The organism is Kitasatospora sp. NPDC056783 (assembly GCF_042789895.1).
Classification (GTDB): Bacteria; Actinomycetota; Actinomycetes; order Streptomycetales; family Streptomycetaceae; genus Kitasatospora.
Genome location: NZ_JBHUAF010000016.1, coordinates 1 through 49,680 on the forward strand (window position 1 = coordinate 1; position 49,680 = coordinate 49,680).

Annotated in this window: 42 protein-coding genes; 18 read left to right on the top strand and 24 right to left on the bottom strand. The window is 73.4% G+C overall.

Annotation, left to right across the window (positions count from 1 at the left end; genetic code table 11):
- Nucleotides 1-27: 27 nt before the first annotated feature.
- The 3 genes from ACFRMQ_RS04660 to ACFRMQ_RS04670 all read right to left on the bottom strand — a co-directional run bounded on the left by ACFRMQ_RS04660 (nt 28) and on the right by ACFRMQ_RS04670 (nt 6,617).
- Entirely contained in the window at nt 28-990 is a 963-nt protein-coding gene (locus ACFRMQ_RS04660) for a 2-hydroxyacid dehydrogenase (RefSeq protein WP_380726888.1), read from the bottom strand.
- A 124-nt stretch (nt 991-1,114) separates the two neighbouring features.
- Nucleotides 1,115-5,122, bottom strand: a complete 4,008-nt coding sequence (fxsT, locus tag ACFRMQ_RS04665; protein WP_380726890.1) for an FxSxx-COOH system tetratricopeptide repeat protein — start codon at nt 5,120-5,122, stop codon at nt 1,115-1,117.
- A complete protein-coding gene (locus ACFRMQ_RS04670) occupies nt 5,115-6,617 on the bottom strand; it encodes a TIR-like protein FxsC (RefSeq protein WP_380726892.1) in 1,503 nt (500 codons plus the stop codon). The genes fxsT (ACFRMQ_RS04665) and ACFRMQ_RS04670 overlap by 8 nt, the downstream gene beginning before the upstream one ends.
- Before the next feature lie 197 nt (nt 6,618-6,814).
- Between ACFRMQ_RS04670 and ACFRMQ_RS04675 the strand changes: the two genes are divergently transcribed.
- A complete protein-coding gene (locus ACFRMQ_RS04675; RefSeq protein WP_380698502.1) occupies nt 6,815-7,012 on the top strand; it encodes a DUF397 domain-containing protein in 198 nt (65 codons plus the stop codon).
- Between the two features lie 205 nt (nt 7,013-7,217).
- Here ACFRMQ_RS04675 and ACFRMQ_RS04680 read toward each other — a convergent pair whose 3' ends face one another.
- Nucleotides 7,218-8,732, bottom strand: coding sequence for an MBL fold metallo-hydrolase (locus tag ACFRMQ_RS04680; protein WP_380726894.1), 1,515 nt, complete (start codon nt 8,730-8,732; stop codon nt 7,218-7,220).
- A 78-nt stretch (nt 8,733-8,810) separates the two neighbouring features.
- Between ACFRMQ_RS04680 and ACFRMQ_RS04685 the strand changes: the two genes are divergently transcribed.
- Nucleotides 8,811-9,383: a TetR/AcrR family transcriptional regulator gene (locus ACFRMQ_RS04685; RefSeq protein ID WP_380726896.1), complete on the top strand. Its 573-nt coding sequence runs from the start codon at nt 8,811-8,813 to the stop codon at nt 9,381-9,383.
- A gap of 47 nt (nt 9,384-9,430) precedes the next feature.
- On the opposite strand, the gene ACFRMQ_RS04690 is transcribed toward ACFRMQ_RS04685, so the two are convergent.
- Together ACFRMQ_RS04690 and ACFRMQ_RS04695 are read right to left on the bottom strand one after the other, a co-directional pair.
- Nucleotides 9,431-9,676 carry a hypothetical protein gene (locus tag ACFRMQ_RS04690; RefSeq protein WP_380726897.1) on the bottom strand — a complete coding sequence of 82 codons (246 nt, stop codon included), beginning with the start codon at nt 9,674-9,676 and terminating at the stop codon, nt 9,431-9,433.
- Nucleotides 9,673-10,041: an ATP-binding protein gene (locus ACFRMQ_RS04695; protein ID WP_380726899.1), complete on the bottom strand. Its 369-nt coding sequence runs from the start codon at nt 10,039-10,041 to the stop codon at nt 9,673-9,675. The genes ACFRMQ_RS04690 and ACFRMQ_RS04695 overlap by 4 nt, the downstream gene beginning before the upstream one ends.
- 138 nt (nt 10,042-10,179) lie before the next feature.
- Here ACFRMQ_RS04695 and ACFRMQ_RS04700 point away from each other — a divergent pair, with 138 nt between their 5' ends.
- On the top strand, nt 10,180-11,076 hold the full coding sequence (locus ACFRMQ_RS04700) for a helix-turn-helix domain-containing protein (RefSeq protein WP_380726901.1): 897 nt from the start codon (nt 10,180-10,182) through the stop codon (nt 11,074-11,076).
- Nucleotides 11,077-11,078: 2 nt separating this feature from the next.
- On the top strand, nt 11,079-11,276 hold the full coding sequence (locus ACFRMQ_RS04705) for a DUF397 domain-containing protein (RefSeq protein ID WP_380726903.1): 198 nt from the start codon (nt 11,079-11,081) through the stop codon (nt 11,274-11,276).
- Here the strand turns inward: ACFRMQ_RS04705 and ACFRMQ_RS04710 are convergent.
- Entirely contained in the window at nt 11,273-11,746 is a 474-nt protein-coding gene (locus ACFRMQ_RS04710) for a hypothetical protein (protein WP_380726905.1), read from the bottom strand. The genes ACFRMQ_RS04705 and ACFRMQ_RS04710 overlap by 4 nt on opposite strands.
- 197 nt (nt 11,747-11,943) lie before the next feature.
- On the opposite strand from ACFRMQ_RS04710, the gene ACFRMQ_RS04715 reads away from it, so the two are divergent.
- Complete coding sequence (locus ACFRMQ_RS04715; RefSeq protein ID WP_380726907.1) at nt 11,944-13,110, top strand: damage-control phosphatase ARMT1 family protein; 1,167 nt, start codon at nt 11,944-11,946, stop codon at nt 13,108-13,110.
- Between the two features lie 73 nt (nt 13,111-13,183).
- Here the strand turns inward: ACFRMQ_RS04715 and ACFRMQ_RS04720 are convergent, their stop codons facing one another.
- The 9 genes from ACFRMQ_RS04720 to pdxH form a co-directional block, all read right to left on the bottom strand.
- Nucleotides 13,184-13,987, bottom strand: a complete 804-nt coding sequence (locus ACFRMQ_RS04720; RefSeq protein ID WP_380726951.1) for an aminoglycoside N(3)-acetyltransferase — start codon at nt 13,985-13,987, stop codon at nt 13,184-13,186.
- A gap of 37 nt (nt 13,988-14,024) precedes the next feature.
- Nucleotides 14,025-16,409, bottom strand: coding sequence for an FxsB family cyclophane-forming radical SAM/SPASM peptide maturase (locus ACFRMQ_RS04725; protein ID WP_380726909.1), 2,385 nt, complete (start codon nt 16,407-16,409; stop codon nt 14,025-14,027).
- 153 nt (nt 16,410-16,562) lie between these two features.
- Entirely contained in the window at nt 16,563-16,748 is a 186-nt protein-coding gene (locus ACFRMQ_RS04730; protein WP_380726911.1) for a hypothetical protein, read from the bottom strand.
- Nucleotides 16,749-17,082: 334 nt separating this feature from the next.
- Nucleotides 17,083-18,165 carry an aKG-HExxH-type peptide beta-hydroxylase gene (locus ACFRMQ_RS04735; protein ID WP_380726913.1) on the bottom strand — a complete coding sequence of 361 codons (1,083 nt, stop codon included), beginning with the start codon at nt 18,163-18,165 and terminating at the stop codon, nt 17,083-17,085.
- A gap of 194 nt (nt 18,166-18,359) precedes the next feature.
- Entirely contained in the window at nt 18,360-19,526 is a 1,167-nt protein-coding gene (locus tag ACFRMQ_RS04740; protein WP_380726915.1) for an FxsB family cyclophane-forming radical SAM/SPASM peptide maturase, read from the bottom strand.
- Nucleotides 19,527-19,563: 37 nt separating this feature from the next.
- Nucleotides 19,564-23,577 (bottom strand): FxSxx-COOH system tetratricopeptide repeat protein, encoded by a 4,014-nt coding sequence (gene fxsT, locus ACFRMQ_RS04745; RefSeq protein ID WP_380726917.1) that lies wholly within the window; start codon nt 23,575-23,577, stop codon nt 19,564-19,566.
- Nucleotides 23,567-25,051, bottom strand: a complete 1,485-nt coding sequence (locus ACFRMQ_RS04750; RefSeq protein ID WP_380726919.1) for a TIR-like protein FxsC — start codon at nt 25,049-25,051, stop codon at nt 23,567-23,569. Before ACFRMQ_RS04750 ends, fxsT (ACFRMQ_RS04745) begins: the two co-directional genes overlap by 11 nt.
- A 224-nt stretch (nt 25,052-25,275) precedes the next feature.
- A complete protein-coding gene (gene fxsA, locus ACFRMQ_RS04755) occupies nt 25,276-25,467 on the bottom strand; it encodes an FxSxx-COOH cyclophane-containing RiPP peptide (protein WP_049656076.1) in 192 nt (63 codons plus the stop codon).
- Between the two features lie 144 nt (nt 25,468-25,611).
- Nucleotides 25,612-26,244: a pyridoxamine 5'-phosphate oxidase gene (pdxH, locus tag ACFRMQ_RS04760; protein ID WP_380726953.1), complete on the bottom strand. Its 633-nt coding sequence runs from the start codon at nt 26,242-26,244 to the stop codon at nt 25,612-25,614.
- Nucleotides 26,245-26,674: 430 nt separating this feature from the next.
- Between pdxH and ACFRMQ_RS04765 the strand changes: the two genes are divergently transcribed.
- Together ACFRMQ_RS04765 and serC are read left to right on the top strand one after the other, a co-directional pair.
- Nucleotides 26,675-27,775 (top strand): citrate synthase 2, encoded by a 1,101-nt coding sequence (locus tag ACFRMQ_RS04765; protein ID WP_380726921.1) that lies wholly within the window; start codon nt 26,675-26,677, stop codon nt 27,773-27,775.
- A gap of 162 nt (nt 27,776-27,937) precedes the next feature.
- Entirely contained in the window at nt 27,938-29,056 is a 1,119-nt protein-coding gene (gene serC / locus ACFRMQ_RS04770) for a phosphoserine transaminase (protein ID WP_380726923.1), read from the top strand.
- A 292-nt stretch (nt 29,057-29,348) separates the two neighbouring features.
- On the opposite strand, the gene thpR is transcribed toward serC, so the two are convergent.
- A complete protein-coding gene (gene thpR / locus ACFRMQ_RS04775) occupies nt 29,349-29,936 on the bottom strand; it encodes an RNA 2',3'-cyclic phosphodiesterase (protein WP_380726925.1) in 588 nt (195 codons plus the stop codon).
- Nucleotides 29,937-29,982: 46 nt separating this feature from the next.
- Here thpR and ACFRMQ_RS04780 point away from each other — a divergent pair, with 46 nt between their 5' ends.
- On the top strand, nt 29,983-30,501 hold the full coding sequence (locus tag ACFRMQ_RS04780; protein WP_380726926.1) for a GNAT family N-acetyltransferase: 519 nt from the start codon (nt 29,983-29,985) through the stop codon (nt 30,499-30,501).
- Nucleotides 30,502-30,543: 42 nt separating this feature from the next.
- On the opposite strand, the gene ACFRMQ_RS04785 is transcribed toward ACFRMQ_RS04780, so the two are convergent.
- Together ACFRMQ_RS04785 and ACFRMQ_RS04790 are read right to left on the bottom strand one after the other, a co-directional pair.
- Nucleotides 30,544-32,145: an MFS transporter gene (locus tag ACFRMQ_RS04785; protein WP_380726955.1), complete on the bottom strand. Its 1,602-nt coding sequence runs from the start codon at nt 32,143-32,145 to the stop codon at nt 30,544-30,546.
- A 208-nt stretch (nt 32,146-32,353) separates the two neighbouring features.
- A complete protein-coding gene (locus ACFRMQ_RS04790; protein WP_316526820.1) occupies nt 32,354-32,788 on the bottom strand; it encodes a MarR family transcriptional regulator in 435 nt (144 codons plus the stop codon).
- Between the two features lie 120 nt (nt 32,789-32,908).
- Between ACFRMQ_RS04790 and ACFRMQ_RS04795 the strand changes: the two genes are divergently transcribed.
- Entirely contained in the window at nt 32,909-33,331 is a 423-nt protein-coding gene (locus ACFRMQ_RS04795; RefSeq protein ID WP_380726928.1) for a VOC family protein, read from the top strand.
- A gap of 149 nt (nt 33,332-33,480) precedes the next feature.
- On the opposite strand, the gene ACFRMQ_RS04800 is transcribed toward ACFRMQ_RS04795, so the two are convergent.
- Nucleotides 33,481-34,404, bottom strand: a complete 924-nt coding sequence (locus ACFRMQ_RS04800; RefSeq protein WP_380726930.1) for a DUF4231 domain-containing protein — start codon at nt 34,402-34,404, stop codon at nt 33,481-33,483.
- A gap of 132 nt (nt 34,405-34,536) precedes the next feature.
- Here ACFRMQ_RS04800 and ACFRMQ_RS04805 point away from each other — a divergent pair, with 132 nt between their 5' ends.
- Complete coding sequence (locus ACFRMQ_RS04805) at nt 34,537-34,986, top strand: VOC family protein (RefSeq protein WP_380726932.1); 450 nt, start codon at nt 34,537-34,539, stop codon at nt 34,984-34,986.
- 111 nt (nt 34,987-35,097) lie between these two features.
- On the opposite strand, the gene ACFRMQ_RS04810 is transcribed toward ACFRMQ_RS04805, so the two are convergent.
- Nucleotides 35,098-36,558, bottom strand: coding sequence for an NCS2 family permease (locus tag ACFRMQ_RS04810; protein ID WP_380726934.1), 1,461 nt, complete (start codon nt 36,556-36,558; stop codon nt 35,098-35,100).
- 174 nt (nt 36,559-36,732) lie between these two features.
- On the opposite strand from ACFRMQ_RS04810, the gene ACFRMQ_RS04815 reads away from it, so the two are divergent.
- The 3 genes from ACFRMQ_RS04815 to ACFRMQ_RS04825 all read left to right on the top strand — a co-directional run bounded on the left by ACFRMQ_RS04815 (nt 36,733) and on the right by ACFRMQ_RS04825 (nt 39,848).
- Complete coding sequence (locus tag ACFRMQ_RS04815; RefSeq protein WP_380726936.1) at nt 36,733-37,056, top strand: DUF2530 domain-containing protein; 324 nt, start codon at nt 36,733-36,735, stop codon at nt 37,054-37,056.
- A 52-nt stretch (nt 37,057-37,108) separates the two neighbouring features.
- Nucleotides 37,109-39,568: an HAD-IC family P-type ATPase gene (locus ACFRMQ_RS04820; RefSeq protein ID WP_380726937.1), complete on the top strand. Its 2,460-nt coding sequence runs from the start codon at nt 37,109-37,111 to the stop codon at nt 39,566-39,568.
- A 70-nt stretch (nt 39,569-39,638) separates the two neighbouring features.
- Nucleotides 39,639-39,848 (top strand): hypothetical protein, encoded by a 210-nt coding sequence (locus ACFRMQ_RS04825; protein ID WP_380726938.1) that lies wholly within the window; start codon nt 39,639-39,641, stop codon nt 39,846-39,848.
- Nucleotides 39,849-39,880: 32 nt separating this feature from the next.
- Here ACFRMQ_RS04825 and ACFRMQ_RS04830 read toward each other — a convergent pair whose 3' ends face one another.
- Together ACFRMQ_RS04830 and ACFRMQ_RS04835 are read right to left on the bottom strand one after the other, a co-directional pair.
- On the bottom strand, nt 39,881-43,177 hold the full coding sequence (locus tag ACFRMQ_RS04830; protein WP_380726939.1) for a sacsin N-terminal ATP-binding-like domain-containing protein: 3,297 nt from the start codon (nt 43,175-43,177) through the stop codon (nt 39,881-39,883).
- A gap of 196 nt (nt 43,178-43,373) precedes the next feature.
- A complete protein-coding gene (locus ACFRMQ_RS04835; protein WP_380726957.1) occupies nt 43,374-44,255 on the bottom strand; it encodes a DUF3027 domain-containing protein in 882 nt (293 codons plus the stop codon).
- Between the two features lie 587 nt (nt 44,256-44,842).
- Between ACFRMQ_RS04835 and ACFRMQ_RS04840 the strand changes: the two genes are divergently transcribed.
- From ACFRMQ_RS04840 to ACFRMQ_RS04855, 4 genes are all read left to right on the top strand, one after another.
- Complete coding sequence (locus ACFRMQ_RS04840) at nt 44,843-46,195, top strand: MFS transporter (RefSeq protein ID WP_380726959.1); 1,353 nt, start codon at nt 44,843-44,845, stop codon at nt 46,193-46,195.
- A 73-nt stretch (nt 46,196-46,268) separates the two neighbouring features.
- Nucleotides 46,269-46,802, top strand: a complete 534-nt coding sequence (locus ACFRMQ_RS04845; RefSeq protein WP_380726941.1) for a hypothetical protein — start codon at nt 46,269-46,271, stop codon at nt 46,800-46,802.
- Nucleotides 46,803-46,812: 10 nt separating this feature from the next.
- Entirely contained in the window at nt 46,813-47,589 is a 777-nt protein-coding gene (locus ACFRMQ_RS04850) for a futalosine hydrolase (protein WP_380726943.1), read from the top strand.
- Nucleotides 47,582-48,436 carry a 1,4-dihydroxy-6-naphthoate synthase gene (locus ACFRMQ_RS04855; RefSeq protein ID WP_380726945.1) on the top strand — a complete coding sequence of 285 codons (855 nt, stop codon included), beginning with the start codon at nt 47,582-47,584 and terminating at the stop codon, nt 48,434-48,436. Before ACFRMQ_RS04850 ends, ACFRMQ_RS04855 begins: the two co-directional genes overlap by 8 nt.
- A gap of 28 nt (nt 48,437-48,464) precedes the next feature.
- On the opposite strand, the gene ACFRMQ_RS04860 is transcribed toward ACFRMQ_RS04855, so the two are convergent.
- Entirely contained in the window at nt 48,465-48,848 is a 384-nt protein-coding gene (locus tag ACFRMQ_RS04860) for a cold-shock protein (RefSeq protein WP_380726947.1), read from the bottom strand.
- A gap of 472 nt (nt 48,849-49,320) precedes the next feature.
- On the opposite strand from ACFRMQ_RS04860, the gene ACFRMQ_RS04865 reads away from it, so the two are divergent.
- Nucleotides 49,321-49,560 carry a hypothetical protein gene (locus ACFRMQ_RS04865; protein WP_380726949.1) on the top strand — a complete coding sequence of 80 codons (240 nt, stop codon included), beginning with the start codon at nt 49,321-49,323 and terminating at the stop codon, nt 49,558-49,560.
- Nucleotides 49,561-49,680: the final 120 nt, after the last annotated feature.

The window sequence follows — 49,680 nt, forward strand, 5'->3', positions numbered from 1 at the left end:
GCCGAGGGGGCGCGGCGCCCCCTCGGCTCAGGCCGTCACCGGCGTCAGGGGCGCCGAACCGCCCAGCACCGCCAGCACGTTGTCCACCGCCAGGCCGCCCATCGCCTGCCGGGTGCGGACGGTGGCGCTGCCCAGGTGCGGGGCGAGCACCGCGCGCTCCTGGGCGAGCAGCGCGGACGGGACGGCCGGCTCGTGCTCGAAGTTGTCCACGGCCGCGGCGAACAGCGCGCCGGACTCCAGCGCCGCGGCCAGCGCCTGCTCGTCCACCACGCCGGCGGTCATGCTGACCACCACCGCGCCGGGCGGCAGCAGGGCGAGCCGGCGGGCGTCCAGCAGGTGCCGGGTCTCGGCGGTGAGCGGGCAGGTGACGACCAGCACGGTGGAGGTGGCGAGCAGTTCCTCCAGCGGCTTCCAGTCGGCGCCCTCGGCCTGCTCGGGCGGCAGGGCCCGGCGGTTGTGGTAGCCGACCGGCATGTCGAAGGCGCGGGCCCGGCGGGCCACCGCCTGTCCGATCCGGCCCATCCCGAGCACGCCCAGCGGGGTGCCGGACAGCTCCAGGCCGAGCAGGAAGTTCGGCGCCCAGGTCCAGGGCGTGCCGGAGCGCAGCAGCCGTTCGCCCTCGCCGAGCCGGCGGGTGGCGGCCAGCAGCAGCGCCCAGGCCATGTCGGCGGTCGCGGTGGTGAGCACGCCGGGGGTGTTGGTGACCGGCACGCCGCGCTCGGCGCAGGCGGCCACGTCCACGTTGTGGTAGCCGACGGCGTGGTTGGCGACCACGGCCAGCTCCGGTCCGGCCGCGTCGAGGAACTCGGCGTCCACCCGGTCGTCCAGGGTGGTGATCACGGCCCGTCGGCCGCGGACGGCGGCCAGCAGCTCGGCCCGGTCCATCGCCAGGTCGGAGTCGTGGCAGGTGGCGGCGTGGTGCGCGGTGAGGCGCTCGATGACGCCGGGGGCGAGGCGCCGGGTGACCAGGACCGGGGGCGGGGTGCTCATGGTCCCGCAGCGTACCCCCGGCGGGGAGCGCGCCCCGGCCCCGAAGCGCGCCCCGCACCGGAAGCGCGCCCCGTCCCCGAAGCGCGCCCCGCACCGGGAGCGCGCCGCCCCGCCACCTCTCCCGTCAGACCGGCTGCGGCTCCAGGTCCCGGTTGATCCGCTTCCAGCCGCGCGCCGAGACCGTGTTGGGGTGTTCCTCGCCGAACTGCCGGATCAGCTCGGCGATCGACCGCGCCCGCAGCTCCGCCGCCTGGGTGTGCTTCCCGCCGGACCGCAGGGTGATCGCCAGGTTGGCCTCGCAGGCCACCGCGTCCGGGTGCTGCGCGTTGTAGCGCTCGCACAGCCCCTGGTGCGCGGCCCGGCCGAGCCGTTCGGCACGGTCGGTCTGCCCGTCGTCGCCGTAGGCGTTGGCCAGGTTGATCATCGCGTTGAGGGTGTACGGGTGCGCCGCCCCGACCGAGCGGGTCAGCCCGTCGACGGTGAGCCGGCCGCGTTCGATGGCGCCCTGGACGTCGCCGCTGCCCCGCAGGTAGATGCCGAGGTTGTTGGCGCAGGCCAGGGTGAAGGGGTGCTCGTCGCCGAACAGCCGCCGGTGGCCCTCGAAGACGGTGGAGCAGAGGTCGCGGGCGGCCTCCTTGTCGCCGGAGGCGCTGTGGTCGGCGGCCAGGTTGAGCGCGCAGGCGAGCGCGTCGGGGGCGTCGGCGCCGTAGCGCTCCAGGTACCGCTCGTAGGTCTCCTTGGTGATCCGGCGGGCCTCGGCGAGCTGGCCGATCCGGCGCAGCGAGACGGCCAGCGACTTGGCGTTGCGCAGGTTCTCCGGCAGGTCCGGGTCGAGCACGTCGCCGAGGTCGGAGGTGACCTCCTGGAGCAGGTCCACCGAGCCGCGGTAGTCGCCGAGTTCGCGCAGGTCGCGGGCCAGGTTGGACTTGGTGGACAGGGTGTAGGGGTGCTTGGGGCCGAGCACCGCGGTGCGCCGGTCGAGGGTCTCCTGGTCCAGCTCCCGGGCCGCCTCGCTGTCGCCGACCAGCCGGTAGTCGATCGCCAGGTTGTTCGCCATGGAGAGCGTGCGCGGGTTGTCGTCGCCGAACAACTCGCGGAACTGGTCGAGGATTTCGCGGTCGAGGTCGAGCGCGGCCTGGAACCGGCCGAGGGCCCGGCGGTCGGCGCCGAGCGAGCCGGCGGTCATCAGGGTGTACGGGTGGTACTCGCCGAGCAGGGCCCGCTGGCGCTCCACGGTGTCCTCGTCCAGGGCCATCGCCTCGGCGTAATTGCCCTGGGAGCGCAGCACGTTGGCAAGCTGGAAGCGCAGCAGCAGGGTCTGCCGGTCGTTCTCGCCGAGCTTTCCGGTCCACTCCGCGTCCAGCGCGTGGCCGAGGTCGCGGGCGCGGTCGAGTTCGCCGCGCTTCCACAGGTAGCGGACCCGGTCGATGAGCAGCTGGCGGGTGTCCGCCTCGTCGCAGTTGTGCGCCTTGGAGGGCGACAGGTGCGGCCAGATCTCGTCGAAGGCGGGCCAGTTGGCCGGGTCATCGGTGTCGCCGAGGACGGGCCGGGCGCCGGTGAGGATGCGGTGCACCTCGTGGACGGCGATCTCCTGGTCGTCGGCGGTCATCCCGGCCCGGATCACCGCCTGGACGAGCCGGTGCACCTGGAAGCTGTTGCTGCCGGCGTCGACCTTGGCCAGCGCGTACCGGCCGATCGCCTGGATCACCTTGCCCAGCATGAACTTGTCGCTGAGGTCGGCGTCGAACTTCACCAGCGCCCGGATCATCTGGTCGCTGTAGAAGAGGTTCATCGAGATCGGCTCGGGCGCGAAGAACGCGCACAGCTGGAGCAGCCGGACGGCCGCCGGGGACTGCTGGCGCAGCCGGCCGATCGACACGTTCCAGGTCGCGGCGACCGGGGTCGGGTAGTCGGCCGGGCGGCCGACGGCCAGTGCCCGGGCGGCCTCGGCCTGAAGCTGGGCGACGTAGGTCTCCACCGGGGTGCCGGTGGTGTCCAGCCAGGCGGCGGCCACCTCGACGGCGAGCGGCAGGTCGCCGACCGCCTCGGCGACCCGGTCGGCGTCCGGGCGGGAGAGGCTGCGGGCGCGCCGGCACAGGTGCTCGACGCTCTCGCCGCGGGTGAAGACGTCGACTTCGAGCGCCTCGGCGTGCCCGGTCCAGGCCTGGTTGCGGGAGGTGACCAGGATGTGGCCGGAGCCGCCGGGGAAGAACCGGCGGATCTCGGCGGGCTCGTCGGCGTTGTCGAAGATCAGCAGCCAGCGCGAGGTGGGCATGCCGCGGCGCAGCGCCTCCCGGGCGGCCTCGGCGGCCTCGGAGACCGAGTCGCCGACCCGCAGTCCCAGCCGGCGGGCGAGTTCGGCGAGCGCCGGGGCGACCAGCTCGGTCTGCTCGGCGTCGATCCACCAGACCAGGTCGTAGTCGGACATGAAGCGGTGGGCGTACTCCAGCGCCACCTGGGTCTTGCCGACGCCGCCGAGCCCGTACAGGGTCTGCGGGGTGGGCAGCACGGCCGCCATGCCGCCGCGCAGCTGGTTGCGCAGCTGTTCCAGGACGGCGGCGCGACCGGTGAAGGAGGGGTTGCGCGGCGGGACGTCCCACACCGAGGGCTTGCTGCCGGGGAAGCGCGGCCCGCCGCTGGGCGCCTCCGCGAGCGGCGCGTCGCCGCGGCCGAGCGCGCGCAGCAGGCTCTGGACCGACTGCGCCTCGTCGCGGCCGACCAGGTCGACCGGGTTGCGGTTGCTGAACGGAGCGGTGAGCCGCACGTCGCCGACCCGGACGGGCAGCAGCTGGCGCCGGGTGCCGGAGGGGTCGGAGCTGACCACCGACTCCCACAGCGCCCGGGCCTGCGGGGAGCGCTGGTAGGCGGGCGAGAGCACCGCGACCGTCCGGTACGCGGAGTCGATGCCGCGCTCGGTCTCCTCGCGCGGGTCGGTGCCGGCGCTGAGGTCGCGCGGCAGCACCCGGAAGCCGGCCAGGGTCAGGACGGACTCTATCCAGTCCGCCCACATCCGGTCCTCGGGGACGTAGGAGAGGTAGAGGTCGGCGGGGACGGACGGGCGGCGGCGGGTGAACGCGTCCACGTAGCGCAGCCGCAGCTCCTCGTCCATCGGCGGCAGGCCGGGGGCCCGTCCGTCGGTGAGCATCGAGGTGAGCCGCTCGCAGGCGGCCAGCATCGAGGTGGGGGTGCCGGTCTGGTCGCCGAAGGTGGCGAGGATCTCCTCGTAGGCGTAGAACGGCCGGTACGGGATCTCCACCGAACCCCAGTACTGGGCGAGTTCCTCACCAGCCAGACCGACCGGCAGCCCGTCGAAGCGGACCCGGGCGAGGGCCCGGCCGGCGTCCGCCTTCTCCTTCTCGCCCTCGTCGATGCGCATCGGGACGGGCAGGATGCGGATGCCGCGCTCGCGGTAGCGGTCGTGGATGTGCTGGGCGATCCGGGAGGCGCCGTCGATGGACTGGTCGCTCAGGGTGAAGCAGACCACCAGGTCGTCGGGCATCTGGACGGTGCAGATCTCGGCGATGTCGGACAGGCCGGTGCGGGAGTCGATCAGCACGTAGTCGTAGCGCTTGGCCATGTCGGCCTTGAGGGCGTCGAAGAACTGCCCGCCGTCGAACCGGTCGTAGAAGATGTCCCAGTCCAGGTGGGTGACGGCCTCGGAGTAGTCGCGGTTGAACTGGCCCGCGGAGAGGAAGTCGAGGCTGCCGGTGGACGGGAAGTACGGCCAGGTGAGCGAGAGCGCGTGCGGGTGCACCCGGGCGAAGTCGAGGTGCCAGCCCTCGGCGTGCTCGACGGGCCGCAGCGCCTCCTCCCGGTACTCGGCGATCAGGTCCATCATCCCGGTGGTGCCGGCGAGCGAGGCCGGATCGAGGAACGGGTGGAAGAACTTGGCCAGGCCCGGCGCCTCCAGGTCCCAGTCGACGGTGAGCACCCGGAAGCCGTTGGCGGCCAGGATCCAGGCGGTGTTGGCCAGCGCCATGGTGCGGCCGGTGCCGCCCTTGTACGAGTAGAAGGTGATGATCCGGCCGTTGCGGTCCTGCTCCGCGGCCCGCCGCTCGGCCTCCCGCTGGGCGACCACCTCGGCGGGGGTGATGCCGCCGAGGCGGAGGTTCCTGGTGCGGTTCTCACTCATCGCGGTCCTCGTCCTCCCATCGGGTGGTGCGGCCGTCGCGGTTGCTGCCGCCCGGTCCTCGGTCGTTTCCCCGGCCGTTTCCCCGGCCGTTTCCTCGGTCGTTTCCTCGGTCGTGTTCCCGGTCGTGTTCCCGGTCGTGTTCCCGGTCGTGTTCCCGGTGCTGTCCTTGGGGGTGCTCCCGGTCGCGCCCCTGATCGTCGTCGAAGGGGTCCACCGGGGACCCGTCCGGTCCGTACCCGCCTCCGCCGCGCCGGAACGCGTCCCGCAGGCTCGGTCGGGGCACAGGGGGTTCCTCAGGTTCCCCCCGAGCGCGCCCCTCGAAGGCGTACTTGGCCTTCATCGCGGCCCGGGGCAGCGCGTCGTCGAAGTCCTCCAGCGCGTTCAGCCCGGTCGGGCCGGTCGCGCCGAGGAAGCTCGGGCGGCTGGCCCGCCGGGTGATGCGCAGTGCCTCGTCGCTCAACCCCCCCAGTTCTTCCGCGTATGCGACGCACTCCGGGTCGTCGCCGTTGAACGGCTCCAGGATGCTCACCCAGGCGGCGTCCGAGCGGTCGAAGCGCCGGACCAGTTCGCGCCGGCGCGGGTCGCGCAGCGCCCACCGGTCGAGCAGCAGAAGTCCGGGGGCCTCGGCATGTCCGTCGATGATCGACTCGACCTCGTCATCGAACTCGTGCACGGTCGGCTGGAACCCCAACTGCCGTGCCAGTCGCACCGCGTGCTGGGCGATGGGCGAGCCGGCCGGCCGGTACGGGTGCCAGTCGACCCGTCGCTCGCCGTAGTAGTCGGGACTGCGGTCGTCGGGCAGCTCGCCCTGGTGGTAGGCGAGTACGGAGATCCTCAGCTGCTTGGTCGGGGCGGTGACGTTGAAGGCGCTCGGCAGGGTGTTGAACTCCAGCCGTCGCCGCCCGATCGGGATCACCGTCTCCTCGGCGACCTGCACGATCCGGGCCGCCAGCCGGTGCACGGCCAGCTCGTAGGCGGCGCGGAAGTAGCTGAGCTTCATCAGCGCGTACAGGCCCTCGGCGGCGTACTCGGGCCCGAAACTCGTGTGGTTGAACTGGAGTTCACTGGCCACGTCCGGCAGCCGGTAGCGGCTCATCGGGGCCCACAGCACCGGGACGATGCCACTGGTGCGCTCGTAGTCGAGGTTGGCCGGGTAGACCGGTCGGCGGGTGAAGGCGTGCCATTCCTGGCCGCACGGAACGCTGTTGAAGTACCTCGGGGAGTACAGGGGTACGAAGACCCGGCACGTCGCCAACTCGTCGGACAGTCGTTCGGCCCACAACTCGCCCTGGTGCATGGACTCGTCCATGAAGCCGACCGCCACCCCGTCCGGGACGGTGGTGAGCTGGAGCACCGCCTCGCAGAGGTCCCGGTACAGCTGCCTGACCCAGTGGTTCGGATCGCTCGCGCCCCGCGCGCCGGCCTTGGGGGTGTGCGCGTAGGAGAGGAAGAAGTACGGCCGGGCTTCGTCCTCGTCCCAGCCCCGGTCAGTCACACGCGCCTCCCCCGGGCCCGTCGGCAACCTGCCTCCCGCAGCCCCCGTGCGGCGGGGCTTCAGTGTAGGAACGACTGACACCCCAATGGAATAGCACAACGTCTCGCACGAATTGACATGACCGAAACGATGATGCCACCCGTGCACTGGGAGCAGTACCCTCGTTCCGGCCGCCGCGCACCACCGGGAGGACATCCGTGGACCACCTCGACTGGCAGAGGTCCAGCACCAGCTACGACAAGGACGAGTGGATCGAGATCGCCTCCGAGGGCGACTCCGTCTACATCCGGCAGTCGAACGACCCCACCCGCATCGTCACCACCACCCGCGTCAAGTTCAACGCCTGGGTCCTCGGCGCCAAGGCGGGCGAGTTCGACCACTTCGTCGGCCTCTGAGCCGGACGGGCCGGGACCACGAAGTCCTGATCGCGGAGTCCTGACCAGGAAGTCCTGACCAGGGAGCCCTGATCGCGGAATCCTGAGGTCCCCCGGACCGGAACCGCCCGGCCGTCCCCCCTACGGTCGAGCGGTTCCACCGTGTCCACACAGCTCTCCGGCCACCCCGGGAGGTCGGCCCGTCCGACTTCCCGGGGTGGTTCGCCTAGGCGCCCACCTCGCTCAGCCAGCCGTCCAGCGGCACCCGGCAGGAGTTGACGATGCCGGCGACCATCCCGTACGTCCCGACCAGCGCCAGGAGTTCCAGCAGTTCCGGCGCCGGGTACCGGCCGGACAGCGCCTGCCAGGTGGCCGGGGCGAGCGCGTGCCCGTCGTGCAGCTCGTCGACGGCCCGCAGCAGCGTGCGGTCGGCCTCCGACCAGTCGGGGTGGTCCGGGCCGGCCGGAACGCGGGCGATCTCGGGCTCGGTCATCCCGGCCACGACGGCGAGGCGTGCGTGGTGCTCCCACTCGTACACCGAGCCGGTGCGGTGCGCGGTGCGCAGGATCGTCAGTTCGCGCTCGCGGAAGGGCAGCAGGCCCTGGTTGAGCTGGGCGAGCAGGGGCACCAGGGCGACCAGCAGGTCGGGGTGGTGGCCGATGGTGGCCAGGACGTTGAGCACCGGGCGTCCCGCCAGCGGGCCGGCGCCACCGGCGACCAGCCCGGCCGCGGGGCCCTCCAGCCGCCCGGCGAGGGCGGCGAGCTCGGCGGCGGACCGCGGCGCCAGCCGGGGGGTCGGGCACGCGGGGCGCGGGTCCTCGGCGGTGAACTCCTCCATCCCGACCAGCAGTTCCTGCTCGACCGGGGTCCCGTCGCCGTTCAGCTCCCGGTACACGGCACCGATGTTGAGCAGCAGCCGTTCGTGGTCGATCCAGTCCTCGAACCCGTCCAGGTCCATCTCCCGCGCGGCCCGCAGCACCGGGACGCCCGCCCGGTGGGAGCGCGTGGCGTGGTCGAGGACCCGCTCCAGGTAGCCGCGGAAGGTGCGGACCTCGGCCTTGCCGACGACCGGGCCGTGCCCGGGAACGATCGTCTCCACGTCCAGGCCGAGGATCAGGTCGCAGGCGGCGAGCCAGCGCTCCACCGGTCCGCTGTGGACCACCGGGTGGCCGCCGATGAACAGGATGTCCCCGGCGAACAGCACGCCGGCGTCGGGCACGTGGACCAGGACGTCACCGTGGGTGTGGGCGGGGCCGACCTCGATCAGCCGGACGGTGCGCCGCCCGACGGGGACCTCCAGTTCGCCGCTGAAGGTCCGGTCCGGCAGAGTGGGCGCGATGCCGGCGAAGTCGAAGACCTCGCGCATCTCCCGGACGACCCGTGGGAGCGGCAAGTCCCCGGGGGCGGCGATGAGTTCGTGGAGGTGGTCGCGCCTCATGTCGATCGCGGCGGCCTCGGAGGCGATGATCGTGGCGCCGGACAGCAGCTGGTTGCCCCACCAGTGGTCGCCGTCGCTGTGGCTGTTGACCAGGGTGTCGATGGCGACGCCGGGCAGGGCGTTCGCGACGGCGTCGAGCAGTTCCCGGGTCTGCGGGACGGTGAACAGGGTGTCGACGAGCAGCGCCTCGTCACCGGAGACGATCAACCCGGCGTTGCTGAGCCCCCAGGAGCCGTTCGGCTGGAGGTAGGCGTAGGTGTCGGCGGCGATCTCGTGCAGGCCGAGGGTGTACGGGACGACCATGGCTCGGTCTCCTCGCTAGGTGGACTGGATGCTTTAGATGTACTCCAGTTCATCTATGGATTCAAGTATACTTTTCTGGTGACCCTGACGAACCGACATGACCAGCGCCGTACCGCAACCCGGGAACGGCTGCTCACGGCGGCACTCCAACTGTTCGCCGCCCAGGGATACGCGGCCACCACGTACGACCACATCGCCGAACGCGCCAACGTGGGGCGCCAGACGGCGTTCAACCACTTCCGCCGCAAGGAGGACTTCGTCACGGCCTGGGCCCATCAGCGGCACGAGGCCCTGGACCGACAGGGGGACCCGCACGCGTCGGCCATCGAGTCGCTCGCCGACGCCCTGCACGCCCTCGCACGCCTCAACGAGCGGGAGTACGCGCTGGCCAGGGAACTGCACGACAGCGGAGTGCTCCACACGGCGTTCGCACTGGGCACCACGGCACCCCAGGCGTTCATCGCCGCCGCGATCAGAGGGCACGAACGGGGCGAGATCCGGCTGGAATTGAACCCCTGCGCAGTGGCGGATCTGGTGTTCGACAGCTACATCACGGCCCTGAGCCGCTGGCTCGCCGCCGACGCCCGCTACCCACTCGCCGACGCCCTGCTCGCCCGGCTCGACATCCTCGCCGGCGGCTTCACGACGTGAGGAACGGGCGCGGGCCCCGCCCCGGCCGGGCGGGGCCCGCGTGCGCCCTACGGCCGGCCGCGCCTGAACTCGCGGACGAGCGAGAGGAGGTTGATCAAAGTGCTGGCCGGAACGCTGCCGAGGGAGACGAGGATCTGACCGTTCAGGACCGTCTCACCCGGCTTGGCGGAGGGCCAGAGAAGGCCCAATTCACGACCCTCGGTACGGAGTTCCACGATCAGCTGGGTGAGATCGCGGCCGGTGAGGTGGCGAATCGCGGGATCGCGCGGGTGGATGGGGCGGATGGCGCTCACGCGACGCAGTCCAGCTCGAACCAGACCCGCTTGCCGAGCTTCTGCGGCTCGGCACCCCAGCGGTGCGTGAGGCCTTCCACCAGCTGGAGCCCACGCCCCGACTCGGCCTGGGTGTTGATGTCCTGACACTGAGGCAGTTCCGGGCTGCGGTCCGCGACGGTGACGCGGAGGATCTTGTCGGCGTAGACGACGGTGACGACGGGCGAGGGCGTCATCCCGTGCCGCCAGGCGTTCACCACCAGTTCGATCAGGGCGAGTTCGGCGTCCCCGATCGAGGAGTTCGCGTACCCGGCGCGCAACATCGCGTCGCGCAACACCTCACGGGACACGGTAAGGGAGGGGGAGTTGAGGTGGGGGTTACACATGGGGATTCTCCCATCAGCTCAAATGAGCTACACACGGAGGAGCCTGACGCCCCATCCGGCGAGCGGTGCAGTGAAACTTTAGGGTATTCTCAGCAAAGTTGGCAACACTCTCCGGAGTCACACCTAAACTGTCCGTAGGTGACGATCTGCGAGGAAGGTACGCCCATGGCATTCGGAAATGGGATCAGCGAGCGTCAGCGCCGGTTGGGCGAGGAACTTCGCAGGGCACGCGATGCCACCGGCCGCTCGGCGCTGGAGATCGGACAGGCGATCGGGGTGAAGGGCCCTGCCATCAGCCACATCGAGTCCGGCAGGATGGGCCTAAACCTTCCTCGGCTGAACACCTGGCTCGACCTGTGCGACGTGACGGACTCCGGCTACCGGGCCGGCCTCGCCGCCATGTGCGAGAGCTCAGGCAAGGGCTGGTGGACCGAGTTCAAGACTCACGTCACACGAAGCTCACTCGACCTGGCCGAGGCGGAAGCGCGGGCAACGGGCTTGGACAACTACGAATCCTTGCTGATTCCCGGCCTCCTACAGACCAAGGCCTACAGCGAGGTCATCCAGGGGTACACCGAGAAGAAGGTCGAGTTCCGCCACGAACGGCACAAGGTCCTGACGGGCAAGGACGCCCCTACATACCGTGCCGTGATCCATGAGGCCGCCTTGCACATGATGTACGGAGGCGCGGCGGTCATGTGGGACCAGCTGAACCATCTGATCGAGATGAGCAGGTTGCCCAACGTGTCGATCCAGATCCTTCCGTTCGACTGCACCGCATTCGCGTCGAACGACACGCCCTTCCTACTCATCCGAGGTATGCACGCTCGCCTTGGAACGGTGCTGCTCGAACATCCACATGGATCCAACTTCATTGGAGACCCGGAGGTCGTGACAACATTTGACCGGAAGTTCGACCGACTCAGGGGCTTGGCTCTTCCGCCCCTCTCTGCGGCGACATCCTCATCATCGCCCGCCCATCGAGACTCGTTGGGCTTGATCCAGCACATCCGCTACAAGGTCCAGGGAAGATAGTCATGCACCAGCTCAACTGGCAGAAGTCCAGCTTCAGTAGCGACCAGGCCAACTGCGTCGAGATCGCTTCCGCCGACGAGCTGGTTCACATCCGCGAGTCCGACGACCCCACCCACATCGTCACCACCACCCGCCCCACCCTCCGGGCCTGGCTCCGCGCCGCCAAGGCCGGCGACTTCGACCACTTCGGGCTCCGCTAACTCAAGCGCCGCTGTGCCCACTCGGACACGTCGCTCAGCCGGACGGCGGCCTTGCCGGGGTCGCCGGTCCGTGTGGGCTGGTCCACCTCGAAGTCGTAACCGGTCAGTCCGCTCTCCTCCTCGACGATGCGAGCGATGCGGTAGGCCAGCTCCATCACCTCCAACGCCGCCGCCCCCGAGTGGCGGTAAGCGACCTCGATGCCGGCCGTGTCCCCGTAGTAGTCGAGCTGCACACGCCCCGGCGGCCCGACCGTCTCAAGGGTCAGGCTGTACAGGTACTCCTCGGACTCGACAGCTCCGACGTCCCGCGAGACCCGGTCCAGGATCCGCTCCCACTCGACCCGTTGCGCGTCGGTGAGGCGAAGCAGCGGTATCTCGGCGTCAGGATCAAAACCGGCGTTGAGGCGATCCAGCGTCTCCTGAACCGTGAGTCCAGGCTCCACCCGTACCAGCATGATGTCGTAGGTCACCAGGCGAATCTACGAAACCCCCAGCGCGAACTCCACGCCTGCCTCCACCACTCCGAGGCCGGCCACTTCGACTTTCCCACCGGGGTCCGCGTCGACGCGGAGGCCGGCCCGGCGTCGGTGCGGCTCCGTCACGGGCAGACCATGGATCATGTGGCGGAGCCCGCCGACAGCCGACGAGGAGAAGGACGAACCTGAGCATGCCCACCGCACCCGTGATCCTGAGCGGCACCCCCGGCACCTTCGCCCGGGACGTCTTCCACGAGCGGCACCCGAAGCTCGTCCGGCAGGTGCTCGACGCACTGCCGTACCGGCCCGCCCAGCGGGCCGCGATCGAAGCCCTCCTCGCCGAGAGCACCAGCGGCGTGCTGGAGCCGCTCGGCACCTGCGCCCACGACCACCAGCAGTGGCTGGAATGGGGCGAGGGCATGTTCGGACGACCGTGGGGCGAGGCCCCCTTCCTCTGGGCCGAGAGCTACTTCTACCGCAGGCTGCTCGAAGCCACCGGCTACTTCCGGCCCGGGGCCTGGCAGGGCATCGACCCGTTCGCGCCCTTCAAGGACGCCGAACTCGCCGGCCCCGCCGTCGACGAAGAGCTGGCGGCCCTCGACGAGCTGCCCGCCCTGTCCACCGAGAAGCGGGGCGAGGTCCTCCTGTCCTCGGCGCTCTGGGGCAACCGGGCGGACCTCAGCTTCCGGATCACCGCATCCACTGCCGACGCCCCGGTCCCCGCCCTGATCGCCGACGACAGCCCGCTCCTGTGGACCACCCTCACCACCGCCCGCGACCCGAAGGTCTACGTCATCGCGGACAACGCCGGCCGGGAACTGCTGCCCGACCTCGTCCTGATCGACCATCTCCTCACGAGCGGACTCGCCGCCGAGGTCGTCCTCTACGTCAAGCCCTCCCCCTACTACGTCTCGGACGCGACCACGGCGGACGTCCTCGCGACCGTCCACCGGCTCCGCCGCGCCCCGGCCCGGGAGGCCGAACTGATCGGCCGCAGGCTCTGGCACGCGATGAACACCGGCACCCTCACGGTCCGCACCCACCCGTTCTTCTGCGCCCCACTGCCGTTCCACGACATGCCCGCCGACCTCAGGAACGAACTCTCCGACGCCACCCTGACGATCACCAAGGGCGACCTCAACTACCGCCGCCTCGTCGGGGACCAACTCTGGGACGCCACCACCCCGTTCGCCGAGCGAGCCGGCCACTTCCCGTCCCCGGTGGCGGCCCTGCGCACGCTGAAATCCGACGTCATCGTCGGCCTGGACGCACCCGTGCTCGCCGGACTGGACGCCACCGGGGAGCCGTGGCGGACCAGCGGCAGGTTCGGCCTGATCCAGGCCCACGCCCAGGCGTAGTACCGCGCGAGAAGTCGGCCCGGCCGACTTCTCGCGCATCGGATGAGAGCGAGGCTGGGCGGCCGGGCGGGCTTCAGGCCCGCCCGCGCCGCAGGATGCCCTCCGCGAGGTCGACGGCCTCCCGGACCGGCACCAGCCGGCACTCGGCCGCCGCGCCGACCCGCCCGGTGCTGATACCACGCGCCGTCCGCAGGACCTCGGCGCCGAGCGGACCGAAGTGGAGGTCGTCCAGGTGCGGAGCCCGGAAGGCGGCCCAGCCGTCCTCGCCGACGCAGCGGTACTCCCGCTCGGCCACGTCGGGCATCCGGAGGTCGGCCAGGTGGAAGGCGGTGAAGCGGTCCATCGGGACGCCGAGCATCAGCACCCGGGCGTCCAGGTCGTAGAGCCGCCCGAGCGGCGACTCCGGGCCGAGGTGGGAGGTCAGCGGGTGGTGGGCGGTGACCGCGCGAGCGCGCCGGCCCACAGCCGCCCAGGAGGTCTGCGGGTGGCGGCTGCGCAACGCGCCCGGGCACGTGCGGATCGCCTCCGACAGCGCCCCGACGGTGGGTGAGGCCGGGGTCCGGGCCGGGTCGAAGCGGGGCATCCGGGCCTGGTACTCGTCGATCTCCGCCGGCGAGAGCCCGGCGGTGACCGACTGGTACAGCCGGGAGCTGGCGGAGTTCTCGGGCGTGGCGGTGTAGGCGACCAAGGTGCCCTCGGGGCCCAGGACTTCGCGCAGCGCCTCGACCACGGCCGCCGCCCCGCCGGGCACCGGCCCGAGGGTGCGCAGGGACGCCTGGACGTGCAGGACCTCACCCGGGCGGACCCCGAGGTCGCTGAGGGCGCGGACCAGAGCTTCGGTGGGGAGGGCTTCGGTGGCAAGGGCTTCGGTACGGATGGCGTCTCCCCGGGGGTGAAGGCGGCGGATGGACGGGTCAGACCCCGGCCCGCTCCCGCCGCACCCGGTCGGCCGCCTGCTCGGCGGCGGCGGGCAGCGCCAGGGCGAGCCAGGGTGCCACGGTGGCGCGCATGCCGTCGGCGAAGCGTGTGCCGGTCCCGGTCAGGGCCCCGGACGCGGCCAGCCGCTCCACGGCCTCGGCGGTGTACCGCCGCCAGAGCGCGAACTGTTCGCGCGCCCGGTCGGCGGCCCCGCCCGGCAGCCCGTCGTACGCGAGGGTGCGGGTGCCCCAGTACTCGGTGACGGCCAGGTGGGCGTACGTGCCCTGGAGCAGCCCTTCGAACGGCCGGGGATCGGGCCGCCAGGGCGCGAAGTACAGGGTGGTGTCGGCGCGGTCGTACAGGTCCACCAGGTCGAGCACCGCGCCGAGCTTGACGTGCTGGAACTCGTGGGCGAGCAACAGCGCGAGGGTCGGCGCGGTGGCCGGCCGGGCGATGGCGACCGCGCCGTACGCCTGCCGGGCCGCCGAGCTGACGTCCCGGCCGGTGGGGCCCGGCCGCAGCGGGGTGACCGCCGCCAGGCCGGCCCGGATGCCCTCCGCGTAGCCGGGCAGGTCCCGCCCGAGCAGCTCCCAGGCCTCGCGCAACGCGCCCGTCCAGTCGAGCAGTTCGCCGTCCGAGAGGCGGCCGGACACCGGATGGTCGTGGCTGTCGCGCAACGGGTCGGTGTCCTCCAGCGCGACCGTCCAGCCGCCGGCCAGCCGCACCCGCCGCAGCGGTTCGTCCAGCACCGTGAGCACCGAGCCGTCGGACGTCCGCACCTCGAAGCCGTCCGGACGCCCGGTGACCACGGCCTCGCCGTCGGGTACGGCGAGGCGCCCGAGCGTGGGCAGGTGCAGCCACCCGCCCCGGACCGGAACCGCCACCGCGTCCCCCCGCCCGGCCCGCACCGCGGCGGCCGCGGCGAGCGCGGCGAGCGGGCCGAGCCCGACCGGCAGGTCCCCGGCGAGCCGGCGGGCCGCCCAGGCGCGGGCGTACGGGTGGGCGAGCACGGCGTCCACGGCGGCCGGGGCCGCCGTGTCGAGCTCCGCCAGCAGTGCCCAGGCCTCTGGGCGCCCCTGCCCGGAGGCGTCCCAGGCGGCGGCCAACATGGCCCTGGTGAGGCGGAGTTGGGAGCGTCCCAGCGCGGCGACGGTGTCGGCTCCCCCGTAGCCGTGGGCGAGCTCGTCGAGTTGCGCCGGGGTGAGCGCGCCGGGCAGCGGCTCGCCGACGACCTGGGCCGGAACGGCCGTCGAACCCCCGTTCCCCGCAATGCCGTTGATGAACGTCATGAGATCACCGCAGTAGACGGAGGGATGGTCGAAGCCGCCTCCTCCATCGTCGCTCCGATAGCGGTGGGCGTACAGCCCGCCGCCGCAGGAGCGCACCACGGAGCAGGAGCGGCAGGCCTCGCTCAGTCCGGCCAGGCCGGACTGGCGGGCGGCGATGCCGGGGTGCCGGGCGAGGTCGTCGAGGCTGTGCGCGAAGACGTTCATCCCGGTGACGGGTGCGCCGTCGTACGCCGTCTTCAGGCTGTCGGCCTGCTCGAAGGTCCCGTCCGTCTCCAGGACCGCCAGGTCGGAGGGTTCGAGCCCGAGCGACTCGGTGAGGCTGGAGAGCCCGCGCAGGGTCCGGTGCACGGACTCGAAGGTCCGTACGGCGAACGGCCGCCCGTCCGTTTCCCACAGCCTGTGGACGGTCAGCAGCCAGTCGGCGTACGGGGTGGCCCCCAGCGCGGCGGGGCGCTTGGGCGGCTCTTCCCAGGTGGCGTGCGGAAGCAGGAAGTCCACGGCGGGCGGCCGGAGTTCGGCCAGCGCCCGGTACACGGCCACCGGATCGTTCTCGACGTCCATCGTGCACAGCAGACCGGCGAACAGGTGCCGGTACTCGGGCTCGCTCAGCAGCCCGACCGCCCGCAGCACCTGTGGATGGCTGCTCCGCCCGTCGGCGAACCGCCGGTGGCGGTCGTTGGCGGCCCTGTCCCCGTCCAGCGAGATGCCGACCTTGACGTCCAGCTCCGCGAAGAGCGAGCAGAACTCGCGGCTCAACAGCACACCGTTGGTGTGGATGCGCAGGTCGAGCACGCACCCGTCCGGAAGCGCCGCCCGCAGCGCCTCGGCGGCCCGGCGCAACCGGTCCGGGCCGGCGAGCAGGGGTTCTCCCCCGTGCAGGACGACCCGGACGGCGGGCAGCCGGTGGGCGGCCGCGTGCTCGCCGATGCGCTCGGCGGCCTTGGCCAGGATCCCGTCCGCGATGACCTTGGGGCGGGAGCGCCAGCTGGTATCCGCGTGTTCGTAGACGTAGCAGTGGTCGCAGGCCAGGTCACAGCGACTGTGGACCTTGATCACGAACTGCGTCAACGGCAGCGGGACGGACGTCGTCATGGAACTGGGACTGTTCGGTTCGGTGAGGCTCATCGAGACCATCGAGACCCAGCGGGGGCCCGGTGGGGGCTCCGTGAGATCCGGTGGGGCTCGGTGAGCCTCAGTGGGGTTGGACCTGCCGGGTCCGGATTCCGTTCGGGAATCCGGACCGGGTCAGATCGAGGAGTTGAAAGCAGCGACCGGCACGAGGCCGGATTCCGCGCCGGGGAGCGCGCGCTGGAGCCGGGCGGCGAGCTCCTCCGCGCCGAGCGCGGCGAGATCGGCGAGAGAGGGACGTTCCGGCGTCTCCTGAGGGTCAGTGAGCTTGCCGGCCGGCCTGGTGCTGGTTACCGGAGTCATAGTTCTTTTCCTTAGGCGCGGTTAGGACCTGCCGAGGGTGGGTATGCCCACCCGGTTGGGACTAAATCTATCTTCCCGCTGCCACTTCGCGCGGCACGTTGCGGACTCACGCTGGGCCCCCGGGCGGCCGGGGCCGTACGACAGCGCACGGGACTCCCAGAATTCACCCGTTCAGCGGTCGCGCACTTCGCCGTGGCGCGCGCCGAAGCGCATCGCCGGGGTAAGGGGTGTCGCCGGAACAGAGTCCTGGAGCAGTACCTGGGCACACCCCGGGAGTGCCCGGAGAAGCACCCGGACAAGCACGTCTTCCGGTCAAGCATCCGAGCGCCCGGAGTCATTCCCCCGGCGCACCGAGCCCCCGCACAGTCCGCACCAGCTCCTCGGTGAACTCCACGCCGCTCGCCGTCAGTTCACCGCAGCCGAGGAGAGTCTCCCCGGCGGTCAGGGTGTGCGTCCGCCAGCGCGCGAACTCCCGGTGCGCGCGGTCTGGGCCACCCGTCCCGGCACCCGCCTCCGCCTCCGCCCGCCAGAAGTCGGCCACACCCAGGTGGGCGTACGCGCCCTGGAGCAGTGCCCCGGCCGGGCGCGGGTCGGGCCGCCAGGGCGCCCGGTAGACCGCCGGGCCGTTGGGGCGGTGCAGCGGCACCAGGTCGAGCAGGGCGCCGAGTTGGACGTGCAGGAACTCGTGCACCAGGGCCAGGGCCAGTAGCGCCGGCTCACCCGGCAGCGAGGCCGCCACCGCGCCGTACGCCCGACGGGCGGCGGCGCTGACCACCTCGCCGCCGGGGCCGGGCCGCAGCGGAACGACGGTGCTCACGCAGGCCGCCACGGCCTGCGCGTGGCGGCGGTGGCGACGCACCAGGATGTCCCAGGCCCCGGTCAACCGCTCTTCCCAGAGGGCGAGTTCGGCGTCGAGAAGCGGGCCGGCCGGCGGCCGTCCGTAGTCCACCCGGCGCGGACCGGCGTGGTCGATCGTCGGCGCCCAGCGCAGCCCGTCACACTCCAGCGCGACGACCGGGCCGGGAATACTGTGGAGGAACTCGTCCAACCCGCCGAGCGGAACGGACTGCCCGACCGACCCGGCCGCCGCGCCCCGCAGGCAATCGGCCGTCCAGGCGTCCAACTCCGGCCGCAGCAGCACCTCTTCCCACCTCTCCCGGTCGTCCCGCCGCAACGCCCGCACCCGGGCGTACGCCTCCCGGTACCCGTCGTGCTCGGGCGCCGCCCGGCGCAGCGCCAGCAGCAGCAGCGCCCGCTTGCTCAACTGCCCGGAGCGCAGCAGCCGGACGGCCTCGGGCCCGCCGCGCGCGCCCGCGATCGCCCGGAACGTCACCCGGTCCACACCGTGCCGGGGCAGCCCGTCCGCCCCGCGCGCGCCCGGCACGCCGGCCGCCATCACCTCACCCGTACCAGCCACCGGTTCTCCTCCTCCTGTGTGCGGCCTCCGGCCCGGTCGGCCGACCCATCCCCAACCCGCCGGGCCCGCCCCCGGTGTCCCCGCGCCGGGGCGGATCAGCCGGACGGCGGCCGAGCGTGACCCGAACGGGTGAGCCGGAGCACCCCGACCCCCTCCCCAGGCCCCTCCCCCGACCAGCCAGGCCGAAGGTCCACTCAGCTCCTCACCAGCCCCGCCACCCCCGCGCGCAGGCGCCCCGCGATGTGCCGGATCAACCGGTCCAGGTCCGCGCAGTACACCGACGGGTGGCCGAAGCCGTCCCCCGCGTACCGGTGCGCGTACAGCCCCCCGCCGCAGACCTCGGCCAGCGGGCAACCGGCGCAGACCGGACCGAGGCCCGCGAGGCCGCGCTGGCGGGCCCGGAAGGCCGGGTGGGCGGCCGCGTCCGCGAAGCCGTGCCGCCACACGTCCAGGCCGGTCCCTGGGGCGCCGTCGTAGGCCACCTTGAGGCTGTCCGCCTGCTCGATCGCCCCGTCCACCTCGACCACCACCAGGTCGACGGGCGCCAGCCCGACCGCCTCGCTGGCCGCCCGGCCGCCGAGCAGCAGCACCGACAGCTCCTCGAACAGCCGCACCCCGGTCTCCCGGCGCGGCGCGCCGTACCAGCGGTCGAAGGCGGCGATCAGCCACTCCCCGTACGGCGCCGGCACCGCCGGCACGCCACCCGGCGGCCCGTCCGGCACCGCGCGCGGCCGCACCCCCGGTGGCGGTTCCCGCCAGGTCGCGTGCGGCAGCAGCAGGTCGAGCCGGGGCGGCGCGAACTCCAGCAGCGCCTCGTAGGTGGCCACCGGGTCCGCGTCCAGGTCGACGACGCACAGCAGGCCGGCGAACAGCTCCCGGTGCCGCTCCGAGCCGAGCAGCCGTACCGCCTCGGCAGTGCGCGCCCAGCTGCCCGCGCCGGAGGGCAGCCGCCGGTGCCGGTCATGGTCGGCCCGGGCGCCGTCCAGCGACACCCCGACCGAGACCCGGTGCCGGTGCAGCACGTCGAGCAGGCCGGGTTCCTCCAGCAGCCGCAGCCCGTTGGTCTGCACGGTGAACCGCACCCGGGGCCGCACGGCCGCCAACTCGCCCAGCAGCACTTCCAGATGGCGAGCGCCGACGAGCAGCGGTTCCCCGCCGTGCAGCACGACGGAGACCTCCTCCAGTCCGTGCTCGGCCGCGTGCTCGTCGATCCGCCGTGCGGTGCGGCGGACGGTCGCCAGCTCCATCCGCCGCGGCCGCCGGCGCCAGCTCTGGTCCGCGCCCTGGTACACGTAGCAGTAGTCGCAAGCCAGGTTGCACCGACTGTGGATCTTCAGCAGGAACTGCCGGAACGGCACCATGCCGTGAGCCTACTAAGCCACCGCGACCGACTCGTCGTCACACGTGCGGCGGCTCCACGTCCGAGTCCAGCCGTGTCCCGGCCCGCACCGCGATCGTGGTCGGGTGTTCCTCCCCCAACGTCACCCTGGCCCTGCGGATGCACTCCGCCCGCAGTTCCGCGGCCCGCTCGGCGTACCCGAGGGCGGCCATCGACAGCGAGAGGTTGGAGTTGATGCCGATGGCGTCGTAGTGGTCCTGGCCGAGGGCGTCGGTCATCAGCGGCTCCGCCTCCAGTTCCAGGTCCAGCGCGGCCTGGAGCTCCCCGGCCAGCGCCAGGTCGTTCGCGTGGTTCATCATCGCGATCGGGATGTAGAGGTGGTGCGCGCCGAGGACGGTGCGGAACTGCGCCAGCGTACGGCCGGACAGCTCGCGCGCCTCCACCGTGCGCCCCGCCAGCCGCAGGTACACCGAGAGGTTGTTGGCGCCGGCCAGCGTCACCGGGTGGTCCTCGCCCAGATAGTCGCGGTACCGCAGCAACGCCCGCTCCGCCAGCGGGATCGCCCGCCCGGTGTCGCCGAGCGCGTTGAGGTCGCTGGCCAGGTTGGTGGCGGCGGCCAGGGTGTCGGGGTGCTCGGGACCGTTGATGTCCAGGTAGCGCTGGTAGATGTCCTCGTCGATCTCCAGGGCCTCGTGGTAGCGGCCGGCCCGACGCAGCGCCACGGCCAGGTTCTTGCGGGCGCGCAGGGTGTCGGTGTGGCCGTCGCCGATGGTCTGCTGGTAGATCCGGACGGTCTCCTCCAGCAGGTCCAGGGCCTCCCGCAGCCGCCCGGTCTCGCGTAGGTCTCGGGCGTAGTTGGAGGCCGAGGAGAGCGCGTACAGGCTGTGCGCGCCGAGCGCGTCGCGCTGCTGGAGGTAGTTGCTGCGATGCCGCTCCAGGGCGGCCCGGCGGTCGCCGGCCAGGTAGTCGGAGACGGCGAGGTTGTTGGTGATCATCAGGGTGCGCGGGTGGTCCGGGCCGAGGGTACGCCGGGCGGCATCCAGGGTGCGGCGGTCGAGCGCCCGGGCCTCGTCGTAGCGGCCGAGGAAACGCAGGTCGGCGCCGAGGCTGTTGGCGACGGCGAGGGTGTGCGAGTGCTCCGGGCCCAGGGTCGCGGTGAAGCGCTCCAGGATGTCCCGGTCCATCTCGTAGGCTTCCTGGAGGGCACCCTGGGAGCGGCGGATGTTGCTCAGCTGCGTGCGCAGCATGAGCGTCTGGGCGTCGTTGTCGATGTCGAAGTCGGGCCCGCCGTAGCCGTCCTGGCGCCAGTGTTCGAGGGTCCGCTCGGCCAGTTCCCGGCCGGACTCGTGCAGGCTGCGCTTCCACTGGTAGCGGACCGAGTCGATGATCCACTGCCGGACGTCCTCGTCGGCACTGTCCAGCGCCCCGGACGGCCAGAGGTGGGGCAGGAGTTCGGCGTACTCGGCCCAGTTGGCGGGCACGTCCGGGTCACCGGGGTTGGCGGTGGCGAGCGCGGCGTGGACGACGCCGCGCAGTTCGGCCCGCCGCTCCTCCTCGACCTGGTCCCGCAGGACGGCCTGGACCAGCCGGTGCACGGTGATGGTCTCGCTGCCCTGGTCGGTGCGGGCGAGCCCGAACCGGTTGATGGCCCGCAGGAACTCGCCGATCGCGAGCTTGTCTCGGGGCGCCCGCGGGGGCAGCCGCAGGGCGCGGGTGACGGCCCGGCTGTAGAGCAGCCGCATCGGGATGGCGTCGGGGCCGAAGAAGGCGCAGATCTCCAGGATCTGGGCGGCCGGGGCGTTCATCCGGCGCAGTTCCTCGACCGAGATGCGCCAGGTCGCTGCGGCCGAGTGCGGGTAGTCGGCGGTGCGCAGCCGAGTGCGTTCGAGCATCTCGGTGAGCTCTTCGTCGAGCAGTTCGAGGTACGTGGCGATCGGCATCGACGTCTCCTGGAGCCAGACGGCGGCCTGGCCGACGGCGAGCGGCAGGTCGCCGAGCCGGTGCGCGACCTGATCGGCGTCCTCCGGGGAGAGGCCGCTGTTGAAGCGGCGCAGCAGCCGGACGCTCTCCTCGCGGAGGAAGACGTCGACCTCGACCAGTCCGGCGTGCCGGGCCCAGCCCTGGTTGCGGGAGGTGATCAGCACGTGCCCCCCGGAGGAGCCGGCCGGCTGCCAGGGGGCGAGTTCCTCGGGGGTGCCGGCGTTGTCGAAGACGAGCAGCCAGCGGCGGTACGGCTGGCCCCGGCGCAGCGCGTCGAGCACGGCGGCGGCGGTGTGCGCGACGTCGTCGCTGCTGGGCACGCCGAGCCTGGGGGCGAGTTCGGCGAGCTTCTGCGGGATGTTGGCGGGCTCCTCGGCGGGCACCCACCAGACCACGTCGTACGCGGCCTTGAAGCGGTGCGCGTACTCGGCGGCGATCTGGGACTTGCCGGCGCCGCCGAAGCCGTAGAGCACCTGGCTGAGCACTGCGGTGGGTCCGCCGGTGAAGCGGTTGCGGAGCAGTTCGAGCAGCTTGCCCCGGCCGATGAAGGCGGCGTTGCGCGAGGGCGCCTCCTGGACCTGCGGGGCGGTGCCGGGGAACCGGGCGGGGGCCGTGAACTCCCCGCTGTCGGAGTCGGGTTGGCGATTGCTGCCGGGCGGCGGGCCGAGTTCGGCGTAGAGCTGGGACTCGGCACCGACGGCGGAGGAGCGGACCAGGTCGGGCGCGGGCTGCCCGGCGAACGGGCGGGGCACCGGCTCGTCCGAGTCCTGGAGCCGGAAGGAGACCAACGCCGGTGATCCGGAGGCCAGTTCGCGCCCCTGGAGGAGCTGCCAGACCTCGGCGGCGCGGGGCAGCGCGGTGTACTCGGGCGAGAGCAGCGCGAGCAGCCGGCCCTGGCCGTCGACCGGTCCCGCGACCTCCGGCGGCCGGGAGCCGGTGTACGGCTCGGCGGCACTGTGCAGGGAGGTCTGGTAGCCGAAGCGGGTGAGCGTCCCGGCGGCCCACTCGGCCCACATCCGGTCCTCGGGCGCGTAGCTGACGAACACCTGCCGGGGCACCGCGCGGGCGGAGCGCAGGTAGGCGTTGTAGAGCCGGCGGCGGTTCTCGGCGGTGAGCGGGCGCAGGGTGCGGACCCGGCCGTCGGTGATCCAACCGGCCAGCCGTTCGAAGGCGTTGAGCAGGCTGCGGGCCTCCTGCGGCCGGTCGGCGACGGTGGCGGGCACCTCCTCGTAGGCGTAGAAGGGCTTGTACGGCACCTCGACGTCGGCCCAGTAGGCGGCCCGCCGGTCGCCGGTCAGCCAGCGGCCGAGGTAGGGGGCGAAGGCCTCGCGGGCGTAGTCGCGACCGGCCTCCAGGCGCTCCTGCTCGGCGTCCTCGACCCGCATCGGCACCGGCAGCACCCGGATCGCCCGTTCCTCGGTCTCGGCTATGGCGTGGGCTGCGTCGACGCCACCGCGGATGTTCTGGACGCTGAAGGTGAAGCAGTCCACCACGGTGTCGGGCATCAGGACGGTGCAGATGCCTGAGGTGTCGCTGACGCCGGTGCGGCTGTCGATGAGCACGTAGTCGTAGCCGCGGGCCCAACGTTCGCGCAGCTCGCGCAGGAAATCGCCGCCGCGGATGTCCCGGCCGTGGAAGAAGCTGCGCCAGTTGAAGCTGGTGACGGCGGCGGCGTAGGCGGCGTTCTGCCGCCCAGCGGGCAGGAAGTCGAGCCGGCCGCCGGGCGGCAGATCGAGGGCGAGGCCGCAGACGTAGCCTTCCAGGCGTCCGGGCTCGTCCAGCCACTCGGCCGGGGACAGCCCGACCGGTCCGGCGGCCGAGGGAAGGGCCTGCTTGACGTAGGAGCGCAGCAGGTCGATGAGGCCGTCGGTGGAGTGCAGTTCGGGGTCGACCAGCAGCGGGTGGTAGTAGCGGTGGAGACCGGGCGCCTCCAGGTCCCAGTCGACGACCAGGACGCGCAGGCCGCGGCTGGCGAGGATCCAGCCGACGTTGGCGAGCGCCATGGTCCGGCCCGTTCCACCCTTGAACGAGTAGAACGTGACGACCGATCCCGGTCCGCCGCGCTCCGGCTCTGCGCCGGGCTCAGTGGTCATCGTCCTGGTCTCCCCTCAGCGGGACAGCGTCGTCCTGGCCCCGGCGCCGGCCGGGCGGTTCGTGTGGAGCCGGATCGGGTCGGTGCCGCGCGGCCGCCGGGCCGTGGCGCGGGCCCGGTGGGCGGGGGCTGCCGGGCGGGCCGGCCGGGATGGTCAGCCCGGGCATGTCCGGGCCGTCGTCACCGAAGCCGAAGGCGTCGCCCCCGAAGCCGAAGGCGTCCCCGCCATGGTCTCCCCAATCGAGGTTGTCGTCCATGAGCTTGTTCTGGGCGACCGTCACCATGATGGTGAGGTCGTTGTCGAAGCTCTCCTGGCTCACGCGCACCCGGAACAAGTGCTCCAGGTCGCTCCGGCGCAGCCAGTTGCGCCGGAACACGCCGCGCACGCCGGTCCACGGCGCCTCGCGCTCCCCATCCGGGTCGTTGCTGCCGATCGGCACCACGACGCCGGTGACCGGGTGGTTCTGGTCGTCGTACTCGCTCAGCGCGGCCCGGTAGCGGCCGTTGCCGGCCACCCACGGGTCGACCAGGAGCACGCTGACCTGGCTGTCCTCCCGGGCCTGGTCGAGCTTCTCGCCGAGGCCGGGGCCGATCTCCTCCAGCGTGGTGGTGTGCCCGGCCGCGGTGATCACCTGCTGGGCGCGCACCACCAGGGACGGCCGGGCGGGCGGGTAGTAGGGCGCCCAGTGCCAGGGCTTGGCCCCGTACCAGCCGCCCGCGTACGAGCCGCCCTCGACGGCGGCCTCCGAGGCGCTCCCGGCCGCGATGAACAGCCGTACCATCCCGGGGCTGGGGGCGGGTTCGGGCGCCGCCGGGGGCGGGAAGTAGCCGCGCACCGCGCTCAGGTCGAACTCGGGCAGCTCGCCGAGCCGCCGCGCGGCCGCGTCCCGGACCCGCTCCGCGACCACCCGGACGACCTGCTCGTACGCCCCGCTCTGCGCGGTGCGCAGCAGGGCCCGCAGCCCGTGCCGGGCGTAGGCCTCGCCCATGTCCGGCTGGACCCACTGGACCTTGGTCACCTCGGCGGCCAGTTCAGCCGATCCGACAGGCTCCCAGAGCACCGGCACCAGCGCCGGGACGAGTTCCCCGGTGTCCTCGTGGTGGCGCCGCACCCGGCCGCGGAAGGCGGTCCACTCCTTGCCGCAGTAGAGGCTGGCGAAGTAGGCCGGGGAGTAGAGCGCGATCATGGTCCGGCTGCGGCCCAGCATCGTCGCGAGCCGCTCGGCCCAGTCGTCGCCGAGGCGCAGCTGCTCGGTGTCACGGAAGGCGAGTTCCTCGGACCGGACCGCCGCGCCGAGCAGTCGGCCCAGCTCGTCCCGCAGGTCGTTGAAGAACTGGTTGACGAAGGCGTCCTCGGCCTCGAAGTCCCGGCGTGCGTAGCTGAAGAAGAAGTACGGCCGTTGCTGTTCCTGCTCCACCACTCGTTCCCCCCGTGCCCGACGGTCCGCGACGGCGCTGGTTTCATACCCCAGCATGTCGCGAACTCCCCTTGCCCCGCTGGCGAGTTGGAGGATTCGGAGCCTCGGGCGGTTTAGCCGGTGGTCAGGCGCACCAGGGCGGCTCGGAGCGCTCCGGCGCCCGGGGGCGCACAAACGGGGTCACGGGGGTGGGCCGACGGCCCCGCCGGGCGCGACCGGCCGCGCGGGCCGACCGGGTGCCGCCGTTCGGACACCGCCGATCGGGCGCTATCGGCGGGGCGCTACCGGTCGAGCGCCGACTGGAACGCGGCGAGCGGCTCCGCGCCGGGCGTCAGGGCGTCCGCGACGACCCGGCGCAACAGGTCGCCGAGGACGGTGTCGGGCAGGGCGTCGAGTTCGTCGAGCGGCAGGGCGGCGACGTCGACCAGGTCAGAGCCGAGTCCAGCGGCGGTTTCCGCACCGGTGACGCCCATCAGTCCCTCACTCGATCGTGTCGGCACAGCGGCGGCCGGCCGCAAGCGCGTCGGCCCAGGTCCGCGACGGGCATCCTACTACCCGGAAGGTGACGGTCAATCAGCTCCGCGCGGACGCCGCGCGGAGCGTGTGGGCCGAACGGATCACGGGCAGAGCCGCTCCACCCGCCACCCCGTCGGGCGGGACGGGTCGGCGACGTAGCGGAGCCGGTCGTGCAGCCGGTTCTCCCGCCCCTGCCAGAACTCGACGCTCCGCGGGATCACCCGGTAGCCGCCCCAGAACGGCGGGACCGGGACGCCCTCGCCCTCCGGGTAGCGGCGCTCCAGTTCGGCGTAGCGCTGTTCGAGGACCGCCCGGCCGCCGACCGGGCTGGACTGCTCGCTCGCCCAGGCGCCCAGCTGGGAGCCGTGCGGGCGGGTGCGGAAGTAGGCGGCGGTCTCGTCCCGGCCGACCTTCTCCACCCGGCCCTGGACGATCACCTGGCGGGCCAGCGCGATCCACGGGAACAGCAGCGAGGCCTGCGGGTTGGCGGCGAGTTCGGAGCCCTTGCGGGAGCCGTAGTTGGTGAAGAAGACGAAGCCGCGCAGGTCGTAGCCCTTGAGCAGGACGGTGCGCGAGCTGGGCCACCCCTCGGCGTCGGCGGTGGAGAGCACCATCGCGTTGGGTTCCACCACCCCGGCGTCGTCCGCCTCGTGGAACCAGCGGGTGAACTGGGCGACCGGCTCGGGCGCGAGCTGCCCCTCGGCCAGGCCCTCGTGGCTGTAGTGCTTGCGCATCACGGTGAGGTCCGGACTTGGTCGGGCCTCGTCGGCCAGGGTCCGGTTGGCGGGGCTCAGGGGCGTCGACTGGGCGTGATCCGGGGTCTGCACGCCAACATCATCCCGTACGACAAGCAACGGGCACCGCTACCTCCGGACAAACCTCGGTGGGAGAAACGGTGATCCACCCCGGCTTGACCGCCCATCCTGTGGGGAATCGTCCGGAAACAGGGCTTTTGGTGCCGGCGGCCCCGGACCCCTCCGCGGGCGACCGAACCGTCCCACCGGAAAGTCAACCGGGCCCACGGGAAACATCACCACGGTGGTGTATGGCGCAATGCACCCCGTGCCTGTCACCCTGGCACCGAGTGCCAAACACCAATCGGTCACTGGCGCGCCGCCCCACCAAAGGCGGGGCGCCGATCGCAGAACTTGAAGGAGCCGTCGCATGTCCGATTTCGTACCCGGGCTTGAGGGAGTCGTCGCGTTCGAGAGCGAGATCGCCGAACCCGACCGCGAGGGCGGCGCCCTGCGGTACCGCGGTGTCGACATCGACGACCTGGTCGGCAACGTCTCCTTCGGCCACGTCTGGGGCCTGCTGGTGGACGGCAAGTTCAACCCCGGGCTGCCGGCCGCCGAGCCCTTCCCGATCCCGGTGCACTCCGGCGACATCCGGGTCGACGTCCAGTCGGCGCTCGCCATGCTCGCCCCGGTCTGGGGCCTGAAGCCGCTGCTGGACATCGACGCCGACCAGGCCCGCGACGACCTCGCCCGGGCCGCCGTGATGGCACTCTCCTACGTCGCCCAGTCGGCCCGCGGCCAGGGCCTGCCGATGGTCCCGCAGAGCGAGATCGACAAGGCCGAGACGGTCGTCGAGCGGTTCATGATCCGCTGGCGCGGCGAGCCGGACCCGAAGCACGTCAAGGCCGTCGACGCCTACTGGACCTCGGCCGCCGAGCACGGCATGAACGCCTCCACCTTCACCGCCCGGGTCATCGCCTCCACCGGCGCCGACGTCGCGGCCGCCCTCTCCGGCGCCGTCGGCGCGATGTCCGGCCCGCTGCACGGCGGCGCGCCGTCCCGCGTGCTCGGCATGATCGAGGAGATCGAGCGCACCGGCGACGCGACCGCGTGGGTCAAGAACGCCCTGGACAAGGGCGAGCGCCTGATGGGCTTCGGCCACCGCGTCTACCGCGCCGAGGACCCGCGCGCCCGCGTGCTGCGCCGCACCGCCAAGGAGCTCGGCGCGCCGCGCTTCGAGGTCGCCGAGGCGCTGGAGAAGGCCGCGCTGGAGGAGCTGCACAACCGCCGCCCGGACCGCGTGCTGGCCACCAACGTCGAGTTCTGGGCCGCCATCATGCTGGACTTCGCCGAGGTGCCGGCGCACATGTTCACCTCGATGTTCACCTGCGCGCGCACCGCCGGCTGGTCGGCGCACATCCTGGAGCAGAAGCGCACGGGCCGGCTCGTGCGCCCCTCCGCGCGCTACGTCGGCCCCGGCCCGCGCCGCCCCGAGGAGATCGACGGCTGGGACGCCATCGCCCACTGACGACGACCGGACGAGCGTCCGGACAGTGCCTCTGACCAGCGGGTCCGGTTCCCATCGGGCCCGCTGTCGGCGTTCCCGGGCAGCGGCCTCCGCCGCGCGGATCACAGTCTCAGCGGGCGGACGGCCGTACCCCCGCCCAGCCCCGGCCGGTAGGCTGCGCGCGTGGCTCAGATCCAGATCCCCGCTGACATCAAGCCCGCAGACGGCCGTTTCGGCTGCGGACCGTCCAAGGTGCGTCCCGAGGCCCTCAGCGCCCTCGCCGCCACCCAGACCTCCCTGCTCGGCACCTCGCACCGCCAGGCCCCGGTGAAGAACCTGGTCAAGCGCGTGCGCGAGGGCGTGAGCAGCCTGTTCTCGCTGCCGGACGACTACCAGGTCGTCCTCGGCAACGGCGGCTCCACCGCGTTCTGGGACATCGCGGCCTTCGGCCTGGTGCGGGAGAAGTCCCAGCACCTGGACTTCGGCGAGTTCTCCTCGAAGTTCGCCTCCTCGGTCAAGGCCGCGCCGTGGCTCGGCGAGCCGACCGTGATCAAGACCGCCCCGGGCACCCACCCGCTGCCGGTCGCCGAGGCCGGCGTGGACGTCTACGGGCTGACCCACAACGAGACCTCGACCGGCGTCGCGATGCCGATCGGGCGCCCGGTCGGCGCCGACGAGGGCTCGCTGGTCCTGGTGGACGCCACCTCGGGCGCCGGCGGCCTGCCGGTGGACATCACCGAGACGGACGTCTACTACTTCGCGCCGCAGAAGTCCTTCGCCTCCGAGGGCGGCCTGTGGCTGGCCACCTTCTCCCCGGCCGCCCTGGAGCGCGCCGCCGAGATCGCCGGCTCCGGCCGCTACATCCCGCCGTTCTTCTCGCTGCCGACGGCCATCGACAACTCGTCGAAGGACCAGACGTACAACACCCCGTCGCTGGCCACCCTGTTCCTGCTGGCCGACCAGCTGGAGTGGCTGAACGGCAACGGCGGACTGGACTGGGCGGTCGCCCGCACCGCCGACTCCTCGTCCCGGCTGTACTCCTGGGCCGAGAAGTCCTCCTTCGCCACCCCGTTCGTGGCCAACCCGGCCGAGCGCTCCCAGGTGGTCGGCACCATCGACTTCGACGAGTCGGTGGACGCCGCCGCGGTCGCCAAGGTGCTGCGCGCCAACGGCATCGTGGACACCGAGCCGTACCGCAAGCTGGGCCGCAACCAGCTGCGCATCGCGATGTTCCCGGCGATCGACCCGGCGGACGTCGAGGCGCTCACCCACTGCATCGACTACGTGGTCGAGCAGCTCTGATACCGGTCCCCCGAGGACCCCGGGCCCACTGAGGGTTCCGGGTCCGCCGAGGACACGGCCGAGGGCCACCGCCGACGGGCGGTGGCCCTCTCGCCGTTCACGGGGCCGGGCGGGGCCGGACGCGCCGCCCTACCGGCCGGCCAGTGAGCTGATCAGCACGACGACCAGCAGCAGCACCAGGGTGCCGGAGACGATGCGATTACGAGTCTTGGGGTCCACGGTCAACGAGCGTACCCCTGGCCCACCCCGGCCCGGACCCGAGCCCCCGGCCCGGCGCCCGAGCCCGCCGGCGTCAGCTCCGGTCCGCCAGCGCCCAGGAGCGCAGCGACTCGTAGTGGGCGAAGCCGCCGCCCAGGTCGCTGCGCATCAGGTGCAGCTCGGCGGCCTCCCACTCCGGCCCCCGGTAGTCGGCCAGCCCCGCCACCAGGCCGTCCAGCTCGGCCGCCGCGACCCGCTGCACGGCCCGCCGGTGGCCGCGCGAGGAGCCGGCCCGGGCGAGGGTGAGGTGGGGGTGGAAGGCGAAGCGGTCGGTCTCCCCGGTGACCTCGGCGGTGGCCTCGGCGACGGCCTCGGCCAGCCGGCGCAGGGCCCAGCCCTGGCCCTCGATCCCGGCCCAGAGCACCCGGTCGCCGAACCGCCCGGCGCCCGCGATCCGCAGCCGGTGCGCCGGGTGCACCTCGGCGACGGCGGCCAGGCCCGCCTCCAGCTCCGGCAGCCGCTCGGCCGGCACCTCGCCCAGGAATGCCAGGGTCAGGTGCCGGCCCTCGACGCCCGTCCAGCGCAGCCGGTCCGCCCCGGGCAGCCCCCGCACCGGCGCGACCGCGTCGGAGAGCCCCCGCAACGCCCCGGTCGGCGGCAGCACCGCCACGAACAGCCTCATGGGCCAATCTTCCCGCGCCCGGCCGGCTGGGGTAGAACGTACTTCCATGAAGATCCGCAACGGGGGGCCCGCGGACGTCCCCGCCATCCTTTCCCTGCTCGACGGCGCCGTCTCCTGGCTGGCCGCCCAGGGCCGCACCGGCCAGTGGGGCGACCAGCCGTTCAGCACCGTCCAGGCCCGGATCGACCAGGTCGCCTCGTACGCCGAGGAGCCGTTCCTGATCCGCCTCGCCGAGGACGAGGAAGGCCGTACGGTCGGCTGCTGCGTGCTCTCCGAGGACCGCGGCCGGTGGATCCCCGCCGTGGACGAGCGCGAGCTGTACGTCCGCAACCTGGTCACCGACCGCGACCGCAAGGGCTCCGGCATCGGCGCCGCGCTGATCGCCGACGCGGTCGAGGAGGCCCGCCGGCGCGGCATCGGCCTGCTGCGGGTGGACTGCTACGGCGGCGCCGACCGCAAGCTGGTCGGCCGGTACCGGGCGCTCGGTTTCACCGAGACCGTGGCGTTCGAGGTCGACCAGCCGCACGGCGTCTGGCCCGGCCAGGTACTGGAGATCCGCCTCTGATCCGCGTCAGGCCTCCGGACGCTCCGGAGGCCTGACGGACCGTCAGCAGGCCGTGGCCAGCTCCGGCTTGCGCGCCGAACCGGTCCGCGGCACGAAGGCCACCACCCGGCCGCCACGCCCCGGGTGCAGGTCGAACCGCACCCGCAGGTCGGCGCTGCGGGCCAGCACCAGGCCGACCACGCCGGCCGCCGCCGCGGACACCAGCCCACAGGCCAGCAGGCCCAGCCGGGGCCCGTACGAGGCGGTCACCCAGCCGACGATCGGGGCGCCGATCGGCGTGCCGCCGGTGAAGACCAGCACCAGCAGGCCCATCACCCGGCCGCGCATCTCCGGATCGGTGGCCAGCTGGAGCGAGGCGTTCACCGAGGTGTTGAAGCTCAGCCCGAAGATCCCGATCAGCGTCAGCAGCAGCGCGAAGGTCCAGTAGTCGGGCGCGAACGCGGCGACCACCTCCAGCGTGCCGAAGGCCAGCGCCGCACCGACCAGTCGGCGCAGCCGCGGCACGCCCCGGCGGGCGGCGAGCAGCGCGCCGGCCAGCGAGCCGATCGCCATCGCGGTGTTCAGCAGGCCGTACTGGCCGGCGCCCACCTTGAAGGTGTCGTACGCGAAACCGGAGAGCAGCGTCGGGAAGTTGAAGCCGAAGGTGCCGATGAACCCGGCCAGCACCATCGGCCAGAGCAGCTCGGGCCGCTCCTTGACGTAGCGCAGGCCCTCGCGCAACTGCCCCTTCTCGCGGGCGATCGGCGGGGTCGGGCGCAGTTCGCCCTCCCGCATCGCGAGCAGCCCGCCGATCACGGCGGCGAAGGACAGCGCGTTGACGGCGAACGCCCAGCCGCTGCCGACCGCGGCGATCAGCAGGCCCGCGACGGCGGGGCCGACCAGCCGGGCGGTCTGGAAGTTGGCTGCGTTCAGGCTGACCGCGTTGGCGAGGTCCTTGGGCCCGACCATCTCGGAGACGAAGGCCTGCCGGGTCGGGTTGTCCACCACGGTGACCAGGCCGAGCAGCAGCGCGAAGAAGTACACGTAGTACGGCGTCACCACGCCGCCGACGGTCAGCACCGCGAGGCCGGCGGCCAGCAGGCCCATCGCACCCTGGGTGTAGATCAGCAGCCGGCGCTTGGGCATCCGGTCCGCGAGCACGCCGCCGAACAGGCCGAACAGCAGCATCGGGAGGAACTGCATGGCGGTGGTGATGCCGACCGCGAACGGGCTGCCGGTGAGGCTCAGCACCAGCCAGTCCTGGGCGATCCGCTGCATCCAGGTGCCGGTGTTGGACACCACCTGGCCGGCGAAGTAGTAGCGGTAGTTGCGAACGCGCAGTGAGGAGAACATCCCCCCGGGCCGGGTGAAGCGGGCGCCGGTGGGCGATGCGGCCGCGTGGGCGCGACCCTGAGCGGCGGTGTCGTCCGCCGCGGTGCGTTCGTCGGGGTCGTCGTCGCCGTTGCCGGGCAGTCCCGTGGGGGCGGGCGCCTGGGCGTCGGCGGCCGCGGCACTGGCCGCAGCGGGGTCGTTCGTCGGATCGTCGGTACGGATGGCGGTGGCGCTGGCTGCGGCCGGCGTGGTCACGGTGGTCTCCCCTCGTGGCGGGGCGGGGCGGGGGGGGGGCGGGGCGCTCCTGGTGTCGGTGGTCGGTCCTGCGGTGATGCGGGCTCCTTCTTCTCCCGGCGGCCGGCCGGGGTCGGTGTGCCCAGGCCCTCTCTTTCGGCTCTTGCCGGATCAGCGCGCGGCGTCGGGCGCCCGGCTGGGCGTGCCGGCAGGTCGTCCTCGTACTGGGTCGTACTCGGGCGATCTGCCGGTGCGTCCAGCCGGGATGCCCGGCGTCGCGCGCCCGGCAAGATCCGGAAGAGAGGGCCTAGAGGTGTGCGAGCTTGTAGAGCACGGGCGCGGCCTCCCTGAGGACGGCCCATTCCTCCTCGTCGAGCCCCTGGGCGAGCTCGGCGAGCCAGACGTTCCGGCGTCGACGACTCTCGTCGAGGATCGTCTCCGCCTGCTCGGTGCTGCTGACGACCACCTGGCGGCGGTCCTCGGGGTGCGGCTCGCGCCGCACCAGCCCCTTCTCCTCCAGCATCGCGACGATCCTGGTCATCGAAGGAGGCTGCACGTGCTCCTTCCGGGCGAGCTCACCCGGCGTCGCCTTTCCGCACCGGGCGAGGGTGCCCAGCACTCCCATCTCGGTGGGACTCAACGACTCCTCCACGCGCTGGTGTTTGAGTCGTCGGGAGAGGCGCATCGTGGACGATCGCAGCTGACTGATCGCTGCGAGGTCCTGCTCGGACATCTCGGGCATCTCTTTAGCCTACGTCATTACTCTCGCTAAGGAAAATGAGATCCACCGCGCCCCGGAGACGCCCCGGTGCCATATTGGTCATGGGCCCAAGCTCTCGACTCCCGGAAGGGCCGACCAGCCATGTCCGACCTCGCCACCGAGCAGTCCGCGCCGCCCGTCCCGGCCGAGTCCGGCGACACCGGCTTCGCCCGGCTCGCCATGGTCACCATCGACTGCGCCGACCCGGTCGCGCTGGCCTCGTTCTACGGCGAGCTGCTGGGCTGGGAGACCCGGCACACGGACGAGAACTTCGCGATCCTGGACAACCCCGAGGGCGGCAGCCCGCTGGGCTTCGGACGGGTGAGCGGGTACCGGCCGGAGCCGTGGACGGAGCCGGACGGCAGCAAGCACTTCCACCTCGACTTCTACGTCGACGACCTGGAGGAAGCCACCGCGAAGGCCCTCGCGCTCGGCGCCACCGAGCCCGCCTACCAGCACGGCCGCACGCTGCGGGTGCTGATCGACCCGGCCGGCCACCCGTTCGGCCTAGCGCCGCTGGAGTGAGCGCCGGAGCGACCGCCACGGCGAGCGCCGGAGCGGGCCTCCGGGCGGTGCGCGCCCCGCCCCACCCCGCTCCGGCACGGCCGCGACCCCCGGCCACGGGGCCGGGGGCCGGGACGGCGTCTCGGACGGACGGATCAGCGACGGACTTGTCAGCGGGGGAACGCCCGCCGGGCGCGCCAGGTGGTGTGCTCCCGGGAGACCGCGTCCTCCGCCTCGGCCGCCAGCCGGGCCCAGCGCGCCTCGGCGTCCGACGCCCTGAGGTCCAGGTCGGACAGCTGGTTGCCGACGTTCTCCAGCTCGCGCGCGGCCAGCTGGTAGGCCGCCGCCAGCGGGCCGAGCTGCTTGAGCTGCGTCCAGGCGATGATCGCCGCCGCCGCGGCCGAGGTGGCCCCGAAGAGGTGCACCGAGAGGGCCCCGGTGGCCTGGGCGATCGCCGCCGCCGCACCGACGATGATCAGCACCGCGATGCCGAGGCCCCAGGAGACCGCCTGCGAGTCGCAGGCCTCCGCCCGGGAGCGGTACCAGGTGCGCTGACCCTCGACCCGGACGCGCAGGTAGAGGGTGCGCCGGGCGGCCAGGTCCTCGGCCCGCATCCGCCGCATCTCCGGGGTGATCTCGGCGACGCTGCCGGGCGGCACGATCTCCGGGTCCTCGAAGGCCCGCAGCACGTCCTCCACCTGGAGCAGGTAGCCGCGGTCGACGTCCGGGGACTGCGCCTCGCCGTCGAACGGCCGGGCCCGGACGGTGTACTTCCAGGCCAGCGTCTTGACCGACTCGGCCGCCGCCCGCGCCTGGTACCAGCGGCCCTGCGGGTTGCTGCGGCGCAACCGGGACCAGAAGTACCCGGCCACCAGGAAGGCCGCCACCGAGAACAGTGGCCACTTGTCGAAGTCGCCCTTGTCGTCCGGGCCGGGGAACGACCCGATCACGGCGGCGATCACCAGCATCGCGATCAGTCCGCGGTACCAGCGCAGCGTCTCGCGCTGGCCGTCCAGCGAGGCCTTGTCCGCCGTCCGGAACAGCTCCGGCAGCAGCTGCGCCTCGACACCCCCCGGCGGATCCTGTTGCACCATCGGTCCAGTCCCCTCCCCCTCTTCCGTCCAGCCAGTATTCCCGCCGCCAACTGGCCTACACGGACGCCTTTTTGACAACTTCCGCCGGTCGCCCGTTGTCCCCGGCATCCGCTAACCGATATAACCGGTTACATGTCCCTGCACTGGAAGCTCGTCATCGACTGCGCCGACCCGCACCGCCAGGCCTCCTTCTGGGCCGCCGCCCTGGAGTACACGCTGGAGGACCACGGCGCGCTGATCACCCGACTGCTCGCCGCCGGCGCGGTCGGCCCCGAGGCCCTGACCGAGGTGGACGGCCACCCGGCCTGGCGCGCGCTGGCCGCCGTCCGCCACCCCGAGGACCGGTTCGACCCGGCCTCGGACACCGGCCTCGGCCGCCGCATCCTGTTCCAGGCCGTCCCCGAGCCCAAGCAGGGCAAGAACCGCTTCCACCTCGACGTCCACGCCGGCCCGGCCGGACGCGCGGCCACCGTCACCCGCCTCGAAGCCCTCGGCGCCACGGTCGTCCGGCACGTCGAGGAGCCCGGCGGCTCCTGGACCGTCATGCGGGACCCGGAGCGGAACGACTTCTGCGTCCACTGACCACCCGCCCGCCCCTCGAACACCTCCGCGAACGCCGAAGCCCCGCCCTCCCGGAGCGGGGAGGGCGGGGCTTCGTACAGCCGGCGGCCGTGGGCCGTGGGCCGTGGGCCGTCAGAGCAGGCCGAAGGCCGGCATCAGGTAGTAGAAGCCGAAGACCGCCGCCACCGCGTACAGCGGGACCGGCACGCTGCGGCCGCGGCCGGCGGCCACCCGCAGCACGCAGAAGGCGACGAAGCCCATGCCGATGCCGTTGGTGATGCTGTAGGTGAACGGCATCAGCACGATGGTCAGGAAGGCCGGGATCGCGATCGTGTAGTCGGCCCAGTCGATCTCCTTGATCGAGTTGGCCAGGATCAGGAATCCGACGGTGATCAGCGCCGGGGTCGCGGCCTGGGCCGGGACCATGGTGGCGAGCGGGGTGAGGAAGAGCGCCACCACGAAGAGCAGGCCGGTGACGATCGAGGCGAAGCCGGTCCGGGCGCCCTCGCCGACGCCGGCGGTGGACTCGACGAAGCAGGTGTTGGCGGAGGCCGAGGTGGCGCCGCCGGCCGCGGTGGCGATGCCGTCGACCATCAGCACCTTGTTGATGCCGGGCAGGTCGCCCTTCTCGTCCAGCAGGTTGGCCTCGTCGGCCACGCCGAGGATGGTGCCCATCGCGTCGAAGAAGCACGACATCAGCACGGTGAAGACGAACAGCACGCCGGTCAGCACGCCGACCTTCTCGAAGCCGCCGAACAGGCTGACCTTCCCGACCAGGCCGAAGTCCGGGGCCGCGACCGGGTTGCCCGGCCAGGACGGGACGGTCAGGCCCCACTTGAGCGCCGGGATGTCGGCGACCTTGTCGATGATCGCGGCGAGCGCGGTGGAGACCGCGATGCTGATCAGGATGGCGCCGGGCACCTTGCGGATCAGCAGGATCAGGGTGAGCACCAGGCCCACCACGAAGATCAGCACCGGGAAGCCGAGCAGGTGCCCGTTGCCGCCGAGCTGGAGCGGGACGGTGGTGTGGGCGGCGTCCGGGATGCGGCTGACGAAGCCGGAGTCGACCAGGCCGACCAGGCTGATGAACAGACCGATACCGATCGCGATGGCCTTGCGCAGGCCGAGCGGAACGGCGTTCATGACCCGCTCGCGCAGACCGGTGGCGACCAGCAGCATGATCGCGAAGCCGGCCAGCACGACCATGCCCATGGCGTCCGGCCAGGTCATCTTGGGGGCGAGCTGGAGCGCCACGATCGTGTTGACGCCGAGGCCGGCCGCCAGACCGATCGGGACGTTGCCGATCACGCCCATCAGCAGGGTGGTGAGACCCGCGGTGAGGGCGGTCGCGGTGACCAGCTGGGCGCTGTCCAGGTGGGCCCCGGTGACGTCCGTGCCACTGGCCAGGATGATCGGGTTCAGCACCAGGATGTACGCCATGGTGAAGAAGGTGGCGACACCGCCGCGGATCTCGCGCGACAGCGTGGAGCCTCGCTCGCTGATCCGGAAGAAGCGGTCGACGGCGCTCGTGGGGGGCTTCGGCGCGGCGTCGGCGGGTTCGGGCGACTCGGTGGTCGGCTGGACCACAGGCATGCGTGCGTCCTCTGTGGGGGAGCTGAGGAGAGGGAGGGGACGCCCGGGGCGTCGATGGCCGGGCGCAGATCTTTAAGTATGGTTTCCCGATCGCACACGCGCTATCTTCGCGCGTAGAGCCCCCGAGGGGTCGCGACGCCTCCGTGAGCGCCCCCCGCACCGTACGCTAGGCCCATGCCCAAGACGCCACTGCACCCCTCGCCGCCTCCGCTGGAGGCCAACGACGTCGCCATCGTCGGCGGCGGCACGGTGCTGTGGTTCGTCGCCTTCGTCGCCCTGCTCCCCTTCCAGGGCACGCTCTCGGCCCACGGCCACGGAACCTGGCCCTGGATCTGCCTCTCCGGCGGCCTGCTCGGCCTGATCGGCCTCTGGTACTGCCGCGCCCGGCGGGACGCGATCGCCCGCGGCCGGGCCGCCGAGGCCGCCGGGAGCACTTCCGAACGCACGACCGGCACGGCCGACGGCGACGGCCGGAATCCGGCCACCCGGTCGGACTGAATGGTCCTTTAGTAGCACGCATCGGACATAAGGCGACCGTAGAGTCGGTGCCATGACGCAGCCTGCCCAGCCGGCGGAAGAGCGACCGGCCGACCCGAACCACCCGGACGGAGCGCACCCCCTTGGCCTGCTACCCGGCCGGCGCGGCGGCCTGACCGCCGCCGAGGTGGCCGAGCGGGTGGCGAGGGGCCAGGTCAACGACGTCCCGGTCCGGTCCAGCCGGTCCACCCGGGAGATCGTCCGGGCCAACGTCTTCACCCGCTTCAACGCGATCATCGGCGTGATGTTCGGCATCATCCTGGTCGTCGGCCCGATCCAGGACGGCCTGTTCGGCCTGGTCATCGTGGCCAACACCGCGATCGGCATCATCCAGGAGCTGCGCGCCAAGAAGACCCTGGACAGCCTGGCCCTGATCGGCGAGGCCCGCCCGCAGGTCCGCCGGGACGGCGCCGTCCAGCAGGTCGGCGTCTCCGAGATCGTCCTCGACGACACCGTGCTGCTCGGCATCGGCGACAAGGTGATCGTGGACGGCGAGGTCACCGAGGCGGACGGCCTGGAGATCGACGAGTCGCTGCTCACCGGCGAACCCGACCCGGTCCTCAAGCAGCCCGGCGACCACGTCATGTCCGGCAGCTTCGTGGTGGCCGGCGCGGGCACCTTCACCGCCACCAAGGTCGGCCGGGCGGCCTACGCGGCCCAGCTCGCCGAGGAGGCCAGCAAGTTCACCCTGGTGAAGTCGGAGCTGCGCACCGGCATCGACAACATCCTGCGGTTCATCACCTACCTGCTCATCCCCACCGCGCTCGGTCTGATCATCAGCCAGCTGGCCGTCGAGGGCCGGGACTGGCGCGAGGCCGTACGGCGCATGGTGGCCGGCATCGTGCCGATGGTCCCCGAAGGGCTGGTGCTGCTGACCTCGGTCGCCTTCGCGATCGGTGTGGTCCGGCTCGGCCGCAAGCAGTGCCTGGTCCAGGAGCTCCCGGCGATCGAGGGCCTGGCCAGGGTGGACACCGTCTGCCTGGACAAGACCGGCACCCTCACCGAGGGCGGCATGGACGTGATCGACCTGCGGGTGCTCTCGAACGGCGAGCCCCCCGCCGTCGACCCGGACACCGTCAAGCACGCCCTGGCCGTGATGGCCGGCGCCGACGCCCGCCCCAACCCCTCCATGCAGGCGGTCATCGACGCGTACGGGCGCGGCGACGACGGCGCCACCGCGGGCGGCGACGGCTGGCGGGTGATCGAGGCGATGCCCTTCTCCTCCGCCCGCAAGTGGAGCGGCGTGCAGCTGCTGGAGCCGCAGGGCGGCGAGGCCAGCTGGCTGCTCGGCGCGCCCGACGTGCTGCTGCCCGCCGGGCACCCGGCGCTGGCCGAGGTGGACGAACTGGGCGCCCAGGGCCTGCGGGTGCTGCTGCTGGGCCGCACCCCCGACCCGCTGGACTCCCCCGACCCGGCGGCCGGCCTCACCCCGCTCGCCCTGGTGGTGCTCCAGCAGCGGCTGCGCTCGGACGCCGCCGAGACCCTGCGCTACTTCGAGGGCCAGCGGGTCCGGGCCAAGGTCATCTCCGGCGACGCGGCGGTCTCGGTGGGCGCGGTGGCCGGCCATCTGGGCCTGCCCGGCGCCGACCACCCGCTGGACGCCCGCACCCTGCCCACCGACCCGGAGGAGCTCGCCGAGACCGCCGACCGGACCAGCGTCTTCGGCCGGGTCACCCCGCAGCAGAAGCGCCAGCTGGTCGGGGCACTGCAGTCGCGCGGCCACACCGTGGCGATGACCGGCGACGGCGTCAACGACGTCCTCGCGCTCAAGGACGCCGACATCGGCGTGGCGATGGGCACCGGCTCGGACGCCACCAAGGCGGTGGCCCAGATCGTGCTGCTGAACGACTCCTTCGCCACACTGCCGTCGGTGGTGGCCGAGGGCCGCCGGGTGATCGGCAACATCGAGCGGGTCGCTTCGCTCTTCCTGGTGAAGACCGTCTACTCGGTCCTGCTGGCGCTGCTGGTGATCTGCACCCACTCGCCGTACCCGTTCCTGCCCCGGCACTCCACCGTGCTGTCCTCGCTCACCATCGGCATCCCGGCCTTCTTCCTGGCCCTGGCGCCCAACAACGAGCGGGCCCGCAGCGGCTTCGTGAAGCGCGTGCTGCGGATCGCCGTCCCCGGCGGCGCCATCGCCGGCACCGGCACCTTCGTCGCCTACGCGCTCGCCCGCGCCGACCACGCGACCGACCTCAAGGCCGACACCAGCGTGGCCACCCTGACGCTCTTCCTGATCGCCATCTGGGTCCTGGCCATCGTCGCCCGCCCGTACAACTGGTGGCGCCTGCTGCTGATCGGCAGCATGGGCGGCGCCTTCGCGCTGGTGCTGCTGGTCCCCCCGCTGAAGACGTTCTTCGGCCTCTCCCTGGTCGGCTTCCGCGACCCGCTGACGGGCGTCGCCATCGCCGTGGCCTGCGGCCTCGCCCTGGAGGTCGTCTGGCGCGTCATGCGGCGCCGCGGCACGGAGTGACGAGCGTCTTCGGCGCGACGTGACAAGTCACCTCCCGGACCCGATCATGGCCCCCGAGAGGGGGTGCCGAATGGCGCGCAGGGGTGGGGACCTGGAGGCGTTCATCGCCTTCCTGGGCGGCTTGCTGGCGGTCGGGCTGGCCGCCCTGGCGATGGCGGGTGTCGGCGTGGCCGTCCGGCCGACACCCGCGCTGCGGACCGCCGCGCTGGTGACGCTCGGCGCGGTCTGGCTGACCGTCACCACCACCGTCTACCGGCGCCTGCGGGCGCGCACCGGCTGAACCCGGCGGGGTTCAGCCGCGCTCAGCCACGCTCAGCCCTCGAAGTCCCGGGCGGCCGACAGCTCATAGGCGCGGTCCGGCTCGCTGAGCGCGGCCAGCACCTCGAAACGGCGGTGCCACTGCCCGACCGACCAGGCCAGCCCGGCGGCGAGGCCCTCCGGAGTGGCCGCGTGCAGCAGCCCGGCCACCGGCGGGACCTCGAACTCGTCCTCCTCGTCCTCGGCCTCGGCCAGCTCCGGGTCGTACGGCGGCTCCGGGGCGTCCGCGCCGGTGTCCCAGCGCCAGTCCACCGCCGCCTCGCCGCCGTCCGGCCCGACGACCAGCAGGTCCTCGTGCTCCTCGTACGCCACCGGGCAGCCGGGCAGCAGCTCCCGCACCACGGCCGGGACCCGGTGCAGCACGCCCTCGGAGAGCACCCGGCCGCCCGCCACCTCGCTGGCCAGCGACACGTGCAGCCGCTCGGCCAGGTCGGCGGCCAGCGCCGGGGCGACCGGCAGCAGCGGGTACGGGTGCAGCAGCTGGACCAGGTCGGGGGCGTCCGCGACCACCGCCTCGGTCGCGTCCACCACCACCGTGTGGTCCGGCCGGCGCCCGGTGGCCGGATCCAGCGGCGGCAGCGCCCGCACCACGTCCAGCGGCTCGATCCGCTCCCGGTCCACCCGGGCCAGCGCGGTGTGGATGCCGTGCAGCTGGCGGTGGCCCACCTCGGCGGCCGGGTCGGTCATCCGGTCCAGCACCTCGTCCGGGCCGTGCGGCTCGGCGAGCAGCGCGGCCAGCGTGGTGCGCACCCCGAGCGCGTGCAGGAACCGCTCGTCCAGGGTGGTGCGGGCCTCGTCGTACAGGCCGCGCAGCAGCGGGTCGGCGCCGGCGGCGCGCAGGCCGGCGGGCTCCCGGCCCGCCAGCACCGGGTGGTCGCGCAGCCACCAGGCGGTGTACGGCGGCAGGTCGGCGTACGAGCCGTCCGGCAGCAGGGTGCGCACCGGGTCGACCACGGCCTCCCGGTACGGCGGGCGGGCCAGCGCGGCGAGCGCCTCCGGCCAGGCGTCGTCGTCCACCAGGTCGAGGTCGCGCACGGCCAGCAGCTCGGCGGCCACCGGCGGCACGCCGACCGCCTCGTCGGCCTGGAGGGCCTCCAGCGCGTCCTCGGCCCACTCGGCGAGCCCGTCCGGCGCCTCGTCCAGCAGGCCGGTGGGGTGGCCGCCGGCCGCACGGTCGGCCGGGGCGGTCGGGTCGAGCCGTTCCAGGTCGTCCGGGTCGAGCACCACGTCCTCGGCCCGCACCAGCACGAAGTCCGCCAGCACGCCGACCGCGGCGAGCACCTCCGGCCCCCAGCGCTCCAGCAGTTCGTCGTCCACCCAGCCGGCGTCCTCCTCGCGGGCGAGCGCGGCGAACGGGCTTCCGGGCAGCACGAGTTCGCCCGCGCGGGCGGGCTCGCCCTCGTCGTCGAGCAGCGCCAGCCGGGCCAGCCACGGGTGTGCGCCGGCCTCCGCCCCGGCCGCCTTCACCAAGGAGAGGACGGCGTCGGCGAGTTCGAGCGCGGCGTCCAGGTCGTCCTCGGCCAGGTCGAAGGAGCGGGCGACGGCGGCCCGCACCTCGGGGGTCTCCAGCACCCCGGCCGGGGTGGCGGTGCCGGCCCCCAGCTTGGCCAGCAGCGGATGGGCGGCCTCGGGGTGGGCCAGCCGCAGGTCGAGCGCGGCGAGCGCGCCCGCGAGCGACTCGGGGTAGCCCGGGAAGGCCGCCCAGTCGGCGTCCTCGGAGGGCAGCAGGACCCGCCGCGGCCCGGTGACCGTCCGCCCGTCCGCGAGCGGCACCGGCAGCGCGCCGAGCGCCTCCGGGTCGGCCGCGCCGAGCGCCGCGTACAGGTTGCGCCACCAGGCGGGCTCGCGGTCCAGACCGCCGAGCTGGTCGACCACCTCGGCCAGCGGCACCCGGCGCACGTCCAGCACCCGCAGCTCGGTGCGGCGCTCCAGCCCGGCCGGCAGCAGCCCGGGGAAGATCGGCGAGAGCGCCTCGACCACCGAGCCGTCCGCGCCCTCCAGCAGCGTCGCGTCCCGGGGCCGCAGCGCGGGCGTGCCCTCCTCGACCGGCGCCGGGTGCGGCAGGAACGGCGTGCCGGGCAGCCGGGAGAGCACCGCGGCGCGCAGCGCGTTGTCCAGCGCGCCCCGGCCGAGCGGGGCGGGCACCAGACCGAGCGAGCCGAGGTCGGCGCCGCGGGCGCGCAGCAGGTCGGCGTAGCCGTCGGCGGCCCGCTCGGTGAGGAAGTCGGCCAGCGGGCCGGGGGCGACGTGCCGGCGGGTGGAGTCCAGCGGGTAGGAGGCGATCAGCAGCGCGGGCAGGCCGACCGGCTCGTCGCTGGGGGTGGGCGCGTGCAGCACGGAGGCGATGCCGGGCCGCTGCGGGGCGCCGTCCGGGCCGACCGGGACGGCCCAGGTCACCGTCCAGTACGGGCGGGCGCGCTCCTCGGTCGGCCGGTCGGCCAGCAGTTCGGCGGCCAGCCGGCCGGAGGCGCCGGCGGTCTGCCAGAGCGTCTGCCGCGGCCGCCCGCCCGCGTCGTCGGTGACGGTCACCTCGGTGACGCCGTCCGGGCGGGGCTCGGCGGCGGAGCGGGTGAGCGTCCGGGTGCCGTCCGGGGTCTCCACCACGACCTCGCGCAGGCCGGGCAGGGTGAGCAGCAGCGCGTCGTCGATGCCGGCCAGCAGGCGGCGGGTCAGGTCCTCGGCGGCGGCGTCCCGCAGCGGCAGCACGACCACCGTGTCGTAGCCCTCCGGCGCCGGGCCCTCGGCCGCGAACGGCAGCCGCAGCAGCGGCACGTGGCCGTCCCGGCGGCGCAGCTCGTCGGCCAGCTCGGGCTGGGCCCCGGCCAGCGCCCGGGCCTCGGCGAGCGACCAGCGCACCCCGCCGGCGGCGCCCAGCACGGCCGGCTCGTCGGTGACCGCGAGGACGGCGGCGAAGCCGACCCCGAAGCGGCCGACGGCGGGCTCCTCGCCGCGCTTGGAGGAGGCGCGCAGGGTGGACAGCGACTCGACGGCGGCCGCGTCCAGCGGGGCGCCGGTGTTGGCGACGGCGAGCACGCCGTCGGCGAGGGTCAGCCGCAGCCGCCCGGCGCCGAGACCGGCCCGGACCGCGGCGTCGGCCGCGTTCTGCGCCAACTCGACCACCAGGCGGTCCCGGTAGCCGCCGAGCGCCAGCTCCTCCTCGGCGTTGGCGTCCTCCCGGAACCGGGCCGGCGAGGCGGCCCAGGCGTCCAGCACGCGCCGGCGCAGCGCGGCGCTCCCGAAGGGGTCCGCGAGGTGCTCGTCCGTGCCGCTGCCGATGATCCGAGGTTCCACTGGACCTGCCGCCTTCCGCCGCCCTGTTCGTCGTAAGGCATTCTTCCCTGCCCCACTGACTGCTCCCGACCACCGGCCCCGCCCCGGGCGGCCCCGAGGACGGCCGGGGGAACGAGCCACGGGCCGTCCGGAACCACCCCCGACAGCGGCGCGGCCCGCGCCGGTCGTCACCGGGCGGGCCGCGAAGGCTGGGGGCTCAGGAGTGGCCGAGCTCCTCGGCCGGCGCGTCGGGCTCGACGGAGCCGGAGCCCCGGTCGGGGTGCAGCGGGAGCGGCTCGACCACCAGCTCGTCCAGGATCAGCTCGGACGGCGCCGGCGGAGCCGGGATGACGGCCGCCTCGGAGTGACCGCCGCAGCCGTACGCGTAGGAGACGACCTGGCCGTCGGCCGGGCCGAACTCGTTGCCGCACACGCCGAAGGCCTGTCCGAGCGAGCCGCCGATCGGGACCAGGAAGCCGCAGCTCGCGCACGAGGCCGGGGCGGCCTGCGCCATCGGGGTCTGCGCTCCGTGGGCCTTCTCCCAGCGGTCGGCGGCCAGGTGCAGGCCGAGCCGGGAGAGCACCCGGCTGCGGCCGAGGCCCAGTTCCTCGGCGACGGCGTCGATCCGGGCGCGGGCCGGCGCCGGCTGGACGTGCGGGTCGGTGACGACCAGGTCCTCGTCGTCCGCCAGGGCGGCCGCGGAGTTCGGCGCGGGCTCGTCCTCGCCGCTCCAGCCGGGCTCCAGCCGCAGGTCGTCGGCGCCGGTGGGCAGCAGGTCACCGGGGCCCATGTCGCCGGGGCGCAGCCGCTCGCTCCACGGCACCCACTGCGGGGCGAGGATCGCGTCGGCGCCGGGCAGCAGCACGACCTCGTCCAGGGTGACGTTCTTGGCACGCGGCGCGCGGGCGACGGTGACCGCCCAGTGCCAGCCGCGGTAGGCCGCGTCCAGGCACTCGAAGGTGTGGGTGACGACGCGGTCGGCGTCCGCCTGGACACCGAGGTGCGGGCCGACGGCCTCCGCTCCGACGGCCTCCTCGGCTGCCTGACGGGCGAGTTCGACGGCCTCGGCACAGAGCCGGTCGGGGGTACGGCTTCGCATCGCAGCGCTCACGGCGTCGATTCTCTCCCAGTTCTTCTGTCGCCCACGGCGTGTTGCCTGTTCCGTCGCGGCTTGGTAGTCCCTCGTCCATTCTGCGCGACCGGAAGCCCCCTCGGGTACCGGCCGCGCCGCTCGACCGGCCTGCCGGCGCCCCGGCGCCCCGACGGGTCGACCCTGGGCAGGCTACCCGCCGGTCGGTGCCCCGGCACAGTCCGGGGCGGACACGGGCTGTCCGGGGGCCGCGCCGAGCGGAGTCCGATCCCGCGTCGGCTCGGCGTTTCTGGGGCAGGATGGGGCTTGTGGCGGACCACGACCCGTCGCAGCACGCACTGCGCGCCCCGCAGGCCGACAGCCCCGACCAGGCGGACGCCGTGCCGCGACAGCAGCCTCCGGTCCCCGGCGCGGGCGAACCGCAGCCGGCGGACGGTCCCGGGGCGCCCGCCTCCCCCGCCGGCCTCTCCGGGACGGGGGCTCCCGAGGTGCTCGCCCCCGGCCCGGCGGAGCCGGCCCGGACCGGGACCGGCGCGCAGGCCGAGGAAGCGCGGGACTGGGAAGAGGCCGAGACCCCCGAGCCACGCCGCCACTTCCTGGTCCGCACCGCCTCCGCCGCCGGCTCCCGCACCGGCAAGGTGGTGCACGGCACCGGCCGCCGGATCCGCCGGGCCACCTCCGCCGAGGGCGCGGGCGAGTCCGGCCTGGCGAAGCTGATCGAGCTGCACGCGCTCAACTCCTTCGGCGACATGCTGATCACCGTCGCGCTGGCCTCCACCATCTTCTTCTCGGTGCCCACCGGCGAGGCCCGCGGCCGGGTCGCGCTCTACCTGCTGATCACGATGGCCCCGTTCGCCGTCCTGGCCCCGGTGGTCGGCCCGCTGCTGGACCGCCTGCCGCACGGCCGCCGGGCCGCCATGGCGATGGCGATGCTGGCCCGGGCCGTCCTGGCCTGGACGATGGCCGGGGTGATCGCCGGCGGCGGCATCGCGCTCTACCCGGAGGCGCTCGGCGTGCTGGTGGCCTCCAAGGCGTACGGCGTGGTGCGCAGCGTGGTGGTGCCCCGGCTGCTGCCGAGCCGGCTGTCCCTGGTGAAGGCGAACTCCCGGGTCACCCTGGCCGGGCTGCTGGCCACCGGCGTGGCGGCCGGGGTGGGCGGGCTGCTGCACCTGCTCGGGCCGGGCTGGCCGCTGCGCGGCGCGTTCCTGGTGTTCGTGATCGGTACCCTGATGGCCTTCCACCTTCCGCCCGCGGTGGACTCGGCCAAGGGCGAGCAGCGGGCCGTCCTGCACGCCGAGGCGCACGGCGAGGGCTCGCACCTGATCCACCACCGGCCGTCGCCGGTCAAGACCCCGCTGCGCGCGGTCGGCCCCTCGGTGATCCTGGCGCTGCGGGCGATGTCGGCGATGAAGTGGCTGGTCGGTTTCCTGGTGATGTTCCTGGCCTTCCTGCTGCGCGAGGAGCCGATCGGCGGCCTCCAGCCGACCGTGGCACTGGGCCTGGTCGCGGTGGCGGCCGGGACGGGCAACGCGCTGGGGTCGGTGCTGGGCTCCTGGCTGCGCACCCGGGGGCCGGAGGCGACGGTCGCCGTGATGCTGCTGCTGGCGACCTGCGTGACGGCGGCGGCCGCGCTCTGGTACGGCGTGGTGACGGTGGTTTTGGTGGCCGCGGTGGCCGGGATGGCGGCCTCGCTGGGCAAGCTGGCGCTGGACGCGCTGATCCAGCGGGACGTCCCGGAGGCGGTGCGGACCTCGGCGTTCGCCCGTTCGGAGACCCTGATGCAGTTGTCCTGGGTGGCGGGCGGCGCGGTCGGCATCCTGCTGCCGCTGAACGGGAAGCTGGGGCTGTCGATCGCCGCCGGGGTGGTCGCCCTGGCGCTGGTGTGGACGCTGCACTCGCTCCACCGGGTGGGTCTGCGGCGGCACCCGGCGGCGGCCCGGGTCGTGTGAGCGACCGGAGCGTCAACACGCGGTGGCCGACCCCCGCGTCGCGTGATCGGCCAGGCCCGGTAGATTCTGACGCATGAGCCTCAATACCCGTGCCATCGCCGCCCTCGGCGCCGTCGTCGTGGTCGGCGCCGCCACGGTGGGCACCTCCGTCGCCATCGCCGCCGGCCAGACCGAGCACATCTCCCACCGTGCCACCCTGACGGTCGGCAACTCCTCGGTCGTCGCGGACCCGCTGTGCTGGAACGCCGGCAGCCCGCTCACCGAGGACCAGCAGCAGAAGTGCCAGGAGGAGGCGACCACGGCGCTCAAGGACGGCTCGCTGCCTTCCATGGACGTCGAGGGCAGCGACCGGGTCGGCGTCGGCGTCTCGCCGAACGTGGCCGACACCGGTTGGTGGGCCTTCACCAACGGCGGCTCGTCCAACCAGGGCGGCCGCTACAGCCTGTTCTCGGCCTCCAAGGGCCAGACCTGGTCCGGTGCCCAGGCCGCGGGCAAGCTGCTGAACTCCAGCGGCAAGACCGTGGTCACCGTGGTCGAGGGCGACCCGAACGCGGAGGCCCCGATCGCCGTCTGGTACTTCCAGCTGAACAGCAAGGACAACGGCTGACGGTCCCGCGATGACCGCGCGCGCCGTCACCGACGGCCAGGACGAGCAGTCGGGCCCCGCACGGGCCCGGCTGCTCGTCGTCGTCGCGGTGGCGGCCGAGGCCGAGGCCGTGCTGCGCGGCCTGCCCGGCGGGTCCGCCGCGCTGCCGCTGCCCGGCGGCACGCTGCACCGGGCCGAGCGGGTCCCGGTGGACGTGCTGGCCGCCGGGGTCGGCCCGGCAGCCTCCGCCGCCGCCGCGTCCGCCGCGCTGGCGGCCCGTCCGTACGCCCTGGCGGTCTCGGCCGGGATCGCCGGCGGCTTCGCCCCGGTCGCCCCGGTCGGCGCCATCGTGCTGGCCGACGCGATCGTGGCCGCGGACCTCGGCGCCGAGACCCCCGAGGGCTTCGCCGACGTCACCGAGCTGGGCTTCGGCACCGTCCGGCACACCCCTCCGGCGGACGCCGTCGCGCTGGTCGCGCGGGCGCTGGACGGTTCGAACCTCGCCGTCGGCCCGGTGCTGACCGTCTCGACCGTCACCGGCAGCGCCGAACGGGCCGCCGAGCTGACCGCCCGCCACCCGGGCGCCGCCGCCGAGGCGATGGAGGGCTTCGGCGTGGCCGAGGCCGCCGCCCGGTACGGCGTGCCCGCCCTCGAACTGCGCACCGTGTCCAATCCGGTGGGCCCGCGCGACCGGGCCGCCTGGCGGATCGGCGAGGCACTGGCCGCCCTGGAGCGGGCCTTCGCCGCGCTGCCCGTCCGCGAACTGGCCGCCCGTCCACGAACACCTGAGGAGGCCGGCCGTGGCTGAACGGCTGAGCATCGCGTACTCGCCCTGCCCGAACGACACCTTCGTCTTCCACGCCTGGGCGCACGGCCTGGTGCCCGGCGCGGACGCCCCCGAGGTGACCTTCGCCGACATCGACGTGACCAACGGGCTCGCCGAACGCGGCGAGCTGGACGTGCTGAAGATCAGCTACGGCGCGCTGCCCTGGGTCCTGGAGGAGTACACCCTGCTGCCCTGCGGTGGCGCGCTGGGCCGCGGCTGCGGCCCCCTGGTGCTCACCCTGCCGGGCGTGGCCTCCCCCGCCGACCTGGCCGGGAAGACCGTCGCGGTGCCCTCCGAGCGCTCCACCGCGTACCTGCTGTTCCGGCTCTGGGCGGCGGAGGCGGTGCCGGGCGGCTTCGGCGAGATCGTCGTCCTGCCGTTCCACGAGATCATGCCCGCCGTCCGGGACGGCCGGGTGGACGCCGGCCTGGTGATCCACGAGGCCCGCTTCACGTACCGGCAGTACGGGCTGCACAGCCTGGCCGACATGGGCGAGGCCTGGGAGCGGGAGACCGGCCTGCCGATCCCGCTGGGCGCGATCGTCGCCAGGCGCTCGCTCGGCGCCGAGCGGCTGCGGGAGCTCGCCGACGCCGTCCGCGCCTCCGTCCGGCAGGCCTGGGCGGACCCGGCGGCGAGCCGTGACTACGTGCTGGCGCACGCCCAGGAGATGGACCTGGACGTGGCCGAGCAGCACATCGGGCTGTACGTCACCGAGTTCTCCGAGGACCTCGGCGAGGAGGGCTACGCGGCCGTCCGCGCGCTGCTCACCCGGGCCGCCGCGGAGGGGCTGGTGCCCCCGCTCGACCCGGGTGCGCTCGCGTTCGGCTAGGACTCGTCCGGCTGCCGCGCGGGACGGCTCAGACGTCGAACTGGTCGGCCACCGCGCGCAGCAGGCCGGCCAGCTTCTGGCCGGTCGGCTTGGCGGGGTAGCGCCCGCGCTGGAGACCGGGCAGCACCGCGTCCAGCGTGGTGATGAGGTCCTGGACGATCGGCGCCATGTCGTCGGCGCTGCGGCGCTGGGCTGCGGCCACCGAGGGCAGCGCGTCCAGCAGCTGCACGGCCATCGCCTGGTCGCCGCGGTGGCCGGCGACCACGCCGAACTCGACCCGCTGGCCCGGCTTCAGCGCGGTGACACCGGCGGGCAGCGCCTTGGTGTGGACGAAGACGTCGCCGCCGTCGTCGCGCGACAGGAAGCCGAAGCCCTTCGTCTCGTTGAACCACTTGACCTGGCCGGTGGGCATCTCGAACAGTCCTCGAATGGGTGTGAGGGATCCCGGCCCTGGCCGGGGATCACTGGGTGGTGGGAGAAGGCGGCCGACCTCGCTCGGCGCCCTCGGGCGCTCATGGTCAGCACGCTGTCAGGAGCAGACTAACGGTCCGTCACTGCCTCATCCGCGTTCCGCGAGGGATGCGCGTTCCGAGGCCCGACCGGGTCGGCGGGGAACACGGGATCTCGCGGTCACGGGCAACCCGGTACTGGCACGGCCAGGACGCGGCTCCACGCTGTCCATCGGCTCACACCCCCGGGTTCGCGGACACGGGACGCGCCTGCGGCGCCCCTCGGCACCCCGTGCATACCCCCGCCCAGCAGGGATCAAAACGTTCAGCTGCCGGGAAACTGCGTAACGTGACCGGCCCGCTCCGGTGGGCGCCCCCTTCGGGCGCTCTGCCAGACTGGTGGGAGTCCCGACCGGCCCGGAGGAGTGAACAGACGTGAGCAGCCAGAGCGCCGACCCCGGCGACGTGTACGTCAAGGCCGGGGCGATCGTCTTCGGTCTCGGCGCGCTCGCCACCCTGGTCACCTTCGTCCCGCTGTTCCTGCACCTGACGCCGCTGCCGACGGCCGCGTACTGGCTGAGCATGCTGATGCCGGCCGGCTTCCTGGCCGCGCTGACCGGGCTGCTGCGCAACGCGCGGGCCCAGCGCCGCCGGGTGGAGCCCGCGGGCTCCTGAAGGCCCCGCCCGGCCGTTCCCGGGGCCTAGGCCGTGTCTCACAATTCGCGTCGGATCAGCGCGCGGCGTCGGGCGCCCGGCTGGGCGTGCCGGCGAAGCGTCCTCGTACTGGGTCGTACT

What these genes read in the sequence shown, in the direction of transcription:
- ACFRMQ_RS04660 (WP_380726888.1), bottom strand. Translation starts at nt 990, where the DNA reads ATGAGCACCCCGCCCCCGGTCCTGGTCACCCGGCGCCTCGCCCCCGGC.
- fxsT (WP_380726890.1), bottom strand. Translation starts at nt 5,122, where the DNA reads ATGAGTGAGAACCGCACCAGGAACCTCCGCCTCGGCGGCATCACCCCC.
- ACFRMQ_RS04680 (WP_380726894.1), bottom strand. Translation starts at nt 8,732, where the DNA reads ATGGTCGTCCCGTACACCCTCGGCCTGCACGAGATCGCCGCCGACACC.
- ACFRMQ_RS04695 (WP_380726899.1), bottom strand. Translation starts at nt 10,041, where the DNA reads ATGTGTAACCCCCACCTCAACTCCCCCTCCCTTACCGTGTCCCGTGAG.
- ACFRMQ_RS04705 (WP_380726903.1), top strand. Translation starts at nt 11,079, where the DNA reads ATGCACCAGCTCAACTGGCAGAAGTCCAGCTTCAGTAGCGACCAGGCC.
- ACFRMQ_RS04715 (WP_380726907.1), top strand. Translation starts at nt 11,944, where the DNA reads ATGCCCACCGCACCCGTGATCCTGAGCGGCACCCCCGGCACCTTCGCC.
- ACFRMQ_RS04725 (WP_380726909.1), bottom strand. Translation starts at nt 16,409, where the DNA reads ATGACGACGTCCGTCCCGCTGCCGTTGACGCAGTTCGTGATCAAGGTC.
- ACFRMQ_RS04730 (WP_380726911.1), bottom strand. Translation starts at nt 16,748, where the DNA reads ATGACTCCGGTAACCAGCACCAGGCCGGCCGGCAAGCTCACTGACCCT.
- ACFRMQ_RS04740 (WP_380726915.1), bottom strand. Translation starts at nt 19,526, where the DNA reads ATGGTGCCGTTCCGGCAGTTCCTGCTGAAGATCCACAGTCGGTGCAAC.
- fxsT (WP_380726917.1), bottom strand. Translation starts at nt 23,577, where the DNA reads ATGACCACTGAGCCCGGCGCAGAGCCGGAGCGCGGCGGACCGGGATCG.
- ACFRMQ_RS04750 (WP_380726919.1), bottom strand. Translation starts at nt 25,051, where the DNA reads ATGCTGGGGTATGAAACCAGCGCCGTCGCGGACCGTCGGGCACGGGGG.
- fxsA (WP_049656076.1), bottom strand. Translation starts at nt 25,467, where the DNA reads ATGGGCGTCACCGGTGCGGAAACCGCCGCTGGACTCGGCTCTGACCTG.
- pdxH (WP_380726953.1), bottom strand. Translation starts at nt 26,244, where the DNA reads ATGCGCAAGCACTACAGCCACGAGGGCCTGGCCGAGGGGCAGCTCGCG.
- ACFRMQ_RS04765 (WP_380726921.1), top strand. Translation starts at nt 26,675, where the DNA reads ATGTCCGATTTCGTACCCGGGCTTGAGGGAGTCGTCGCGTTCGAGAGC.
- thpR (WP_380726925.1), bottom strand. Translation starts at nt 29,936, where the DNA reads ATGAGGCTGTTCGTGGCGGTGCTGCCGCCGACCGGGGCGTTGCGGGGG.
- ACFRMQ_RS04780 (WP_380726926.1), top strand. Translation starts at nt 29,983, where the DNA reads ATGAAGATCCGCAACGGGGGGCCCGCGGACGTCCCCGCCATCCTTTCC.
- ACFRMQ_RS04790 (WP_316526820.1), bottom strand. Translation starts at nt 32,788, where the DNA reads ATGCCCGAGATGTCCGAGCAGGACCTCGCAGCGATCAGTCAGCTGCGA.
- ACFRMQ_RS04795 (WP_380726928.1), top strand. Translation starts at nt 32,909, where the DNA reads ATGTCCGACCTCGCCACCGAGCAGTCCGCGCCGCCCGTCCCGGCCGAG.
- ACFRMQ_RS04800 (WP_380726930.1), bottom strand. Translation starts at nt 34,404, where the DNA reads ATGGTGCAACAGGATCCGCCGGGGGGTGTCGAGGCGCAGCTGCTGCCG.
- ACFRMQ_RS04805 (WP_380726932.1), top strand. Translation starts at nt 34,537, where the DNA reads ATGTCCCTGCACTGGAAGCTCGTCATCGACTGCGCCGACCCGCACCGC.
- ACFRMQ_RS04810 (WP_380726934.1), bottom strand. Translation starts at nt 36,558, where the DNA reads ATGCCTGTGGTCCAGCCGACCACCGAGTCGCCCGAACCCGCCGACGCC.
- ACFRMQ_RS04815 (WP_380726936.1), top strand. Translation starts at nt 36,733, where the DNA reads ATGCCCAAGACGCCACTGCACCCCTCGCCGCCTCCGCTGGAGGCCAAC.
- ACFRMQ_RS04820 (WP_380726937.1), top strand. Translation starts at nt 37,109, where the DNA reads ATGACGCAGCCTGCCCAGCCGGCGGAAGAGCGACCGGCCGACCCGAAC.
- ACFRMQ_RS04825 (WP_380726938.1), top strand. Translation starts at nt 39,639, where the DNA reads ATGGCGCGCAGGGGTGGGGACCTGGAGGCGTTCATCGCCTTCCTGGGC.
- ACFRMQ_RS04835 (WP_380726957.1), bottom strand. Translation starts at nt 44,255, where the DNA reads ATGCGAAGCCGTACCCCCGACCGGCTCTGTGCCGAGGCCGTCGAACTC.
- ACFRMQ_RS04845 (WP_380726941.1), top strand. Translation starts at nt 46,269, where the DNA reads ATGAGCCTCAATACCCGTGCCATCGCCGCCCTCGGCGCCGTCGTCGTG.
- ACFRMQ_RS04850 (WP_380726943.1), top strand. Translation starts at nt 46,813, where the DNA reads ATGACCGCGCGCGCCGTCACCGACGGCCAGGACGAGCAGTCGGGCCCC.
- ACFRMQ_RS04860 (WP_380726947.1), bottom strand. Translation starts at nt 48,848, where the DNA reads ATGCCCACCGGCCAGGTCAAGTGGTTCAACGAGACGAAGGGCTTCGGC.